The 57671-nt window shown below is 36.6% G+C and carries 49 protein-coding genes, 4 tRNA genes and 1 pseudogene (1 of these 54 running past the window's edge); 12 read left to right on the top strand and 42 right to left on the bottom strand.

Translation table 11 applies throughout. The features are described 5' to 3' along the window. From AC27IF_RS11510 to AC27IF_RS11605, 20 genes are all read right to left on the bottom strand, one after another. The coding region (locus AC27IF_RS11510) for a DUF1329 domain-containing protein (RefSeq protein WP_487054480.1) at window positions 1–1368 on the bottom strand (1368 nt) is incomplete at its 3' end. Between the two features lie 15 nt (window positions 1369–1383). Beyond that, a complete protein-coding gene (locus AC27IF_RS11515) occupies window positions 1384–3462 on the bottom strand; it encodes a DUF1302 domain-containing protein (protein ID WP_487054481.1) in 2079 nt (692 codons plus the stop codon). A 380-nt stretch (window positions 3463–3842) separates the two neighbouring features. After that, complete coding sequence (locus tag AC27IF_RS11520; protein WP_487054482.1) at window positions 3843–4058, bottom strand: DUF2835 domain-containing protein; 216 nt, start codon at window positions 4056–4058, stop codon at window positions 3843–3845. A 74-nt stretch (window positions 4059–4132) separates the two neighbouring features. Continuing rightward, a complete protein-coding gene (gene pepN, locus AC27IF_RS11525) occupies window positions 4133–6727 on the bottom strand; it encodes an aminopeptidase N (RefSeq protein WP_487054483.1) in 2595 nt (864 codons plus the stop codon). 55 nt (window positions 6728–6782) lie between these two features. Then, on the bottom strand, window positions 6783–8264 hold the full coding sequence (nhaC, locus tag AC27IF_RS11530; RefSeq protein ID WP_487054484.1) for a Na+/H+ antiporter NhaC: 1482 nt from the start codon (window positions 8262–8264) through the stop codon (window positions 6783–6785). Between the two features lie 153 nt (window positions 8265–8417). After that, the gene (prc, locus tag AC27IF_RS11535) at window positions 8418–10508 is read right to left on the bottom strand and encodes a carboxy terminal-processing peptidase (protein ID WP_487054485.1); all 2091 of its coding nucleotides are present in this window, start codon (window positions 10506–10508) and stop codon (window positions 8418–8420) included. An 83-nt stretch (window positions 10509–10591) separates the two neighbouring features. Beyond that, window positions 10592–11236, bottom strand: coding sequence for an RNA chaperone ProQ (gene proQ / locus AC27IF_RS11540; RefSeq protein ID WP_487054486.1), 645 nt, complete (start codon window positions 11234–11236; stop codon window positions 10592–10594). Between the two features lie 49 nt (window positions 11237–11285). Continuing rightward, window positions 11286–11576, bottom strand: coding sequence for a hypothetical protein (locus AC27IF_RS11545; protein WP_487054487.1), 291 nt, complete (start codon window positions 11574–11576; stop codon window positions 11286–11288). A 23-nt stretch (window positions 11577–11599) separates the two neighbouring features. Then, window positions 11600–12061 (bottom strand): GAF domain-containing protein, encoded by a 462-nt coding sequence (locus tag AC27IF_RS11550; RefSeq protein ID WP_487054488.1) that lies wholly within the window; start codon window positions 12059–12061, stop codon window positions 11600–11602. Between the two features lie 92 nt (window positions 12062–12153). Further along, the gene (locus AC27IF_RS11555; RefSeq protein ID WP_487054489.1) at window positions 12154–12942 is read right to left on the bottom strand and encodes an SIMPL domain-containing protein; all 789 of its coding nucleotides are present in this window, start codon (window positions 12940–12942) and stop codon (window positions 12154–12156) included. A gap of 21 nt (window positions 12943–12963) precedes the next feature. Then, the gene (locus AC27IF_RS11560) at window positions 12964–13629 is read right to left on the bottom strand and encodes a DUF2057 family protein (RefSeq protein ID WP_487054490.1); all 666 of its coding nucleotides are present in this window, start codon (window positions 13627–13629) and stop codon (window positions 12964–12966) included. A 110-nt stretch (window positions 13630–13739) separates the two neighbouring features. After that, complete coding sequence (gene prpF, locus AC27IF_RS11565; protein ID WP_487054491.1) at window positions 13740–14933, bottom strand: 2-methylaconitate cis-trans isomerase PrpF; 1194 nt, start codon at window positions 14931–14933, stop codon at window positions 13740–13742. Then, a complete protein-coding gene (gene acnD / locus AC27IF_RS11570; protein WP_487054492.1) occupies window positions 14933–17548 on the bottom strand; it encodes a Fe/S-dependent 2-methylisocitrate dehydratase AcnD in 2616 nt (871 codons plus the stop codon). The genes prpF and acnD overlap by 1 nt, the downstream gene beginning before the upstream one ends. A gap of 88 nt (window positions 17549–17636) precedes the next feature. After that, the gene (prpC, locus tag AC27IF_RS11575) at window positions 17637–18761 is read right to left on the bottom strand and encodes a bifunctional 2-methylcitrate synthase/citrate synthase (RefSeq protein WP_487054493.1); all 1125 of its coding nucleotides are present in this window, start codon (window positions 18759–18761) and stop codon (window positions 17637–17639) included. 55 nt (window positions 18762–18816) lie between these two features. Further along, on the bottom strand, window positions 18817–19695 hold the full coding sequence (prpB, locus tag AC27IF_RS11580; protein ID WP_487054609.1) for a methylisocitrate lyase: 879 nt from the start codon (window positions 19693–19695) through the stop codon (window positions 18817–18819). 26 nt (window positions 19696–19721) lie between these two features. Continuing rightward, the gene (locus AC27IF_RS11585) at window positions 19722–20420 is read right to left on the bottom strand and encodes a GntR family transcriptional regulator (protein WP_487054494.1); all 699 of its coding nucleotides are present in this window, start codon (window positions 20418–20420) and stop codon (window positions 19722–19724) included. 224 nt (window positions 20421–20644) lie between these two features. Beyond that, window positions 20645–20720, bottom strand: a tRNA-Glu gene (locus AC27IF_RS11590). 188 nt (window positions 20721–20908) lie between these two features. Further along, window positions 20909–20984, bottom strand: a tRNA-Glu gene (locus AC27IF_RS11595). A gap of 95 nt (window positions 20985–21079) precedes the next feature. Then, window positions 21080–21155 (bottom strand) — tRNA-Glu (locus tag AC27IF_RS11600). 72 nt (window positions 21156–21227) lie between these two features. Further along, window positions 21228–21303: transfer RNA gene (locus AC27IF_RS11605), tRNA-Ala, on the bottom strand. A 411-nt stretch (window positions 21304–21714) separates the two neighbouring features. Between AC27IF_RS11605 and AC27IF_RS11610 the strand changes: the two genes are divergently transcribed. Next, window positions 21715–22620 carry a gluconeogenesis factor YvcK family protein gene (locus tag AC27IF_RS11610; protein ID WP_487054495.1) on the top strand — a complete coding sequence of 302 codons (906 nt, stop codon included), beginning with the start codon at window positions 21715–21717 and terminating at the stop codon, window positions 22618–22620. A gap of 3 nt (window positions 22621–22623) precedes the next feature. On the opposite strand, the gene dcd is transcribed toward AC27IF_RS11610, so the two are convergent. Together dcd and apbC are read right to left on the bottom strand one after the other, a co-directional pair. Further along, entirely contained in the window at window positions 22624–23223 is a 600-nt protein-coding gene (dcd, locus tag AC27IF_RS11615; RefSeq protein ID WP_487054496.1) for a dCTP deaminase, read from the bottom strand. Between the two features lie 25 nt (window positions 23224–23248). Next, window positions 23249–24379 (bottom strand): iron-sulfur cluster carrier protein ApbC, encoded by a 1131-nt coding sequence (gene apbC, locus AC27IF_RS11620; RefSeq protein WP_487054497.1) that lies wholly within the window; start codon window positions 24377–24379, stop codon window positions 23249–23251. Between the two features lie 121 nt (window positions 24380–24500). On the opposite strand from apbC, the gene metG reads away from it, so the two are divergent. The 5 genes from metG (at window position 24501) to AC27IF_RS11645 (ending at window position 30953) form a co-directional block, all read left to right on the top strand. Further along, complete coding sequence (gene metG, locus AC27IF_RS11625) at window positions 24501–26618, top strand: methionine--tRNA ligase (RefSeq protein WP_487054498.1); 2118 nt, start codon at window positions 24501–24503, stop codon at window positions 26616–26618. Between the two features lie 99 nt (window positions 26619–26717). Next, entirely contained in the window at window positions 26718–28904 is a 2187-nt protein-coding gene (locus tag AC27IF_RS11630; protein WP_487054499.1) for a cation:dicarboxylate symporter family transporter, read from the top strand. 2 nt (window positions 28905–28906) lie between these two features. Then, window positions 28907–29323, top strand: coding sequence for an Rcs stress response system protein RcsF (gene rcsF, locus AC27IF_RS11635; RefSeq protein WP_487054500.1), 417 nt, complete (start codon window positions 28907–28909; stop codon window positions 29321–29323). A 5-nt stretch (window positions 29324–29328) separates the two neighbouring features. After that, window positions 29329–30084, top strand: a complete 756-nt coding sequence (tsaA, locus tag AC27IF_RS11640; protein ID WP_487054501.1) for a tRNA (N6-threonylcarbamoyladenosine(37)-N6)-methyltransferase TrmO — start codon at window positions 29329–29331, stop codon at window positions 30082–30084. Next, a complete protein-coding gene (locus AC27IF_RS11645; RefSeq protein ID WP_487054502.1) occupies window positions 30084–30953 on the top strand; it encodes a DMT family transporter in 870 nt (289 codons plus the stop codon). Before tsaA ends, AC27IF_RS11645 begins: the two co-directional genes overlap by 1 nt. 6 nt (window positions 30954–30959) lie before the next feature. Here AC27IF_RS11645 and AC27IF_RS11650 read toward each other — a convergent pair whose 3' ends face one another. From AC27IF_RS11650 to AC27IF_RS11725, 16 genes are all read right to left on the bottom strand, one after another. Beyond that, complete coding sequence (locus AC27IF_RS11650) at window positions 30960–31844, bottom strand: response regulator (protein WP_487054610.1); 885 nt, start codon at window positions 31842–31844, stop codon at window positions 30960–30962. A gap of 1 nt (window position 31845) precedes the next feature. Then, the gene (locus AC27IF_RS11655) at window positions 31846–34026 is read right to left on the bottom strand and encodes a hybrid sensor histidine kinase/response regulator (RefSeq protein WP_487054503.1); all 2181 of its coding nucleotides are present in this window, start codon (window positions 34024–34026) and stop codon (window positions 31846–31848) included. Beyond that, a complete protein-coding gene (locus tag AC27IF_RS11660) occupies window positions 34023–35183 on the bottom strand; it encodes a response regulator (RefSeq protein WP_487054504.1) in 1161 nt (386 codons plus the stop codon). Before AC27IF_RS11660 ends, AC27IF_RS11655 begins: the two co-directional genes overlap by 4 nt. Window positions 35184–35330: 147 nt before the next feature. Continuing rightward, window positions 35331–37049 carry an ATP-binding SpoIIE family protein phosphatase gene (locus tag AC27IF_RS11665; protein ID WP_487054505.1) on the bottom strand — a complete coding sequence of 573 codons (1719 nt, stop codon included), beginning with the start codon at window positions 37047–37049 and terminating at the stop codon, window positions 35331–35333. Between the two features lie 13 nt (window positions 37050–37062). Beyond that, window positions 37063–37371: an STAS domain-containing protein gene (locus tag AC27IF_RS11670; RefSeq protein WP_487054506.1), complete on the bottom strand. Its 309-nt coding sequence runs from the start codon at window positions 37369–37371 to the stop codon at window positions 37063–37065. Between the two features lie 42 nt (window positions 37372–37413). Further along, a complete protein-coding gene (locus AC27IF_RS11675; protein WP_487054507.1) occupies window positions 37414–38631 on the bottom strand; it encodes a methyl-accepting chemotaxis protein in 1218 nt (405 codons plus the stop codon). Next, window positions 38621–39709 (bottom strand): protein-glutamate methylesterase/protein-glutamine glutaminase, encoded by a 1089-nt coding sequence (locus AC27IF_RS11680; protein WP_487054611.1) that lies wholly within the window; start codon window positions 39707–39709, stop codon window positions 38621–38623. The genes AC27IF_RS11675 and AC27IF_RS11680 overlap by 11 nt, the downstream gene beginning before the upstream one ends. Window positions 39710–39757: 48 nt before the next feature. Next, a complete protein-coding gene (gene cheD, locus AC27IF_RS11685; protein WP_487054508.1) occupies window positions 39758–40417 on the bottom strand; it encodes a chemoreceptor glutamine deamidase CheD in 660 nt (219 codons plus the stop codon). 39 nt (window positions 40418–40456) lie between these two features. Next, on the bottom strand, window positions 40457–41320 hold the full coding sequence (locus AC27IF_RS11690) for a CheR family methyltransferase (protein ID WP_487054509.1): 864 nt from the start codon (window positions 41318–41320) through the stop codon (window positions 40457–40459). 6 nt (window positions 41321–41326) lie between these two features. Then, window positions 41327–44476, bottom strand: a complete 3150-nt coding sequence (locus AC27IF_RS11695; protein WP_487054510.1) for a methyl-accepting chemotaxis protein — start codon at window positions 44474–44476, stop codon at window positions 41327–41329. A 24-nt stretch (window positions 44477–44500) separates the two neighbouring features. Next, window positions 44501–44977 (bottom strand): chemotaxis protein CheW, encoded by a 477-nt coding sequence (locus AC27IF_RS11700; protein WP_487054511.1) that lies wholly within the window; start codon window positions 44975–44977, stop codon window positions 44501–44503. A gap of 47 nt (window positions 44978–45024) precedes the next feature. Then, window positions 45025–45552, bottom strand: a complete 528-nt coding sequence (locus AC27IF_RS11705) for a chemotaxis protein CheW (protein WP_487054512.1) — start codon at window positions 45550–45552, stop codon at window positions 45025–45027. Beyond that, entirely contained in the window at window positions 45552–47672 is a 2121-nt protein-coding gene (locus AC27IF_RS11710) for a chemotaxis protein CheA (protein ID WP_487054513.1), read from the bottom strand. The genes AC27IF_RS11705 and AC27IF_RS11710 overlap by 1 nt, the downstream gene beginning before the upstream one ends. A 25-nt stretch (window positions 47673–47697) precedes the next feature. After that, the gene (locus AC27IF_RS11715; RefSeq protein ID WP_487054514.1) at window positions 47698–48060 is read right to left on the bottom strand and encodes a response regulator; all 363 of its coding nucleotides are present in this window, start codon (window positions 48058–48060) and stop codon (window positions 47698–47700) included. Window positions 48061–48114: 54 nt separating this feature from the next. Next, the gene (locus tag AC27IF_RS11720; RefSeq protein WP_487054515.1) at window positions 48115–48387 is read right to left on the bottom strand and encodes an STAS domain-containing protein; all 273 of its coding nucleotides are present in this window, start codon (window positions 48385–48387) and stop codon (window positions 48115–48117) included. A 443-nt stretch (window positions 48388–48830) separates the two neighbouring features. Beyond that, a complete protein-coding gene (locus AC27IF_RS11725; RefSeq protein WP_487054516.1) occupies window positions 48831–49199 on the bottom strand; it encodes a hypothetical protein in 369 nt (122 codons plus the stop codon). Window positions 49200–49528: 329 nt separating this feature from the next. Here AC27IF_RS11725 and AC27IF_RS11730 point away from each other — a divergent pair, with 329 nt between their 5' ends. The 3 genes from AC27IF_RS11730 to AC27IF_RS11740 all read left to right on the top strand — a co-directional run bounded on the left by AC27IF_RS11730 (window position 49529) and on the right by AC27IF_RS11740 (window position 50970). Then, entirely contained in the window at window positions 49529–50140 is a 612-nt protein-coding gene (locus AC27IF_RS11730; protein ID WP_487054517.1) for a septation protein A, read from the top strand. 36 nt (window positions 50141–50176) lie between these two features. Further along, window positions 50177–50479, top strand: a complete 303-nt coding sequence (locus AC27IF_RS11735) for a YciI family protein (RefSeq protein ID WP_487054518.1) — start codon at window positions 50177–50179, stop codon at window positions 50477–50479. A gap of 86 nt (window positions 50480–50565) precedes the next feature. Further along, window positions 50566–50970 carry a lysozyme inhibitor LprI family protein gene (locus AC27IF_RS11740; RefSeq protein ID WP_487054519.1) on the top strand — a complete coding sequence of 135 codons (405 nt, stop codon included), beginning with the start codon at window positions 50566–50568 and terminating at the stop codon, window positions 50968–50970. A 64-nt stretch (window positions 50971–51034) separates the two neighbouring features. Here the strand turns inward: AC27IF_RS11740 and AC27IF_RS11745 are convergent. Next, window positions 51035–51187, bottom strand: a pseudogene (locus AC27IF_RS11745) (AI-2E family transporter); the annotation flags it as partial. 263 nt (window positions 51188–51450) lie between these two features. Between AC27IF_RS11745 and AC27IF_RS11750 the strand changes: the two are divergent. Then, window positions 51451–52506: an AI-2E family transporter gene (locus AC27IF_RS11750; protein WP_487054520.1), complete on the top strand. Its 1056-nt coding sequence runs from the start codon at window positions 51451–51453 to the stop codon at window positions 52504–52506. Between the two features lie 227 nt (window positions 52507–52733). On the opposite strand, the gene AC27IF_RS11755 is transcribed toward AC27IF_RS11750, so the two are convergent. Together AC27IF_RS11755 and AC27IF_RS11760 are read right to left on the bottom strand one after the other, a co-directional pair. Next, the gene (locus tag AC27IF_RS11755; RefSeq protein WP_487054521.1) at window positions 52734–53585 is read right to left on the bottom strand and encodes a DUF2971 domain-containing protein; all 852 of its coding nucleotides are present in this window, start codon (window positions 53583–53585) and stop codon (window positions 52734–52736) included. A gap of 20 nt (window positions 53586–53605) precedes the next feature. Next, on the bottom strand, window positions 53606–54877 hold the full coding sequence (locus tag AC27IF_RS11760) for a PKD domain-containing protein (RefSeq protein ID WP_487054522.1): 1272 nt from the start codon (window positions 54875–54877) through the stop codon (window positions 53606–53608). Between the two features lie 426 nt (window positions 54878–55303). Between AC27IF_RS11760 and AC27IF_RS11765 the strand changes: the two genes are divergently transcribed. Continuing rightward, window positions 55304–56224 (top strand): hypothetical protein, encoded by a 921-nt coding sequence (locus AC27IF_RS11765; RefSeq protein ID WP_487054523.1) that lies wholly within the window; start codon window positions 55304–55306, stop codon window positions 56222–56224. A 20-nt stretch (window positions 56225–56244) separates the two neighbouring features. Next, window positions 56245–56505 carry a hypothetical protein gene (locus tag AC27IF_RS11770; RefSeq protein ID WP_487054524.1) on the top strand — a complete coding sequence of 87 codons (261 nt, stop codon included), beginning with the start codon at window positions 56245–56247 and terminating at the stop codon, window positions 56503–56505. 275 nt (window positions 56506–56780) lie between these two features. On the opposite strand, the gene AC27IF_RS11775 is transcribed toward AC27IF_RS11770, so the two are convergent. Beyond that, window positions 56781–57671, bottom strand: the final stretch of a protein-coding gene (locus AC27IF_RS11775; protein ID WP_487054525.1) for an AAA family ATPase. The gene runs 1500 nt beyond the window's last position; the window shows 891 of its 2391 coding nt (coding positions 1501–2391); the start codon falls outside the window, past its right edge; it ends in the stop codon at window positions 56781–56783.

A 57671-nucleotide genomic window follows, 5' to 3' on the forward strand; every position in this document is an offset into this window, starting at 1 on the left:
TTTCTCTTTTAACTTCACAGAGAAGTCATACATCTTGGCTTCATTATCTAAGCCCATTGCTATGTATCGACGTGATTGAAAATCATGATACACCTCAAGAGTAGACCATTGTGTCGGTACTTCATAGTAATTTAAACCATGGGCAACGGCAACTCGGTATAATTCATCACGGTTATCATAGATATCCGCAACTGCTACTTGCCAGCTATCTTCATCAATATAGAAAACACGTTTCTTATATGTATGACGAGTATTCTCTTTCAAGTTAGCCTCAACAACCCAAACTCTGTGCTTTTCATAACGCACTAGATCAGGGTTAATATGGCCTGGTTGTAGGATCTCATCATACTTAACCTTATCACTGTGTAGACGATAGTCGTTATATGGAATTAACAACTCCTGCTTACCTTTAAGTGTCCAGTTATAACGATTTGGTGCACCATTATACATATCAAAATCATCAGTCAACCTTAAGCCATCTGAAGCGCTACCTGGTGCATCATATGCAACATTAGGAGCACGACGAACACGGCGTTGACCTGTGTTATAGGTCCATGCTTGACGTGGTGTTTTGATTTGATCCATTGTTTCATGAACTAATAATGCAGTACCGGCCAAACGTGCTGGCTCAGTCACCTTTTGCTTAAACTTAAACAAAATATTAGTTTTTTCAAGTTCAGATGGTGTTACACCTTTCACGTTATATGGAAGTAATAACTGGTCGTCAAAACCTACATAAGTAAAATTACCTGAAGCTGTTGGTGCCGCTTGGCCACCCTGTCTTACTAGAGCTTCACCACGATATCTAACAATGTGGTTCCAAATAGCTTCAAGACCGTTTGATGGAATTGGAAAAGGGATACCAATCGAGGCATTTTTAATTCCATTGCCATTCTCAACTATTTCAGCTCGTGTAGAATTATCTTTAACGGCTTGGTAAACATGCTCAGGGTAAGAGGCACTACGTCGAGTTTGATACACATCCATTTTAAATGTTTCGGGGTAAGTAGCGAATAATTTCTTTTGACCTGGTGTTAATAAGTCTTTGTATTCTTCTACATTTTTAGATGTGATTGTATATTCAATTTGATCATTAGGATAAGGGTCTAGATGGTGGTCACCAACACTATACCCTGCTGGCGCTTTAGTAATACCGCCCGTCCACTCTGGAATTGAACCATCTTTGTTAGCTGCTTGCACAGCCCCCATAGGTGTTAATTCCTTGCCTAACTTTGCTGCATCTTCAGCAGAAATCTTTGCATTAACCACTGTAGAAGCTAAGGCTACTGATACTGCCAATGTTAAAAAGCTGCTTTTCTTTAAAGTAGCTTTCTTGGAAGCATTAGTGTTAAAAATTTGACTGTTCATAAATATTGCCTTTTTCTAAATTGAGTAACTGATGCTTAAAGATACATAATCACGATCTTCAATCTGGTTGGTAGTACCAACACCATCAAAGAAGCTGTTGTAGTTTATATCTGCTTTCCATTTACTTTGATAATCAAAGCTTAAACCTAGTGCCACAGATTTTCTATCTTCAACAAATAAGAATAATGGATCAGGTGTTATACCGCTGACATCATGTGAAAACACAACGCGAGGTGACATATTTACACCTGAAAATACATTTGAATAATCAAGCTTAGCCACAACTCTATATCCCCAAGCAAAATCAGTTGGGAATGGATTGGTTTCAACACCATTTTGTACTGGTAATTCAAGACCTGGAGCAGAAGCGATACCACCACTACGTGCTGTACCTGGGCCATTTAAACGTAAATCACTTTCATCTGGCATATCATTTATATTGATACCGCCAACTTCAATTAAACCTGTTAATTGGCTAGCGCCTAGACTCGGGCCAAAAAGGTGAGTTAATGTCATTTGCGCTTGAATCGTATCAGATAAAATGAAACCATTAGCGGTAACACCCGACTCAAATGGTTGTCCAGTATTTGGATCATTTAGCTGTGAGATATTATCTAATTCAGGACTTATACCAGCATTTGCCAGTTGTTGTGGCATAGCTGCAAACAACAATTCAACATCATCAATTTGTAATGGCTCATCTTGACGGTAGCTGATTTCACCAGCAACAGCAGTTGTGCCAACAGTGGTGTTAAAGCTTAAAGCGTACATAGCAATATCTTCAGGATATTGTAGTTTTACTTGCGAAAACACTGATAAATTATCATACAAGTTTTCTTCTGTAACAGTATTCGAAGCCAAGTAAGCAAGATCACTGCCGATAGTTTCTGCATTGAAATCTGCAGTAACACCAGCAAAAATAGGTCTACGACTATGATAATTAACATAGTATAAACTTAATTCTGTATCGTTTAACTCAGGAAGATACCAAGAAAGACGTAAACCATATTGCCCACCATCTTCAGGTTCCCACTCAGCTGATTTCCCCGGAGAACGTAAAGTCACTTTTGTCGGGTAAGCTAGATAAGCTGAGCCAGCTGCAGCCATCAATTCAGGGACACCTGAACTCATCATTGCACCAATCTCGTTAAGACCAGCCATTAGTGTGGTTACATCTATATCTGGGTTACCAGAAAAGCCAAGCTGAACGTTATTGTTATTACCACCATCACCAGCAAAATCATTCGTTGAGAAATAACTACCCGGTGGTGGTAAAACTGTTTTTTCCCAAGAATATTGATAAAAAGCTTCAATATTGATGTTTTCAGTAACACCTAAAGATGCCCAAAGTGCTCCAAAAGGAATAAAAGCTTCTTTTAACTCAGCACCAGGTGCTTTCAAGCGTGCAATATCTACTGGGTTAATTTCACTGATACCATGACCAATAAGAGTACTTTCGCCCCAGCTAATTACCTGTTGACCCACGCGAACTGAAAATGGCATATCGCCGATATCAAAATTACCATACACATAGGCATCTAGAAGACGGACATCTGTACAGACTTGTTCTTTAGCTTCGCTATCATCACAAGGGTTGTTAACTTCACCGCTAATTTGGTTATTCCAATCACGATCACTATCCATCATGGCAAAGTCATAGTAGTACATACCACGAACAAAAATCCCCATACCATTATAATGGACATCTAATTCATGTGTACCTTTAATAAGTTGTGAAAAAGCTTCGCCAGCATCGTAATTTAAATTACCATTATCACCATTGGTTGAATAGCTTCCCGCTCCTTGCCAAACAGTGGCACTAGTAGGGTTAGGATTGGTGACAGCATTATAATTACTAAAATCAAAACCATTGTTAAGGTTATTGGCTTTAGCAACATTATCATTCCAGTTTCTATTTTCAGTTCGCCAGCTTGAGCCGACACTAAAAGTTGAATCGAAGCTAACTTCTACATCACCAAAATCCCACCTTGCGGCTTGTGAACTTAAGCTTGTTGTTAGTAAAGTCATGGAAAGTGCAGCGGCAACACCTATTGAAATAGGTTTTTTGCTAAAACTGCGCGGGCTATTCATCATTTGTTTTCTCCCCGGTAGCGAATCAAGACACATTGTTCGTTTGGTTATTATCTAGCGTATAATTGTGACTTAACATCATTATTATTTTATTTATTTCTCTACTATTGTAGATTTATCAATAATTGCATCATTTGACTGGTCTGGCAAGTCAAAAAGTAATAGTTAAGCCTCTGTATTTTAATGACTTGCATTTATCATATTCGATAAAATACGTCTCTGTTTAAAACTAGCGTTTAAATTCAAATAATGCAAAAAAAGTTTAATACCACTAAGTTAATGAAATAACACTTGTTTACTTAAATATTAATATTTTAAATCACGACATGATGGTCAGACCACTGTTTAAAGCTATTACTCTAACAGGGGTTGCTTAAAGAAATTTATTTAAGTTGAGAGAGGGATAAAAATTTTTTATTTTCTGTGTGTAGGCAAAAATAGCCGTTTATTCCATCACTTTTGAGGTATGGTCTCATATGCATTGCCGGAAACTGTAAACGTTCTCCTTTAGTACTAGTAACAACAATAGTATTTGCTGTACCTTGATAGTAAGGTAAAAATTCTTGCGCTGACATGTTAATAACAAAGTAATATTTCATGGGATATAATAAACGTTGAAGCGTTAATGACCGAGTTACTCAATGATATAATACAAAGAGTAACTCTTTCTACTTTAGCCTAATGTTGCTGTCAGTTTTTCTTGTAAGTCTTTACTCAAGTTTGGTAAAGCTTGCAGTTTAATTAACTCCGTTTTCATCAGGTTTTGGTTGGTTACTGCAAAGCTTTTAAATTGAATTAACGGCGTTAACAGTCTTGAGGCGACTTGAGGATTTATATCATTTAGTTTAGCAATATATTTAGCCAAAAATTGATACCCCCTCCCCGTTGAACAATGAAAATACTCAGGGTTGTTCATTGCAAATGCCCCGATCAATGCTCGAGCACGGTTTGGATTCTTTAAGCTAAAATCACTATGATTCTCTAATTCTTCTAATTTTGAAAAGATCTCTGAAGTATTTTGACTAGCGGCAAGAGAAAACCACTTGTCCATTACCAGTGTTGAGTTTTGCCATTGCTGCTCAAAAGCCTGTAACTGTGTAGTTAAACAACTCAAGTTATTTGTAGCTGAACATTTAAGTGCAGCTAAGGAGTCAGTCATGTTGTCAGCATGATTAAACTGACTGATCACCAATTGCTCATATTGAGTTAACGACGATAGATATAACAGGCAAGTATTTTTTAATGCTCTGTTAGCTGTTCTTTCAGCTTCTGTGACATTATATTGATTTAATCTAGTGACACACAATTCAAACCTCTCAAGTAGCTTACTCTCAAGCTTTTGAGTAATGAATTGGCTTAACGTTTTTATCGCTTTAATTAAGGCTAAAGGCTGAACTTGCTCAATTAAATCTGCAGCTTCATCAAAGCTAGGTAATACAAGCTGCTCTGCGATGAATGCGGCATCATCATTACTGGTTAAGACATCACCAAAGCAAGTAATTAATTGCTCAGGAATTTCAAATCCAGGGTTTGCAATAAGCGTTTTAATGGTAGACATTAACAATTTTTGCCCTGCGTCCCATCGACTAAAACTATTATCAGCTTTACTGACTATAGTTAGTAAACTTTCATCATCTTGCACAAAATTCACTTTTACTGGCGCAGTAAAGTCAGCGAGTAAGGCTAAAGTAGGTTTAGAAGTAAATGTTGAAAACTCCCAGCTTTGACTATCATTAGTTAATTCAATAAGTTGAGACTGATTCTGTGTTAAATCATCAGAATTTATCAACTCTATTTTTAGCGGGATATGAAGCGCTTGTGGATTAGTCTGAGTTATTGTTACTGGTGACTGTTGTGCTAATGTTAAATGGTATATACCTGTAACTTCGTCAAAGCTTTCTTGAACTCTTATTGATGGCGTACCTGATTGACTATACCAACGTTTAAATTGTGTCAAATCTTTTCCTGTAGCATCACTCATAGCATTAACAAAATCATCGCAAGTCACAGCCATACCATCAAAGCGTTTAAAGTATAAATCCATTCCCGCTCTAAAACCGTCTTTACCTAACAAAGTATGTAGCATTCGAATAACTTCAGAGCCTTTTTCGTACACGGTTAACGTGTAAAAGTTATTCATCTCTAACACTTGTTCTGGCCTAATAGGATGTGCCATTGGGCCTGCATCTTCAGCAAATTGTTGTGAGCGTAGTACTCTAACATTTTGAATACGAGTTACCGCACTTGAGTGCATATCAGCACTGAATTGTTGATCACGAAAAACCGTTAGACCTTCTTTTAAACTCAGTTGAAACCAGTCTCGACAGGTGACTCTGTTCCCGGTCCAGTTATGAAAATATTCATGTGCGATAACCGCTTCAATATTAAAATAATCGGTATCGGTGGCTGAAGCTTTATCTGCCAAAACGTATTTACTGTTAAATACATTAAGGCCTTTGTTTTCCATTGCCCCCATATTGAAAAAATCAACGGCGACGATCATGTAAATATCAAGATCATATTCTAAATTAAATGTTTGCTCATCCCATGCCATAGATTTCTTCAACGAAGTCATGGCATGCTCTGCTTTAGATAAATTACCTTGATCAACAAAAATCTCAAGTGCAACTTCTCGTCCTGAGCTAGTTTTATAGGAGTCAGAAAGCAGATCAAACTTACCTGCTACTAACGCAAATAAATAACAAGGTTTTGGAAATGGGTCATGCCAAGTAACAAAGTGCTTATTATCCGTTAAATCACCTTGATCAATTTTGTTACCATTAGAAAGCAAATAAGGATACAGTTCTTTGTCAGCAATAACTTTAGTGGTAAACGTTGCCATTACATCGGGTCTATCAAGGTAATAGCTTATTCTTCTAAACCCTTCAGCTTCACATTGTGTACAAAAAGCGTCTCCTGATTTAAACAAACCTTCCAAAGAAGTGTTTTCTACTGGGTTTATTTCAGTAACAATAGTTAATTGAAAGCTCGTTTCTTTGGTTGTTAACGATAGACTGTTATCTGTTAATTGATACTGCTCTGTTGATAACTGTTGGCCATTGATGGCAACAGAAATTAATTTAAGCTGTTCGCCATCAAGGACTAAAGTTGCTTGTTCTTCTTTGTCAGTACTCTCCTGCCTCTTAACGATCATTTCATTCGTTACTTGAGTAGCGTTATCTATTAAATAAAAAGTTAAGTTAACTGTTTCAATGGTAAAAAGTGCTGGACGATAATCAGCAAGAAATCGAGAAGTAGATTGAGTCATATATGATCCACAGTAAGAGTTTTACCCACCAAATGGTGGGTTTGAAAATGAAAAATTATTGTTTGCTATTCAGCATTTTTATCTTAAAGCCTGTATAAGCATAAATTACAGCGATTATCGGATTGATTAAGTTAAAAAAGCAGTAAAAAATATAATCATAAGAGCTTAATGCTAAAGCGCCGAACATAAATGCGCCACAAGTATTCCAAGGAATTAAAGGGGAAGTAATGGTTCCTGAATCTTCCAATGTTCTACTTAGTACCGTTGGATGTAAACCTCGACGGTGAAACTCTTCTTTAAACATACGGCCTGGCATAACAATAGCCATATATTGATCGGCAGTGATAAGGTTTGTTCCAATACAAGTAACTATAGTGCTAGTAATTAAACTACCAATAGATTTAGCCGTTTTCAATATCGTTTCAACAAACTTAGCTAACATGCCAAAATGCTCAAGTACCGCACCAAAACTTAATGCACATATCACTAACCAAATAGTGTTTAACATGCTCGACATGCCGCCACGACTCAGTAATTCATCAATTTCATTATTACCGGTATTAACCACAACGCCATCAAAGAATGCGGTCCAGATCACTGTAATATAAGCTGCAACATTGCTTATACCTTCTTTAGCCATAGTAGCAATTAATTCTTGTTGAAATATTGCCGCCCAAATACCACCAATAATTGCGCCAATAGCTACAGCAGGAAATGCTGGCATTTTCTTATAGGCTAAAGCGAGTAAGATCACTAACGGAATTAAGTTGAGTATTGAAATATTGTAAGTTGATTCAAGAGTCGAAGTCAGTGCTTTTATACTTTCAGTATTACCACCTGCAGCCGATGAATGATCAAAGCCAATAATTAAAAACAGCACTAGTGCAATAGAAATTGAAGGTACCGTAGTTAAGAGCATATAACGTATATGTTCAAAAAGTTCACTACCTGCCACTGCTGGAGCAAGGTTTGTTGTTTCTGAAAGTGGTGATAACTTATCACCAAAATAAGCACCAGAGATCACGGCACCAGCAGTCACAGAAGTAGATAAGTCAAAACCATTCGATATACCGATAAAAGCAACACCTACAGTAGCAGCAGTTGTCCAAGAGCTACCAATACTCATGGCAACAATTCCACAGACAATACAACAAGCAGCATAGAACCAACTCGGATCAATAATCTGTAAACCATAATAAATCATCGTAGGAACAGTACCTGATAACAACCAAGTTCCTATCAGGGCACCAACAGTTAATAGTATTAATATTGCACCGAGAGAAATTGAAATACCGTTTACAATCGCTTTTTCAATATCATGCCATTTATAACCATTTTTCATGCCGATAACGATGGCTATTCCCATTGCTAATAATAAAGATATTTGGTTAGGGCCGTAGGATGAGTTGTCAGCAAAATAACTTACTGAAGCAGTTAGCATAATCACTAACGCTATCAATGGAATCAATGCATCGAGCATACTTGGCGCTTTAATATTGCTGGTAATATTATTTTTTGATGGGGCTTGCTTAGACATATTCTGCAGTTAACCTTGTTATCATTATTATAGTAAGTATAGAGGTCTCTTATACTCTGTGTATTATTATATTTATTCTGTTTTTTTACATAAAAAATAATTCGTAAGATACAATAAAGCCGCCATATAGGCGGCTTTATTGTCTAAGTAAATTTACTTTTTAGCAACTTTACCTAAACTCACTAAGTCGAAAGTAATACGAGCCGTTTCATCTAAAAACGGGTCAAGCTCATCAAGCTCATCAGGTAAATCATCTAATGACTCAACCTTCTCTTTCCCCATTCGTGATAAGCGTTCGTTTGCTCTAATTAGCTGCTTAGCTTTGCGTTCTTCTCGCTTTTCTTTGCGAACATCGACATTTAGCGAAACGAAATTATCATCCTTTTCTGCTTTATATTTTTCAATGTCGGTTAGTAAATAGTTAAATTCAGCATTTTCTTTAATACGATTTTGATAAAGTGAGGTTAAATAAGATACATCAGAATTTACATCATTTAACTTACTATATTGAGCTTTATCAATACTATCCCAAGGTAGAGCATTCTCTTCTTTACTCTCACCCCAATCTTCTGGGTCAACCGCAGTTGGGAACGCAATATCAGGTAAAACGCCTTTATGTTGTGTGCTACCACCGTTTATTCGATAAAATTTAGCGATAGTGTATTGAATACTGCCAAGAGGATTCTCATATAAATCATAAACTCGTCCAAGACCTCTATGCTGCTGAACAGTACCTTTACCAAAAGTATGCTCACCAATAATGATACCTCGACCATAATCTTGAATTGCTGCAGCAAAGATTTCAGAGGCTGAAGCACTATATCTGTCTACCATTACCGTTAATGGACCATCATAGTAACTAATACCATCTCTATCACGATGAACATCTACTCGATCAGCGCTATTTCGAATCTGTACGACAGGACCTTTATCAATAAATAACCCTGTTAGTAGTGTAGCTTCTGGTAGAGAGCCACCACCATTACCACGTAAATCAATAACAATGCCCTGCACTTCTTGCTCTTTAAGCTTGTCTATTTCTTTTTTTACATCACGGGATAAATTGTTATAGAAACTAGGTATGGTAATGACACCTAATTTTTTAGTATTTAGACTGGCTTGTTCATCGGTAACTGTTTCACCAATGCCTTCATAATAAACTTCAGATTTAGCAGCTCTATCTTCTAATTTTATTTTGTCACGAACGATAGTTACAACTTTAATGTTAGCTTCATCATCAGACTCACCTGATAAAACTTGTAAACGTACGGTTGTTCCTTTAGGTCCTTTAATTTTTTCTACAACATCGTCTAACCGCCAACCAATCACATCTTCAAATTCTTTATCATCTTGTGCAACACCAACAATACGATCTTTAGCTTTAAGTTGTTTTGACTTATCTGCAGGTCCACCGGTAACAATACTTTGAATAACCGTATAATCTTCTTCGGCACGTAATACAGCACCAATCCCTTCAAGGGATAAGTTCATATCCATTTGAAAGCGTTCAGCATTTCGAGGTGATAAATAAGAGGTATGCGGTTCAACGACACGTGCAAAACTATTCATAACAAGCTGAAAGACATCTTCACTTTCACTTTGCTTTAATCGTTTTATGGCGTATTTATAGCGTTTTGTAAGAACTTCTTTAACTTTTGGCCATTCTTTACCAGTTAGCACTAGATTTAATGAATCTGATTTAACTTTTAATCGCCACAATTCATCCAATTCGGCTTCAGATGTTGGCCATGGCGCATCTTCTCTGTCGTAGTAGTACACTTCATCTTTGGTAAAATCAAAGGGAGACTTTTCATCTTCACCTGAATTAGATTCTAATAAAGATAATGCATATTGATAGCGCTCAAGGCGACGTTGCATATTTAAATTATAGATATCATAGGCAAGCGATAATTTTCCTCGAGCAAATACATCATCGAACTCTAGGCTTCGTTTACCGTATTCAGTGATGTCGGAGGCAAGGAATACATTACGGGAGTAATCTAATTGCTTGATAAAGCGATCAAATACCTCTTGAGATAATTCATCGCTTATTTTTACTTTCTTATAGTGGCCACGAGTAAAACGCGCTGTAATTCGTTTACTTGCTGTTGCATGCTGGCTCTGTGGAGCTAATATCGGTAACGGTGTATCACTAGTATCTTCAAGAGCAAAAGAGCTAAGGCTAGAAAAAGATAGTCCAACGGAAACGGAAACGGCTAGTGCGATACGACAAAGTTTTTGCATGCAAGTTACTCCAAACTTTACTTGAGAATTTATATTAACGTTAAAAACTGTTAAACAGGCTAAATATATAGCCTGTAGTAAAGCTAACTATATATATTTTTCATTTGTGTTTTAATAACCATGCCAGAATCTAGCTGAACACTAATGTCTTTTCCTGCTATTTCAGTAATGGTGGCGTTCATTGGAGAATTGCCCAATTGAACTTTTACCTGACTACCTACACTTATTGTAGCTGATTCAACTGGTTTTAACGGAGGTAAATCTTTTTTCACTGTTTTACGCTGTGTAGATTTAACTGATTTAAACTTGGCAGAATCTTTCTTTTCTGAATTAGCGCCTTTAACAGTATTACCTTTATAGGTTTTTTTAGCGCCTTTGTCTTGTTCTTTTTTGTTACCAAATTTTTCTTGGCTATCTTTTAATGTTTTACTCGCATAATTTGCTTGCTCTTCATCAATTTCTGCCACTTCATTGCCATCAATATCGACCCTAGAGACGCCAACTTTAACAGCCTTTAAGTATCTCCAGCTGCTAGTATAGTGTCTTAGCGCTTGACGTAGACGAGTTTTACTCACCGTTTCATCGTCGTTTAGCTTTTCTGCTAAGTCTTGAAATATGCCAATTTTTAAGGGCTTAACCTTACCTTTCACTGAAAAGCATTCAGGAAATTTTTCAGTTAAATAATTTATTATGTCTTTGGTGCTTATACGTTTTATTTCAGTTTCCATAAATACATCTTTTACAGTTTTAGTTAAATTAGGTTATATCAATATTAAATTAATAATCTTGTTGTTGAAGGTGTTGTTCTCGATTTTCTAAAAGATGTCGACACCAATCATAAATATCTTCACTTTCTACATCAGGTAATACTTCTTGTCCAATCCATGCATCCCAGACTAATGCCAGTAACTGTTCCAATTCTTCAGTATTAATATCTTCTTCAGCTAGGTCATATAAGGTGTGATAAATTTCATTGACCTTTTCGGCAACCGTTTCTTCTTGCCCTTCCCAGTCACCAACAATTGCTTCAGTGACTAGATAGTCATGGATAACAACAAACTCTTTCATTACTTAGTTCTCTATACTTGTTGCTAAGCTTGGTTTTGCGCAAATGCATCAACAATGATTTCCAAACCATGCTGATCATCTTCGTCGAAACGTGCAAAACTAGTGCTATCAATGTCTAATACGGCAATTATATCATCGTTAACTTTGACGGGGATAACAATTTCTGAATTTGTTGATGCATCACAGGCAATATGGCCTTGGAATTCATGTACATCGGAAACCCTTTGTGTGGTTGCCTCTGAAACAGCAGTCCCACAAACGCCTTTACCTAAGGGGATACGGATACAAGCAACCTTGCCTTGAAAAGGGCCTAAAACGAGCTCTTGATTAACTACGCGGTAAAATCCAACCCAGTTAACTTGTTCTAGAGCATCAAAAAGCAATGCACTAATATTGGCCATATTGGCAATAAGATCTGGTTCATCAGCAATTAACGCTTGAACTTGCGTTAATAATTCTTGATAAAATGTTGTTTTGCTTAGCAAGTAAATAGTCCTAAATGCTCATATCTTAAAAACGCATAACATACCTTGAAAACAAGTATAGTTAAAGCTTTATCCATGATAAAAGCTAAAAACTATTCTTTGACGCTATATTTAAGCAAAACCGTCGCAGTAATATCGGTATTTTTCCTTTGGTTATGAAGTGATGATGTGCCAATGGCCGATGTAGTCGTTTCATTTACTTCTTTATAAGTATTATGACTTAATTCTTTTAAGTATATTATTTTATCCAAACTCACCCCTAGCTGATTAGCCAGTTCCATGGCTTTTTGTTTGGCATTATCGGTTGCCGTAGTTAAAGCTTGTTGATAAAGTTTTTCACTATCTGATTCAGAGATTGTAGTTGGCGAAATACGTTCAACTCCCATTTTTATTACTTTACTAAAAAACTCATCATAACTAGTGGCGTTAGAGAAATTTACAGTTATAGTTCGACTTAACTCAAAGTTTTGTATTCTATCCGCTGATTTATCGACAAATTCCCCACCAATATAAACCTTACCTCGATTATGCTGCGGTAATTTTTGGTTAACTTCCACACCCTGTATATATAGTGATGAAGAGTCATCTACTGTTTGTAAGATTATTTCAGTTGCTTGTATATCATTTTTAGGTATATCAAGAGCAATTGCCATATTAACTATTTGCTCACTTTTACTTTCAATAAAAGCTCGAATTTTACTCACATTACGACCCGTTTGAACAACATCAAGAGTAATTGATTGTAGCTCTTGTTGTGGATGCACTGTTGCTTGCCCTTTAACTTCAATAACATTGCCATCAAATGTTGCAGCAAGAACATTTACAGGGTTATTCAAGGTAAAAGCTAATAAATAAAACACCACACATTGTAATTTATTCATATTTAGCCCTAATGAGAATATTTATTGGGTGAGTATAAACTCTTTGAATTTCGATTTTTCAACATCAGATGCATGTTGCCACCAATACTTTAGCATAGTAAAAGAATTGATGGCTGTGTCACTGCTATTAGCATTTAGCTGCTTATTATCTGTTTTATTTAGTACTGACGAGGTTTTGTTAGTTTCTTGCTGGCTATTAACAAGGGGATTTTTTTCACTCGGCGATGTATATGATGCCACTGCAATATTAACTTGCTTAGCAAGTTTATAATCATCAAGTTCGATAAGCTCAAGTTTAACTTTTCGGTTGTTTACATCACTTAAGTATAACTGGGGGGATTTAGCAAAACGCTCTGCTTGAGATAAACTCTTAATATCTGATGTTATTAAGTTGACTTTTTGCTCTGAGCCTATAGTAAATTTAACAACAAATTCTTTTGATTCTACAACTCTTTCTTCTGCAAATTCTATATCTTCATAAACATCTTTATAGCGGAGCACTACACTATGCTCTCCTTGATCTAAATTAAATGTCGATTTATTTCCAATAAATCCATGCTCCACGGTTTTGTCATCTATCGCGCTAATAATAAGCGCATCAGCGACGGTCATTGTCGTTGCATGTAACGTTAGAGGAAGTAAAGCAGTCAATATCACAAGAGCCACTAAATAAAAAAACCTAGCCACAATATAAATCCTTATTAAATATTTAATATCGTTAAAGGTTATTTATAAACTGACTAGGCTTTAATGCAAAGCAAAATATTGAATTACTAGCCTAAAGTACTAGAGACAAATTAAAAACTATCTTCAGGGATACGAACCCAACCTTCCATTAAAATACGAGCACTACGACTCATGGAGACTTTTTTAACAGTCCATCTGCCAGATACTTCAAGTGCTTGAGCGCCCACCTTTAGCGTTCCCGATGGATGACCAAATACCACATCATCTCCCACTTTTGAGCCCTTTGATAAATTAACAAGCGTACCTGGGATAGCTGCCGCGGTGCCAATGGCAACCGCGGCTGTTCCCATCATTGCATGATGTAGTTTTCCCATTGATAAAGCGCGTACATGCAAATCAATTTCATTTTCTGATATTAGCTTATTACTCGAGGTAATATAATCTTGAGCAGGTGAAACAAACGCTATTTTTGGGGTATGTTGACGCTGCTTTGCTTCTGATACATCACTAATCAATCCCATTTTAATAGCGCCATGCGCACGAATAGTTTCAAAACGAGCTAAGGCCTCCTCATCAGAATTAATTACGTCCTGTAACTCAGTACCCGTATAGCCAATATCAGCAGCATTTAAGAAGATGGTAGGAATACCAGCGTTAATCATAGTGACGTTGAAACAGCCAATACCTGGCACATTAAGCTCATCGGTAACATTCCCTGTCGGGAACATTGCCTCATTAGGATCAACAGGCTCTATAAACTCGACGGGTACTTCTGCAGCGGGAAAAGTAACACCATCAAGTTCAAAATCACCTGTCTCTTGCACTTCTCCGTTGGTTATTGGCACTTGGGCAACAATTGTCTTACCAATATTCTTTTGCCAAATACGTACCGTACAAACGCCGTTATCAGGAATTATCTTGTTATTAACTAATCCACTATTTATTGCGAATGCCCCAACCGCAGCGGTTAAATTGCCACAATTTCCAGACCAGTCTACAAAAGCTTTATCAATAGCAACTTGTCCGAATAAGTAATCTACATCGTGATCAACATCTTCAGATTTAGCAATAATGACTATTTTGCTGGTACTAGAAGTTGCTCCTCCCATACCATCAGTTTGTTTACCGTATGGATCAGGGCTTCCAGTAACGCGTAACAATAGTGCATCACGTGAAGCTCCCGGTTTCTGTGCCTTTAGAGGTAAATCATCAACATTGAAGAAAACACCTTTTGAAGTTCCTCCACGCATGTAAGTGGCTGGCACTTTTATTTGTGGTGATGATTTTTTTACTATGGCAGTCATTAATGAGTCCTTAAAAAATCGTTGGCAAACTTTTGTAAAACACCACCAGCACTATAAACGGAGACTTCTTCTTCAGTATCTAATCGACACTTAACTTTGATAGTTAACTCTTCGCCATTACGACGAGTCATAATAACTTTCATTGTAGCCCCAGGAGCAACCTCACCCTCGACATCGAAAGTTTCACTACCATCAATATGGTAAGTTTGACGTGTGTCGCCTGCTATAAATTCTAAAGGTAAAACCCCCATTCCTACTAAGTTAGTGCGATGGATACGTTCGAAACCTTGCGCAACAATGACTTCAACTCCCGCTAAACGTACACCTTTAGCTGCCCAATCACGTGAAGAGCCTTGACCATAATCTGCACCTGCAATAATAATCAGTGGTTGTTTACGTTCCATGTAGGTTTCAATTGCTTCCCACATTCGCATCTGCTTTCCTTCTGGCTCTACTCGAGCTAAAGAGCCTTGAATGATCTCTCCTTGACTATCACGACACATCTCATTAAATAATTTTGGATTAGCAAATGTAGCTCGTTGCGCCGTTAAATGATCCCCTCTATGGGTAGCATATGAGTTAAAGTCTTCTTCAGGTAAGCCCATTTTATCAAGATATGCACCAGCAGCACTGTTGAGCTGAATAGCATTAGACGGTGACAGATGATCTGTGGTTATATTATCACCAAGAACCGCTAAAGGACGCATTCCTTTCATAGTACGCTCACCCGCTAAAGCGCCTTCCCAATAAGGAGGGCGACGTATATACGTACTTTGTGCTCGCCAGTCATATAAAGGGCTTTCAGCAGGTTCAAATGCACCTAAATCAAACATCGGCGTATATATCTTTTTAAATTGCTCAGGTTTAACGCTCGCTGAAACAATCGTATCGATTTCTTCATCACTAGGCCATAAATCAGCTAAGCGGATATCATTACCTTGAGTGTCTTGTCCTAGAATATCTTTTTCAATATCAAATCGCATAGTTCCTGCAATTGCATAAGCGACTACTAGTGGCGGAGAAGCAAGAAAAGCTTGCTTCGCATAGGGATGAATACGACCGTCAAAGTTTCGATTACCTGATAATACAGCAGTCGTGTATAAATCTCTGTCTATCACTTCTTGTTGAATTTTTGGATCTAATGCACCACTCATACCATTACAAGTGGTACAAGCATAGGCTACGATACCAAAGCCGAGTTTTTCCATCTCGGGCAATAAGCCTGACTCTTCTAAATAGAGCTTAGCTACCTTAGAGCCGGGGGCAAAAGAAGATTTAACCCAAGGTTTACGGGTTAAGCCAAGTTCATTTGCTTTTTTCGCGACTAAACCCGCAGCAACAACATTACGTGGATTAGATGTATTTGTGCAGCTTGTTATTGCTGCAATGATAACTGCGCCATCGGGCATTTCGTCAGCTTCCTGTTGTGATTGATGATCACTTGAGCTGTGTGCAATACCTTGAGTCACTAGATCAGACGTTGCGACTCTACGATGTGGATTAGACGGGCCAGCCATATTTCGGACTACGGTTGATAAATCAAACTCTAAAACACGTTTATATTGCGCTTCTTCTAGATCATCAGCCCAGAGCCCTGTGTGTTTTGCATAATTTTCTACTAATGCTACCTGCTCTGGCTCACGCCCAGTTAAGGTTAAGTAATCAATAGTTTGCTCATCAATATAAAACATCCCAGCCGATGCGCCATATTCTGGCGTCATGTTAGAGATTGTCGCTCTATCGCCAATCGTTAGGTCTTTAGTTCCTTCACCAAAAAATTCTAAATAGCTTGAAACCACTTTAGCTGCACGTAAAAATTCTGTTATGGCTAATACCATGTCAGTCGCGGTTATTCCTGGGTTACGCTTACCGGTAAGTTTTACACCAATAATATTGGGTAAACGCATCATTGAAGGCCTGCCCAACATTACCGTTTCCGCTTCTAAGCCGCCAACACCAATGGCAATTACACCTAAGGCATCAATATGTGGAGTATGGCTATCTGTACCAACACATGTGTCAGGAAATGCTACGCCATCGCGTACTTGAATTACCGGCGACATTTTTTCGAGATTGATTTGATGCATAATGCCATTTCCCGCAGGAATAACATCAACATTTTTAAAGGCTGTTTTGGTCCATTCAATAAAGTGGAACCTATCTTCATTACGCCTATCTTCAATGGCTCTGTTTTTCTCAAAGGCATCACCGTCAAACCCACCATGCTCAACAGCTAAAGAGTGATCGACAATTAGTTGTGTTGGTACAACAGGGTTTACTTTCGCAGGATCGCCACCTTGCTCTGCAATAGCGTCCCTAAGACCTGCCAAATCAACCAATGCAGTTTGTCCTAAAATGTCGTGACATACAACACGAGCTGGATACCAAGGAAAATCTAAATCTTGTTTGCTTTCAATGATTTGTTTTAATGAATCAGTTAGCGTTTCAGTACTACAACGACGGACAAGTTGCTCAGCTAAAACGCGAGATGTATAGGGTAATTTGGCATAGGCGCCAGGACTAATGTCTTCAATTGCTGATCGGGTATCAAAATAATCAACAGTGATACCTCCTGCTTTACAGTTAGGAAGTGGCTTGCGGTAATCGTAATTCATAATTTTTCCAAAATATATTTATCAGCAGTAAACTTCACCAACAACAAGGCTGATATTGCTGGTGAAGTGATTGCTTTATAAGAACAAACTATCTTTGTTCTATGGGTGTCACAGTTCTTGGCTCAGCACCAATATAATCCGCTGATGGTCTGATAATACGGTTATTAGAACGTTGTTCCATTACATGTGCGGCCCAGCCAGTTAATCGTGAGCAAACGAAAATAGGAGTAAATAGTTTTGTTGGGATCCCCATATAGTTATAAGTAGATGCATGAAAAAAATCAGCATTACAAAACAACTTTTTGGTATCCCACATGAATTCTTCACAGGCAACAGAAATATCATAAAGCGAGGTATCACCATTTTCAGAGGCTAATTTCTCAGACCAAGCTTTAATAATTACGTTACGAGGATCTGAAGTACGGTAAATAGCGTGACCAAATCCCATAATTTTTTCTTTACGCGCTAACATTCCAGCCATTTGTACCTTGGCATCTTCAGGTGATTCAAATTTTTCAATCATATCCATTGCCGCTTCATTCGCTCCACCATGAAGTGGTCCACGAAGAGTACCAATAGCACCAGTAATACATGAAAACATATCTGACAAAGTTGAAGCACAGACCCTAGCGGTAAATGTAGAAGCATTAAACTCATGCTCAGCATATAATATCAGCGATACATCCATAACACGCTCATGTTGCTCTGATGGGCTCTTGCCATTTAACAAGCGTAAAAAGTGACCACCTAAAGAGCTCTCATCACTCATACAGTCTATTTCGATGCCTTCATGACTGAACTTATACCAATAACACATGATGGCTGGAAAAGCCGATAACAAACGATTTGCTGCTTGGTTTTGTTGTGAAAAGTCAGCTTCTGGCTCAACATTACCAAGAAAAGAGCAACCTGTACGCATAACATCCATCGGATGCGCGTCTTTTGGAATTAACTTTAGAACTTCTTTTAACGCTTGTGGAATATCACGTAGAGTAAGTAACTCAGCTTTATATTGTGATAATTGTTCACTTGTAGGTAGTTCACCATTAAAGAGTAAATAGGCAACTTCTTCAAAAGTAGCATTTTGCGCTAAATCAGCCACATCATAACCACAATATGTTAAGCCACTTCCTGACTTTCCTACTGTACAAAGGGCTGTTTCTCCAGCACTTTGACCACGTAAACCAGCACCACTTAATTTCTTATCAACCATGATCCTTTCCTCATATTTAATATAGTATTTATTGTATTTTTGTGTATCAATTCAGTTACTTATTTTTACCTTGAGCAAAAAGTGAGTCTAACTTTTGTTCATAATCGTGATAACCAAGGTAATCGTATAAATCCATACGTGTTTGCATGTTATCTATTTCTGCTTTTTGGTCGCCATCGGCTAACAAGGCTTTATAAACAGACTCAGCTGCTTTATTCATAGCTCTAAACGCTGATAATGGATAAAGCACCATGGCACAACCCCACTCACCTAATTGCTCTTTATTCCATAACTCTGTTTGACCAAATTCAGTAATATTAGCCAAAACAGGTACATCTAACGCTTGAGTAAAAGCGCGGTAATGTTCTTCTGTTTTAACCGCTTCAGCGAAAATACCATCTGCACCAGCTGCAACATAAGCTTTAGCACGCTCAAGTGCGGCTTCTAAACCCTCTTGTGCGAATGAGTCTGTACGTGCCATGATAAAAAAGTCATCATCTATACGTGCATCCACTGCAGCACGAATCCTGTCAACCATTTCATCGGTTGACACAATTTCTTTATTTGGGCGATGACCACAGCGCTTCTGTGCAACTTGATCTTCAATATGAACGGCTGCAGCACCAGCCTTTTCCATATCACGAATAGTTTTTGCAATATTAAAAGCCCCTCCCCAACCAGTATCAATATCAACGAGTAAAGGTAAAGACGAAGCAGAAGTAATTCGAGATACATCTGCAACAACATCATTTAAGGATGTCATCCCTAAATCAGGCAAACCGTAGGAAGCATTGGCAACACCGCCCCCAGATAGGTATATCGCTTGATGACCTAATTGCTCTGCCATCATTGCGCAGTAAGCGTTTATCGTTCCAACCACTTGTAATGGTTTATTTAATGCTAGGGCTTGGCGAAACTTAGCGCCAGGTGATATTTGTGTTGTCATTATTTATCCTCAATTTACTTTTTATGTTCGGTAAAATTTTGTTGGGCAATTTTATTTTCAATATTTTTACGAGATGCGGCGATATGACGACGCATTAACATTTCAGCTAACTCCCCATCTCTATCACAGATTGCTTGAATGATTTGAGAGTGCTCATTAAATGCACGACTTGCTCTTGGACTATTCATACCAAACTGGCAGCGATACATACGTACTAGGTGATATAATTGTCCACAGATCAAATCGATAAGTTGTTTATTATGGCTTCCTAAGATAATCTTATAATGAAAGTCGAGATCACCCTCTTCTTGGTAGTAGGCAACACCATCTTTAAGAGCTTGTGTTTGTCCGTGCTTTTTAAGCATAGACTGCATGTCGACAATTTCCTCATCAGACATATTTAAAGCTGCCTGACGACAAGCCATTCCTTCAAGCGCTTCGCGGGTAATATAAAGCTCTAATAAACCTTCAATAGTACAATCAACAACGCGTGAGCCCACATTTGCTTTTCGTTCTATTAAGTGACACTTCTCTAAACGATTTAATGCTTCTCTCAGTGTAGAGCGACTTATTTGATAACGTTTGGCTAGCTCAGGTTCGCTAATTTTGCTACCGGAAGGGATATCGCCTTCAACAATTGCGTGTTGGATTTGTTCAAATACTTTGTCCGCAGTAGTTACTGCAGTTTGTTGCGTTGGATTTACTAAGGACATAAATTTAGCCTTACACTATCAAACATATAAATTGTCGACAAATTAACTTTAATGAATGAATAATAGCGATAAATTTATAAATTGCAAGTAGACTTAAGTATTATTGTCGACAATCAGCTTTGATGAGTATTTACAGATAGGCACAAAAAAGCCCACGCAATATTAAATATTGCGTGGGCTTTCTATATTTCACTTTTAGTACACTTATTAATAAAATTAAAAAGTGGCATCCCTAAGGGGATTCGAACCCCTGTTACCGCCGTGAAAGGGCGGTGTCCTAGGCCTCTAGACGATAGGGACACTGGATTAACATACGTTAAAACAAACTATCTGCCAAATCACTTTGGCGAATTAGATTAACTTAAGTCTTATGATAGTAGACTTATGGAAAAACTAATACTCTAAACTCTTATTTATTCTTCATAAGAAGAATTCCAGCATAAGAAACTGATTCACTTTATATGCACTCTATACGATTAAGTATAAAGTGGCATCCCTAAGGGGATTCGAACCCCTGTTACCGCCGTGAAAGGGCGGTGTCCTAGGCCTCTAGACGATAGGGACACAGGATTGGCAAAACCAATTCATCAACGCTTATTGTTTTATAAGTACAAGCAAACTTATTTATCTTCGCAGAGTAAACTCTACAAAAGAAAAAGTGGCATCCCTAAGGGGATTCGAACCCCTGTTACCGCCGTGAAAGGGCGGTGTCCTAGGCCTCTAGACGATAGGGACACAAAATCAGTTAAACTGATTAAACTATCTATTTTCTGTTGTACCAACTACTTACAACAAAAAACCTAAATTTGGTGGAGCTATGCGGGATCGAACCGCAGACCTCTTCGCTGCCAGCGAAGCGCTCTCCCAGCTGAGCTATAGCCCCGCTTGTTTAAATATCTAAATTCAAACGGTTATATTTAGTAACTGGCCTAATAGCGACTAAATATAGTTCTTAATAATAAATATTAAGATGTTTCAACAACGCTTGTTTCGGTGAAACGAACACTTGCTGAAAACGAGGCGCATTCTAAGCAGCAGCTAGAAAACTGTCAACACTTATTTTAAAAAAAATGACAAAAAATTGCAAAATGTGCTTTGACTGATTACTTATACAACAACTTGCTTGTTTTTTGCCTAAGCACTTGTTTGCCTTGTACAAATCTTAGTCATATTACTGAAAAGTTTCAGTAATATGACAATAATTACAAAAGTGGTCATTTGCTTACTTTCTTTTTTAACTATTTAAAGGTATTGTTTGCATACAACGCATTAGTCAGTATTACTTAAAAACAAAATGCAGTTAAATGAATTAAATATTGTTGCTATTGGTGGAGGTCACGGTTTAGGTCGTGTGCTTTCTACCCTCTCCTTTATGGGTGATAAACTCACCGGTATAGTAACTACTACAGATAACGGTGGCTCAACAGGTAAATTGCGTAAACGCAGTAGTTCGATTGCTTGGGGAGATCTAAGAAACTGTTTAACCGAACTAGTCGATAGTAATTCGGTTGGCAGCCAACTATTCAACTTTAGATTCGACGGTAACGATGAATTAGGTGGTCATAATCTTGGCAACTTAATTCTATACGGTTTAGGACAAGTTCAATCTCGTCCATTAGACTCAATTAAACTTGTAAGACGTATGCTAAGAGTACGTACTCAAGTATTACCTATGTCTGAAACTCCAACAGATCTAATGGCGTTTTATCCAGAAGGTCGCTGCCGTGTTGGTGAGCTTTCTGTTGATGAAATGCCAATAATGCCTAAAAACTTGATGTTAGCGCCATTAGTTAAGTCGTTAACACAATGCATAGACGCCATTAATGATGCTGATTTGATTATTTTAGGTCCAGGTAGCTTTCTTACTAGCATTATACCGCCACTATTGGTTAGAGATATAAGCAAAGCAATTGCTAATAGAAAAGGACATTGTGTTTTTGTTGATAATGTTGTCGCCGAGCAAAGCCCTGCAGCTAATTTAACCTTAGATGAAAAGTTAAATTGGATTGAAGAAAATATTGGCTGCTTACCCATTGATAGTGTGATCTGCCAAGAGCCTTGCATAGAGTCATCAAGGGTAGATATTATTTGCCGTGATTTGTCACACCATAAAGTGCCACATCATCACGACAAACAAAAACTTATCTCTGCGTTAGAAGCGTGTATTTCTATTGCAACTGAAAATAAAAAGTCCGCTTAATTTTTACTTATTCAAAGCGCCTTCATCTTGGCTGATACGGCTCGCCACAGCGCCCTTTTGCCCTTTATATTTTGCATCATCACGTTTGTTATAAGGCCTAGCTGCACTTGAAGACATAGTTTCAAAGTTAAGTGCGGCTATTTTCATTTTAGGGCGTAAAGCTAACGGTAATTTACCGCTATTATAAAACTCCAATACTATTTGACCAGACCAACCGGGATCTATCCTGTGCGCTGTAACATGTACCATAAGGCCTAATCTGGCCAGAGAAGAGCGACCATCTAACCAACCAACAATATTATCAGGCAAGGTAACTGATTCATACGTAACCGCTAGTGCCAATTCCCCCGGATGTAAAAAGAAAGCATCGCCATCATTTATAACAATCTCATCGCTCATGACAGAATTCATTGCTTGTTGCATTTCTTCTTTAGGGCCACTTAAATCAATAAAAGGGGCTGTATGATCTTGAAACACGCGAAATTCATTACCTAAACGTATATCAACACTAACACCGGAGATCATTGAGCTATCAGGTTTAGGTGAAATAATTATTTTTTCATCATCAAGGTATTGTTCAATATCTTTATCACATAATCTCATGCTTAATTTCTACTTATAAGTTAATTTATTCATTAATTTCTTCGACACTTGCGGTTAAGGGACTGCGATTATCAAGTTGTAAAAACAATTGCCCTGCCATATTACGCGCTATTCTACGGTACAAACTTGCAATCTCGCCAGTGCTATTTGCAATGATATCAGACTGACCAAAGTCAGCATCTTCTCGGATAGTTCTATTGAGAGGTAGCTGACCTAGTAATTCAACATGTTTCCTTTTAGCCATATTGACTCCACCTGAATCACCAAAAATATGGCTTTCATGACCACAGTTTTCGCAGAGGTGATAACTCATGTTTTCAATAAGCCCTAAGACTGGTACTTGCACCTTATCAAACATAGTAATGCCTTTGACGGCATCATCTAAAGCAATATCCTGAGGTGTCGTAACAATAACAGCTGCTGCTACCGGTATCTTTTGCGCTAAAGTCAGTTGAATATCACCGGTTCCGGGTGGCATATCAATTAATAAATAATCTAGCTCAGGCCAAGCCGTTTCGTTAAGTAATTGACTAAAAGCACCACTTGCCATTGGACCACGCCATACTGTTGCATCATTAGAGTCAACTAAAAAGCCGATAGACATAGCACTTAAACCATGAGCAACTAATGGGATCATTAACTTTCCGTCATGAGATTTTGGTTTGGCATTCTTTAAACCAAGTAGTGTTGGAATTGAAGGACCATAGATATCAGCATCTAATATGCCAACTCTAGCGCCTTCAGCCATTAAAGCATAAGCTAAATTGACTGTAGTGGTAGATTTACCCACCCCTCCCTTACCTGATGCCACAGCGATGATATTGGCAACTTTTTGCTCGCTTCCTGTTAAAAAGGCGTGGCGAACACCTGACACTGAAAGTTTAATATTAAAAATAACATTTGTTGATAAAGCTTGAGATAACGTACTAGATATCTCATCTAGCTCACCTTGACATGGAAAAGGCATTACAGTGCGAATTTCAATATCATCAGAGTGCTCAATCGCTATATCAAGACAGGCATTTAATACACCTAATGGAAAATTGACCGAACGATAATTTTCTAACGTAGAATTGATTACTTTTTCAATCTCTTTTGGGTTATAAGAAGATTGAGTAGTCGTTTGTGTTTTTTTGGAAAATATTTTACTGAACATACCGAATATCCATGGTATTGATTATTAGAATACATACCCAATTCACATGATGATGGCTTGAGTATAAAAGCTAAATTCTGTACTATTGCAGCCATTATTACCATCAAAACATTTATTTTTTATGTCTACTGCTATTTCTTCACAATCTTCACCTGTAAAACGCAAAATATTAGTGACTTGCGCATTACCTTATGCCAATGGTTCAATTCACTTAGGTCACCTACTTGAGCATATTCAAACGGATATCTGGGTACGATTTCAACGTATGCGTGGACATGAAACATACTTTGTTTGCGCTGACGATGCTCATGGCACGCCTATAATGCTTAAAGCCCAAGAATTGGGTATTTCTCCTGAAGCCATGATCAATGCAGTACGTGATGAGCATATGGCTGATTTTGCAGATTTTCACATCAGTTTTGATAACTATCATTCTACTCATAGTGAAGAAAATAAAGAGTTTGCGACTGAAATATATAACCGTTTACATGCTAGTGGCCATATTAAAACACGTACGATTTCACAGCTTTTTGATTCTGAAAAAGAAATGTTTTTACCTGATCGCTTTGTTAAAGGTACCTGCCCTAAATGTAAATCTGAAGATCAAAACGGTGATAGCTGCGATAACTGTGGCGCCACATACTCACCAACAGAGGTGCTAAACCCACGTTCGGTAGTATCAGGTGCTACACCCGTACTAAAAGACTCTGAGCATTACTTCTTTGATTTGCCTGCTTTTGAGCAAATGTTAAAAGATTGGACGCGCAGTGGTGCCTTGCAAGAAGAAATGGCAAACAAACTAGCCGAATGGTTCGAACAAGGTTTAAAACAATGGGATATTAGCCGAGATGCCCCCTACTTTGGTTTTGAAATACCTAATGCACCAGGCAAGTTCTTTTACGTATGGTTAGATGCGCCGATTGGTTACATGGGTAGTTTTAAGAATTTATGTACAAAAAACCCACAAATTGATTTTGATAGTTTTTGGAACGAAAATTCTGATGCCGAGCTTTATCACTTTATTGGAAAAGACATTATCTATTTCCACAGCTTATTCTGGCCAGCTATGCTTGAAGGTGCTGGATACCGTAAGCCAACAAGCGTATATGCTCATGGCTTTGTTACGGTTAATGGCGCGAAAATGTCTAAATCTAAAGGAACCTTCATTAAAGGCAGAACTTATTTAGAGCATCTTAACCCTGAATATTTACGTTATTATTATGCCGCAAAACTAACAAATCGCATTGATGATTTAGATTTAAACCTAGAAGACTTTGCACAACGTGTAAATTCTGATTTAGTGGGTAAAGTTGTCAATATCGCTTCTCGCTGTGCAAGTTTTATCACTAAGCGTTTTGACGGCATGTTATCCACTAATATTGACGACCAAGCACTTGCTGATGAAGTAATGAATGCTGGTGATAGTATCGCTGCTCATTATGAAAGTCGTGATTTTGGACGCGGTATGCGAGAAATTATGGCGTTAGCGGATAAAGTTAATGAATATATTGCAGTAAAAGAACCATGGCAATTAGTTAAAGATGAAACCAAGCAGCAAGAAGTACAAGACATTTGTTCGCTTGGTATTAATATGTTCCGCACCTTAATGATATATTTAAAACCAGTATTACCTGTATTAGCGGATAGTACGGCGACATTTTTAAATGATGAGCTTATTTGGGAAGGACATAAATCACTACTAACTAATCATAAAATCAACAAATTTAAAGCATTGTTGCAGCGTGTTGATATGGATAAAGTTAACGCCATGACAGATGCATCAAAAGACAACTTGGCGAGTAAAGCTGATGATAAGAAAGTCAGTAAGAAAAAAGCAAAAAAAGCCAAGGTTATTGATAACAGTGCTGCGCTTGAAAACCCATTAGCTGTTGATCCTATTAGTGAAGAAATTCAATTTGATGATTTTGCAAAAATTGATTTACGTATCGCGAAAATAATCAATGCTGAGCATGTGGAAAAGGCAGATAAACTTCTGCAGTTAACGCTGTCACTTAATGATGATGACTCTGAAACTAGACAGGTTTTTGCGGGTATAAAATCGGCATATCAGCCTGAGGATTTGATCGGTAAGCACACAGTAATGGTTGCTAATTTAGCACCTCGCAAGATGCGCTTTGGACTATCAGAAGGAATGGTTTTGGCCGCTGGACCTGGTGGTGAAGATTTATGGATTTTAAATCCTGATGATGGTGCTAAAGCGGGTATGAGAGTGAAATAAGCTTGTTATATCATTAACTTAATAAGTACAACATTAAAAGGTATAGTGTAACGCGATACCTTTTTTTGTTTTTTAAATAGATAAGGTTTCAATTAAACAGTGAAAAAAATAACCGCTGTAATACAAAATATTCCTGCTTCCTTTATTATCATTTTTACTATGATACTTGGCTTGGCAATAGGGTCTTTAACATCCACCGTTTATCCCGGTGTTAACGAGATAGCCAATGCCTTTGTCATGTTATTACAAATGACGGCATTACCTTATATCGCGCTTTCATTGCTCATAGGAATAGGCAGTTTATCTTCTATAAAAGTTCGCAGTGGTGTAAAACAAACGTTAATCATTTTACTGGCTATGATGGCGCTAGTACTGCTATATATTTTGCTCGCGCCTATCGCATTTCCCACTTGGGTAAGTGCCGATTTTTATAGTTTAAATACTATAAAGACAACTCAAGAATTTGATCTCATCAGCTTATTTATCCCACGTAATCCATTTCATTCATTTGCACACGGATTAATACCAAGTGTGGTTTTATTTAGTTTATTAGTCGGTATTGGTCTGATGCAAGCTAAAGCTAAAAAACAAACCTTGTTGGCATTAACTGGTTTAAATAATGCCATCATAAATGTAAGCAATATGGTGATGAAATTAGCTCCTGTCGGCATTTTTTGTATTGCTCTAAAGGCTGCAGCTACAGTTGATGCATCACAAATAGACGGTTTACTCGTGTATATTGTCACTGCAGGGCTTTTGGTATTTCTATTAAGTTTCTTAATACTTCCGGCTATCGTTGCCACGATTACTGTTTTAAGTTATCAGCAAGTTATCAAGGTATCTCGCGAAGCTATGATCACAGCCTTTGCGACTGGTAGCTTTTTTATTGTCATTCCACTACTTGTTGAAAAAACGAAACAATTAATAAAAGATGTCTCCATTACACAATCATCTTCATCAAATATAACGCCTACAAAACTAGAAGATGCAGTTAGAGTACCTAGTATTATTATACCAATTAGCTTCAGCCTGCCTATAGGTGGAAAATTATTAGCTTTACTCTTTGTATTGTTTGGAGCATGGTTTTCAGGCTCAAAAGTTGGTGTCGATCAATACATCAATTTATTACTTGTAGGCTTACCACAGCTTTTTGGAACCAGCGTAGTTGCCATGCCCAACTTGTTAGAGCTGTTTAATGTACCCAATTCATTATTTGAACTGTTTTTAGTTGCTGAAAATCTTATTGTTGGCCGATTCAGTGCATTACTTTCCGTTATTTTTTCAACGTGCCTTGCATTATTAATTGCTATTAGTATTACCAAGCAATTCACCATAAAGTGGCGCTCGCTACTGCTTTATGTACTAATACTGCCGTTAATTTCAGTGATCACATTCATTACTCTTCGCATAACTTTTGATAATATCAGCTATCAATATCAGGGTTATTCAAAATTTATTGAACGTGACTTTATCTTGGTTGACATCAAAGCCAAGGTCATAAGCGAAGCTGAAGATGTACAAGTGAACTCCCGTCCTTATGTCGATGTTTTAAGCCGCATAAAACAACGAGGATATATTCGTGTTGGCTACTTTAGAGATGACTTACCTTATGCCTTTCACAATCACAATGGTAAACTGGTCGGCTTCGATATAGAAATTATTAACCTATTGGCGGATGATCTTGCTGTTGGTATTGAATTCGTACGTATATTTCATAACCAAGCTAAAGAGTTATTATCATCTGGTTATCTTGATATGACGACAGGTATCCCAGTTTTACCAAATAATATGAAAGAGTTAACTTTAACGATTCCATATACATCCCAATCTATTGCTTTTATCGTTAAAGACGAACGTCGTCATGAATTTACCGATTGGAGAAATATTTTTAAGCGGGATGATTTAATCATAGGAATACCTGAGCTATTTTATAGTGAAAATTTAATTAAACGTTATTTCAAGCACGGTAAAGTATGGGAAATCTCGACACCTAGATTGTTTTTCAAAGATGATTTTAAACATATAGATGGCATGCTATTTGGAGCACCTACGGCCTCTGCATGGACATTGTTACATCCTAACTATACAGTTATTGTTCCAAAACCAGCTCAACCTCCTTTAGCGATGGCATTTGCCATCAATAATAAAGATAATGCCTTTGAGTTATTCATGAGAAACTGGATCACGACCAAAAAAGAAAATAATGATATTAATCGTTTGTTCGATTATTGGGTTGCTGGTAAACAACCGGTTTTATTATCTGAAAAAATAACAGAGTTGAAGTAAATATGATTAGAAAAACTATTGCGGTTGTCTGCGCAACTATCCTTGTTGGATGTACAACAAATTATCAAATGTCTACTAATCTAGACAAAGAGAATTTCAAAGATTACTTTTCTGCTGCAGAAATTAAAATTTATCAATCTGAGCAAGATATTACCAACAAGCATAAGTTCATTGGTCTGGTTGAAGGGCAAGATTGCCAAGTAAAGGCACATCATGCTGAGCCTGATAAAATCAATGCTAGAACTCAAGCAAGGCAACAAGCCTATGACAAAAGTGCAAATGCAATCGTATTTACCGGTTGCGCTGAACTGTCAGCAACACAATTAAATCAACTAAGTCACAGTAGTGATGCTAAATTATGCCATGCTATGGTTATCTGTTATGGCAGAGCTTTTGTTGTTGAAAACAATAGTCAATAATAACAATGCCCAATAATAACAATACTATTACATTCGACTATATTGGTCATGTTATATCACCATTTAAAGAAAAGTTTGCCATTCCTCGTCAACCAGGAATAGCAGACAAGGCTAAGGGTGAAATTATACTCAATGGCTCAGCAAATAATGCTGATGTTGTTAAAGAGCTCAATCAATTTTCTCATATTTGGCTTATATTTGTTTTTCATGGCACTCAATCTCAAGGATGGAAACCACTCGTAAGACCTCCACGTTTAGGCGGGAATAAAAAAGTAGGAGTATTAGCTACTCGGTCAACTTTTAGACCTAACCCTATCGGCATGTCAGTGGTTGAATTAACCTCGGTTGAAGTTAAAAATAAACAAGTAATACTCCATGTTTCTGGCATAGACTTATTAGATAAAACTCCTATTCTTGACGTTAAACCCTATATTCCCTATTCTGATTCATTGCCTGATGCTAATGCTGGTTTTGCACAAATTCCGCCACAGAATAGTTTAACCGTGGTTTTTAGTAGTGATGCACAAAAAGCTTTGCTAAAACACGAAAAGAATCACCCTGAATTAACCTTATTAATAGAGCAAGTATTATCTCAAGATCCTCGCCCAGCCTATAAGCATGGAAAAACAGATGAAAAGCTTTATGGTATGACACTTTATAACTTAAATGTTGAGTGGAAATTACAAGATATGAGCAATGTGATTGTGACAAAAATATCTGGGATTCCTTCTAATCAGCATAAAACATCAGAGACTAGTTGATGACAGCAAGATTCCTATTTGAATTACTTTTGTTAGCAGCTATTTGGGGGGCATCATTTATTTTTATGCGTGTAGGCAGTCCTGAATTTGGTCCTATTTTATTAATGGCATTACGCACATTAACCGCAAGTTTATTTTTACTACCTATTGTCTTTTTAACTAAAAAACATCGTGAGTTTAATGGTTATAAATTAAAAATATTTATTGTCGGCATACTAAATACCGCGATTCCTTTCGTACTATTTGGCTACGCAACATTAACTCTGTCTGGTGGCTTAACATCAGTACTCAATGCTACAACGCCTATGTTCGGTGCTATTGTGGCTTATTTTTGGTTTAGAGATAAATTGACTATCGGCGCTTCAATAGGCTTATGTATTGGCTTTGTTGGGGTCTATTTGTTGATGTTAGACAGAACATCTATCGGGCAACAAAGCATACTACTTCCAACACTTGCTGCACTATTTGCCTCCCTGTGTTATGGGATCAGTGCTAATTACACTAAAAAATATCTTTCAGGTATAAGCTCTTCAGTTTTGGCTACTGGCAGCCAAGTTGCAGCAACTCTAGTGTTAGTACCCATGAGTTTTTTCTTTTTACCTGCTCAGCTTCCAACTAACAACGCCATCATATCGGTACTTTTGTTAGGAGTACTGTGTACTGGTATTGCTTATATTATCTTCTTTCATTTAATCGCTAATTTAGGGCCATCAAAAGCGATCACTGTGACTTATTTAATTCCTGTGTTTGGACTGTTTTGGGGTTATATATTTTTAAATGAAATGGTTACATTTAGTATGCTAATTGGTTGTGGGTTTATTTTAACCGGTGTTGCTTTAGCTACAGGGCTACTGAAATGGTTTAAGTAAACGGAGTTACTCTTCGGTCGCTTCCAAAATACTTGCCATTACGGCTTTAAGTTGCACATCAACTTTATCAACTAAAAGTTGTAAATTAGAATCTGGCTCGCCTATCTCGCTATCTAATTGTTTGGTTAACTCAAAAAGAGCCATTGCTCCAATTGAAGATGAAACCCCTTTAAGGGTATGTGAAACATGCTTTGCACTATCATAATCGTTACTGACAATAGCCTGATTTAGCTTATTACCATCTTCTTTATGTTCATGATAAAACATTTTAAGTATCTCAAGATAAAGCGCTTTGTCTCCTAAAACATTACTTAACCCTATACTGGTATCGACTCCAGCAATACTAAAACCCTCTGATTGCTCAACCTTACTGCTCAAATCATTTGCCTCTTCATTAGTATTATTATCTGAAATTGTTTCAGTTACTTTGCTCTTTTTATCGATATGTTCATCACCTTCATTTTCTAATGAAGCTATTTCATTATTTTTATGTTTTAAGCGCAATGCTTTGTTAACACGAGCTAACAAAACTCTTTTAGTATAAGGCTTAACAATATAATCTTCAGCCCCTAATTCAAAAGCTTCAACAATTTCGTCTTCAAGATCAGATGCTGAAAGCATAATCACAGGAATATCTTGCAAATTACTGTCAGCCTTTAATGTCTTTAAAGTACCAAAACCGGATAATCCAGGCATATGCAAATCTAAGATAATAAGATCAATCGAGGTATTGGTTAATATAGTTAATGCACTTTCACCTGAATTGGTTGTTAATACTTCACAGCCAGCTCGCTCCAAATCAAATGCTAATAACATTAAGCCGTCATTTGCATCATCTATGGCAAGTACTTTATACGCTTGTTCAAATTTAATGGTGGTGCTCCCCTCAATTCTACTTAGCTAAAAAGTCTGCTAACTCTTTTGAGTTAAATGGTTTTCTTAACACAGGATAATCCCAACTTCTGTCTTCAATAGCAATATATCCACTAATTGAATAGACCTTAATATTAGGAAAATTATTTTTCACCATATTCACCGCTTCTTTTCCAGAAAGATCAGGCAAAATCATATCGGTAATAAAAATATCGAAATCGCTTGTTTGTTTTAACACGTACTGGAGCTCTTCTTTATTGTTTGCCATGACAACTTCAGCTCCCTTACTTTCAAGAAATAAACATACAAATTCAGCAATACTTATTTCATCGTCAAGCACTAATACCTTTTTACCTCTCATGTTAGAGCACGCTTCAATACTTTCTAGAGGCCGAAATTGCTGCTCAAGCTCTTTACATTTAAATATTAGGGTGAAGTGTGCCCCGCCCAGTTCACTGCTACCTTCAACTTGTATCTGACCGTTATGTTTATACATTGTATTATATACGTTCGCTAAGCCGATACCATTGCCCTTATTAACGGACTTAGAGCTATAGAAAGGGTCAAATATTTTAGTTAAATTTTCTTTGGCGATCCCAATACCACTATCTTTAACGTGGATCTCTAAACGGTTTGCTTGAGCTAAGTTAGCTGAAATTGAAATTTTTCCGCTTAAGCCTTTTTCTTGAATAGCGTCCTGTGCATTTAACACTAAATTGAGCAAAATATTGATAAATTCCCCTTGCGGAAATTTTATTGTGCAGTGAATTGGTGCAAAATCGAAAGTTAAATTAATCGTACTTAACAGTAATTGCTTAAATAAATATTGATTATCTGTTATATCTTGGATGGGATCGAAACTAACCACTTTTATTGTTGGTTTACGCGTAAATGCTAATAGTCGCTCGGTAACGCTTTTACCTTTATCAATGGCATTTTTAACGCGATCAATATAAGTGGATATATCTCTTTCGCCTTTAGCAAACTTTAACTCTAACATTTCAATGGCACCAAGAGCTACGCCTAGAACATTATTAATATCATGAGAAACATTACCAAAAGTATTGCCTAGTAACGCTAAACGATTAGAAATAATCTGTTGCTGCTCTTGCCGAAATTTTTCAGTTACATTTTCTACTATCCAAATATATATCCCTTCTTCTGCCTCATAGGTTACTGATAAATCGAATACAGTATTGTATTTGTCGAAGCTCACATTAGAATATTTTATTTGACCGGACTCCATGGCTTGTTTTTTATAGCCCATGTATTCAGTGATACTAAAATTGATGTAATTAAAAAGTACTGAACTGGCATTATCGTGATGTGGTGAGATATCTTGATAAACGACATTATCATTATCATCAATAAAAAAGATGGGTACCTTGATAGTTAAATTAACCATGGCTAAAAGTTTAAGCTTCTCAAATACATCCTCTTGGCGAGTGATATCTTTGATGACACCAAAGACGGCTTGCACGTTGTTTTCTACATCGAGCTCTATTTCAGCAATAATTTCCGTTTTGATTTTTTGTTTTCTTGATACATTAACCGTAGCTTTAAAATAAAAAGGCTCTGCATTGGTGATAGCTTCTTGCATCTTCTCCTTAAATATAACACTGTCATTCGCAGTTAACAGCTGAGCAATATTTTCTATGCTTGGAGTAAAATCTTGTTCGTTTACACCATGCATTTTATAAAGTTCAGTAGACCAAACCATCAGCTGATCTTTTATATCAAAACGCCAATGACCGGTTTTATTAACTTTTTCATTTAAAGCTAACCAATTAATTTGCTTTTTATATTGAGCAAACATATTTTTGCTATCGGTAATATTCTTAACCGTACCAAAGATTAGGCTAGCACGTTCATCTTTGTATTCAATTATTTTACAGACCGCATTAATCCAGATGTCTTGTCCTCTGTTGGTTGTTAATGCGCAAGATATATCGACTTTATCTATTTCTCCCTTTAGGTGCCTAATTATTTCATTGTATATCTCTGATATAGCGTTATCTGCAAAGTGCTTTATCAAAAATTCGCTAGAATCTTTATAAGCTTTGCTTTTATAGCCAAATAGCTGCATTAATTTAGCGGAATAAAATACCGTATCTTGTTCTAAATCCCATTCCCAAAATGCTTCATCAAGCCCTTCAAGTATTTCGTGAGTATGAGTTAGATTATATGAACGTGGTTTCAAAATAATTCATCCTCTTCATCTAAGTCATGGTCAATTTGATCTTGCTCTGAATTTAACGCCTGTAATTGATCTACACTGATTAAAGCACTATCAAGTAACTGAATAACTTCTAAAAAGTTAACATCATCCTGTGTATGCCTTTTCAAGGCTTCGTGTACTAAGTCTGTTAAATACTCTTCTTGTTCGATGTTTAAATCTAATACATGGAAACTTAGACCGATTTTTTGAACTATTTCATTCATCACTTCTTGTTGATGGTGTTTTGATATTTCTACCATCTTTTTCGTTGAGTTAACCGCTTGCTTAATTTGCTCTTGCACCGTGACCAAAGAATTTTTATAAGCAATAAAAGCCATGCGCGCGCCGACACACTCAATAACAGATGCTAAGGCATCAATATAAATATCAGTATCAATAGTTCCTTGTTCAAGGTTCAAAATAAATATAGAGACCTGGGGGTGATTAAAAATAGTTCTCGAGCCAAATTGATATAACCTTGGCTTTACTTTTAATAGCTCCATCACTTCTATTTCAACAGGTGAACATAAACCTTTTTGCGCGCTGTAATAAAGAGGAGAAGAATTAAGAGGATAAAATGCAATACAACCATGTAATCCCATAGCGTAAAAATAGGCGAAAACCTCATCACGAATTTGATCAAAACTATTACACTGATTAAGTTTAGAAGTAAGTTGCATGCAACTGCCATACTTAGATGCTTGCGCCATAGAGATATTGATCACATTTTCTTTGGATTTTATTTCATTTTCAAATTCATGAATTTTTTCTTGATAAGAGATCAAATGCTGCAACTTGTTATTTAATGTCAATAAAGACATTGGCTTAGCTAAAAAATCATCAACTCCGCACTCTAAGCCTTTTAATATAGCTTCTTCTGTTGCCATTCCTGAATACAATACAAATGAATTAGGAGAGTTGCTGACATTTTGTTGAGATTTAATCCAATTAGAGCCTTTATCTGTACCAATATTTTCATCAACCAATGCAATATCGAATTGAATATTTTCTTTTAGTAAGTCATCGGCAACTTTAAGGTTGTTAGCACACTTAATTTCGAAGTAATCCTCAAGACTCTCCGCTAATATTTTTAAGTATTCGATATCATCATCAATGATCAAGAGGTTGTGCTTTTTCATAACAATATTCCTTGCATATCCATGTAATTGTTTACTAAAAACTGATTAAACTAGGCTTTACAACAAAATTTCTTTGATATTAATCAGCTTTTAAATGCTTGTTATTAGTGATAAAAAATTATTACTTTAACGGTTTAATTTTCCAGCTTAATGGTTATGCCACACATAACTTGCTAAAACTAAAGTGCCATTTTCTTGGTAATCTAAAGTGTCACAAAGTTGATTAATCAACTCAATCCCTCGTCCACTTAACTTCATCGTTTCATCTTGTGAACGATTATTTTTCAATACAGCCAAAACATCAAAACCTTCTCCACTGTCTTTAATGTTTATATTCATTTTTCCGCCCTGAATAAACGGGTAGTAATTTAGCTCTAACCTTATAAAGCCGTTACTTAGGTTATCAAGGCGTTTTGATCTCTCTTTAAAGTACTGACTAAAACCTTCAGGTGAATTTTTTAATGCTGAGCTTAATTGTAGAACGCCATGATCAAGTGCATTTACATAAAGCTCAGTAAGTACGGTATACAAGCTTTGCCAATGTTCGCCTGTGCCCTCTATATCATTGATTTGATTCATCACTAACGGGATAGGATTAACGGTAGACAATAATTTATCAGTTAAACTGAATTGCCATGACCAACTAGGCGTAGATTCATAAATATTATCTTCAAAAGCTAGCGTATCAGGGATTATATTGGAATTTTGTGTCCGTGATTGCTCCCAACCAGAGCAAGGTACATCAATTAATGAGATATCATCTTCTTGAGGCATACTCTGACAAAAATCTTGTAACTTTTTTAGTACATGCTCAGCAATATCATTATTTAACATACCGACTTCAGCAGCTTGCTCAAACTGCATAACACCAAATTCCTGTCCTTGTTCATTTCGTGCTTCAATAATCCCATCAGTGATCAGAACTATTCTGTCTTTATCTTTTAAAGACACTACCGTCAGAGGCGAGTCAGGTAATAATTTAGGCAATATACCTAAAGGAGGATGTGTTGATGGAAACTGCTGTTTTATCGCAGCATTTTCATTGAAGATATAACAATCTGGTAGGCCAGCATTAAATATATATGCTGACTTCTCATGGGCGGAAATACAAACAAAACAGGCAGCAAAAAAGAGATCATTAGGGAGTAAATCATTTAACTGCCTATTCAGCTGAGCAATGATATCTATTAAAGAGAAACCTTTTTTGGTCATTGCTCTAAACGTTTCAGTAACAGGAATAGCGCCAATAGATGCCCGTAAACCATGGCCGGTAAAGTCCCCCAAAAGAACATTTACATCGCCATTGGGACATAAAGAAACGAGTTGTATATCACCGCTAAACATAGTGGCGGATTGTTTGATTAAACCAATTTTTTCAAGGCCAAAATTTCTTGATTCAATGACTTCTGACATCATTTTTTCAGCTAATTGGGCATCGTTATGCTGCTCTTGTTGTAGATTCTTTACCTGTTGATATAAGTCACTAATTCTTTGAATGGATTTTATTTTTGCTTTAAATACTTGTGGGGAAAAAGGCCTAACTAAAATGCCATCGCCCCCTGCATCAACACTTTCAATGAATGATTTGTCAGTATCCATACTGGTGATAAAAATAAGTGGGGCTAAATTATCACCAGAAAGGTTCTTAATTCTTCTTGTGGCTTCATAGCCATTCATAACTGGCATATTGATATCCATTAACACTAGGTCAGGTTGATGTTCAATATACTTTTCAACACCTTTGGCGCCATCGTTGGCCAGCTCTACATCATAGCCTTCCTCTTTTAATAAAACAGACAGCATCAAGCACTGAGTCATTGAATCATCAACAACTAATGCTAGTTTTTTATTTCTATACTGCTGCATATTACCCATGCCGTTAATGCTGGATAGTCATGAGGCGATGAAACTGTGCTATTTCTAATATTTTATTTACAGTATCATTTGGTTTACTGATAACAAGTTTACCCGTATGCATTTCTACATAATCTTTTAATAATAAAATCATCCCTAATGCTGAGCTATCCATGTAATTAGTGCTGCTCAGATCAAGCACATAGCTAATATTCTTATCCTCACATTGACTATATGAATCTCTAAACTGTTGATGTAATGAAAAATCAAACCTGTCTTCAACCTTGATAATCATTTGTTTATCTACCTCAGAAAAACTTGTACTTACAGTCATAACTCACTCCTTTGTTAATCTCTACTTATGAATATTTCTTAATTAAAATAACTCAACTTCACCCTCATCCATTGACATTTGCTTAACACTTCGAGCACTTTCACTTAATTTTGTTTGCTGATAAATATCTTGGCACTTGTCTTTTAATAACATTAATTGCTGGTGCGTAGATTCCTGTTGGTTTTCTTCAAAGCCTAATAGCACTTCACTTATTGCATAAATACTTTGCACATTCATTTGTAATGAATAAAGAGATTGTCTAGTTAAGTCTTCAAATTGTAATGAGCGAACTCCTATAGCAGCAGTCTCTTTAATTTTAGGCGCTATGATGGACAACTCTTCAATACTTTCAATCGTATGCTTATTTACATTTTCTACATGAGTCATCATGACAGACATTTTTTCTTTTGCTTCTAAAGTTGAGGTCATATCAGCGGAAGCCATTTTCTCAACCGAATGACGTAGTTTGGAAATTATCTCTTGTGCTTTATTAATTTCATTACGTATATCGCCATTTAAATCTGTCGAGTCAATCGATAGTGAACGCACTTCATTAGCTACTACAGCGAAGCCTCTACCTGCATCTCCAGCTCTTGCTGCTTCAATTGCTGCATTTAACGCAAGTAAATTGGTTTGACTTGCTAGTCCTTCTACTTGAGCCAGTAAGTTAAATATGTTGTCAAATTGTGCAACCATTTCATCGGTGAAACTCATTGTTTCAAGACTTTGTTTACTGGTATTTACAATCACTGAAACAAAGTCATCTAAAGTGCTATTAGATTGTTCAACAAACTCGGCTAAATTAGATTCAACTTCTGTCTCATCACAAGTAAAGCTCGTTGAATTTTTAATTAGGGTTTTAATCATTTCTTGCTGCTCACCGCTCAGTGAATCTAGACTCTTAAAGCTAGTCGATATACCACCTACAGCTTCTTCAACCAAACTTTTAGTACGAGTAATTTCATTCTCAATAATATCTGTTTCTTGATGCAAGAATTGCTGTAGCTCTAAAACAACTTCATGGAAAAGAGCATGATCTACTGCTAATAATTGATCATCTTCAGTAGAGGTGGATTTATTGGTACCAAGTGATTGTGATGATACATTCGAGAAAGCTTGGTAGCTCATGTAAGTAAAATAAATAAATAGTATGCCTTGAAGTACATAGGAAATAATATCAAGATCAAACCAAAACTGATTTATCAATAATAAAGCAGATATAAACGCACCGACAATCAGAAATTTATTATCAATATTCATGTACAGCCTCTTTCATACTATCTCGATCTAAACTGGCGTGATCTAGTATAGCTTTACTTATTTGATTGAGTGGTAATTCACAAGTATGGGCATTTAAAGCATGTGCTCTGCCTGGCATTCCCCAAATCAAGCTAGTATTTTTATCTTGGACGATAGTTCTTGCTCCCTGCTCTTTTAATCGAAGCATTCCATGAGCCCCATCTTGTCCCATACCGGTAAGCAATATAGCTTGTACATTGCCGGCTATCTCTGACAATGAATGAAATAACACATCGACAGCGGGTTTATGTCGGTTAACTTCTTCTGTATCACTTAAAATACAAAATAGAGAACCATTTTTTTGGTTTATCTCAAGATGTAAATTACCGGGCGCAATATAAACATGTCCAATTTTTATTTTCTGTCCATGACTCGCTTCTTGCACTTTCATCTGACACATTCCATTAAGGCGCTTGGCAAAACTAAAACTAAAATTCTTAGGGATGTGTTGTGTAATAACGATTGGTGGCGAGTTTTCAGGCATGTTGACTAATAAATTTTTAATGGCTTCTGTGCCGCCTGTTGAAGCGCCAATAGCTACTAGATGGTTATTACGGTTTACGCCTTTAAAAGGTAGGATTTTGACATCTACAGGAGTTTTCTTTTTTGCGATTGCATTGGTTAATTGATAGTTTTTTTGATCAACTTTGACTGACTGTTCAATTTTATCAATGAGTATTTCTTTAAAATTATCTTTGCTGGCTAGTAGCTCTTGCACGCTAGGTTTGGCAATAAAATCAATAGCACCAAGCTCAAGAGCCTGTAATGTTATTTCAGCACCTTTATGTGTTAGCGTTGAAAGCATAATGACAGGCATAGGGCGTAATCGCATTAAATTAGCTAAAAAGGTGATGCCATCCATTTTAGGCATTTCAATATCAAGTGTTAAAATATCAGGATTTAGTTGCTTTATTAAGTCACGAGCCACTAGTGGATCCTCAGCCTCACCAACAACTTCAATATTATCTACTGCACTCAAAGCATCTTTGATAATATTTCTTATCACTGAAGAGTCATCAATAATTAACACTTTAATCACATTCATTTAAATATATCCCTCTTTTATTTGCTGCCATAAAGCAAATACCTAAAATAACTCGATATCACCATCGACATCTTTAGTGTCGATTTTGCTACGGTAATCGGTTTCACGTTTAACGATTGTATCGTTATGCAAGTTATTAAGATGTTTAACATATGCTCGCCCTGAGAATGGTTCAAACAAAATTTTTCTCGGATAAACATCACCTAAATCCTTTTTATCAACGGTAATATTTTCTTCTTTAAGATAAGCGATGGCAAAGTCAGCATTCTTTCTTCCTACATCAGACATTTGATGAAGCATTTTTCCACCACCAAAAAGTTTGGCGCGTAAATTTGCTCTTCGACCGCCACAACGTAAAATGGTGTTAATTAAATGCTCCATCGCAAAATTCCCATAACGCGTTGCATCGCTCATTTGCTCTCTTTGTCCCCAGTTAACTTCATGTATTTCTTTTGTTGTTAACGGCAACATAAAGTGGTTCATACCTCCAATTTTTGCATGTTCATCCCAAATACAGGCTGATATACAAGAGCCTAATGTGGTAGCAATAACTACAGAGTCGGTAGTCATGTAAAATTCACCGGGTAAAATTTTAGCCACTACTTTTTCCCGTTGTTTATCCCAGTAATGATTAACATGGGTAAATTCCGGCAAGCAATTTTGTAAACAATGGTTAACTTCTAAATTTTTTGTTCTATGCACTTACAATCCCATTATCTTTGCTTAAAAAATTTTTCCTGATCACAAGCTTGGCTTTCTATAAATTGTTCGGCCGACATTTTCAAAGTGTCGTTGAAATGGCCCTAGGTTTTCACTATGACCTAACATCAACAATCCACCAGGTGCCAACAACTCATAATAACGAGCAAACAACTCTTGTTGTGTTTGTTTATCAAAATATATGATTACATTGCGGCAAAAAATGATATCGAACGGGCCTGTAATAGGCCAATCGTGTAGCAAGTTCAATTGCTTAAAGGTAATCAAATTGTTTAGCTTTTTATCTACCCTGACACTATCTGATTTCTCATTTTTACCGCGATGAAAGTAAAGCTGTTTAAAGCGTTTACTTAAACTTTCAATTCTGCGATGTTCATAAATACCAGCCTTACCTGTTGCTAAGACGTTAGAATCTATATCTGTCGCTAAAATCTTCGCATCCCACTTTAACAACTCACTACCCATTGCTTCTAATAGCGTTATGGCAATACTGTAGGGCTCTTCGCCCGTTGAACTTGCACTTGACCATATTCTTAACCGCTTTTTACCATTTACTTGAACACCTTTACTTTTCATCAACCTAGGTAGCTCTTCGTCGATTAGGTAATCAAAATGATGCTGTTCACGAAAAAAGCTCGTTAAATTTGTCGTTATAGCATTAATAAAATAATCTTTTTCTTTTGCTCCTTGAGTTTTCAGTAATTGACAATACTCACTAAATGACGCTAATTTACGCTCTCTAACGATGCGAGTTAGCCTGCGATACACCATTTCTCGCTTTTTCTCATTGAGAACAATGCCTGTACACTCATAGACAAACTGACAAATAAAATTAAAATCATCATCACAAAGGCGTACAGCATTGTTACGACTATTTGAATTCATTGCCTTTTAAAACTCTTCCCACTCTTGATCGCTTGCAGTCGGCAAACGTTTATTCGTCGGTTTTCTTGCTTGGCCTCTAGGTGCGACTATTTGTTTACTTCTAGTTTTTGGTGATTTCACTATTGGTGTAGACTCACTTTCACCATTATTGAAAAATGCTACTTGCTCTAATAACGCTTGAGATTGCTCTTCCATCGATTTACTTGAAGCTGCAGCTTCTTCAACTAAGGCGGCATTTTGTTGCGTCATTTCATCCATTTGGCTCACCGCCGCACTTACTTCACCAATACCCGCTGATTGCTCTTTACCTGCGCTATCAATATCGGTGATCATATTGCTCACTTCTTCAATAGAGGTAACTAGCTCACTAAATGTTTGCCCAGTTTCATCTACTAACTTAGTTCCTTGACCAACCGCTTCAACACTGTCGTTAATTAATCCTTTAATCTCTTTAGCTGCGCCGGCTGAGCGCTGTGCTAAGTTTCTGACTTCTGCCGCGACTACTGCAAAACCTCGACCTTGTTCACCTGCCCTTGCTGCTTCTACCGCCGCATTTAAAGCAAGTAAATTAGTTTGGAAGGCAATTTCATCAATCACACTGATAATGTCAGCAATTTTCTTACTTGATTTGTTTATGTCACTCATCGCAGTAATTGCATTTCTAACTACAGAGCCGCCATTAGTCGCTTTCTCCATAACCACTTTAGACAACTTGGTTGCTTCAGTTGAGTTTTCAGCATTTTGCTGAACAGTGCTTGTTAACTCTTCCATGGCAGAAGCCGTTTCTTCTAGGCTTGAAGCTTGAGATTCAGTGCGATGACTTAATTCATTGTTACCCTCAGCTATCTCTCTAGCAGAGTCGAAAACATTAGTTGAAGCACCACGAATTTCATCCACCATATTGCTTAAGTTATCAATAGAGCCGTTCATGGCATTTGCCAGAGCTAAAAACTCACCACTGTAATCACTGCGCATATTTTCAGTTAAATTACCATCAGATAACGCTTGCGCGACATTAATAGCGTCAGTGATAGGCGCAACAATGGCGTCCATTAAGCCATTAATATTCTCACCTAAGTCTTTCATAAAGCCTTGGTATTCGGTGGTATCAATTCGGCTATCTAAATTACCGTCAGTTGCATCGCTAATTAGCGATTCGATTTGACTTTGAGCATCTTTTTCTTCCGTTAAATCTAACCACTGAACACCGGCTCCAACGTGATTACCTTCTTCATCTTTTAAGGCTATTGCAATCAATTGAAAAGTTAAACCGGCAACAGAAATTTCTGTGTTATAGGGCATGTTCTTCGGATTACCCAATAGATTTTGTTGATGTGCAGGGTTTTTATGGAAGGTATCAAAATTTGTCCCAACAATAGAGTCAACTCTAAATGATGGCAATACTGTTTGTAACTGCGTTTCTCTGCGACGTAACATGGCAATTACAGCAGGGTTTGCATAAACAATATTTCCTTCTCTGTCTGCCATCATGACATTCGTTGTCATACCTTCAACCGCTGACGTTAACCGCCCTACTTGAATCGACTTCTCTCTCGCCTCGGTTACATCTTGCCACTCTAGTGAATTACCTATGTACTCCCCTTTAGCATCAATAATTGCTGTAACATTTAAAGTGAAGGTCAGGTGTTTTATTTGAATATCTGTTTGATACGGAAGATTATTGACATCAGCTAATAACTTACGTTGATGCGCAGGGCTTTTATGGAAACTATCTATATTAGTGCCAATAATGGTATTTTCATCTGCTTTAAACCCCGGCCAGTTTTCGGCAAATGTCGCTTCATGTTTTTTAAGTAAATCTAGCGTCGATTTATTAGCGTAAGTAATATAAAAGTCCCTATCGATCATAATATTAGCGGTGCCTGATTGATCTATTGCCCCTTGTAATTGCGCTGCTTTACTTTCTTGCTGTCTTAGTTGAGTCACATCTTGCCACTCTAATGAGTTACCAATGTATTCTCCATCAACATTGATGATAGCAGTGACATTGAGAGTAAAGGTAAGGTGTTTAACTTGAATATCCGTTTGATACGGTAGGTTATTCACATCGTCTAATAGCTTACGTTGATGTGCGGGGTTTTTATGAAAGCCATCAATATTGGTACCAATAAGTACCTCTGGATCAGCTTTAAATCCTGGCCAATTTTCTGCAAATGTCGATTCATGCTTTTTGAGAAGATCTAAAGTGGCTTTATTGGCATAGGTAATATAAAAATCCCTATCAATCATGATATTAGCAGTGCCTGATTGGTCAATGGCCCCTTGTAACCTAGCAGAAGTATTTTCTTGTGCTCTAGCTTCCGTTACATCTTTCCACTCAAGGGCATTACCAATATATTCACCCTTTTGATTTGTAATTGCGCTGACATTTAATTCAAATCTTAGGTGCTGTATTTGAATATCAGTTTTGTAAGGTAAATTATTGGGATCATCTAAAAGCTTACGCTGACGGGCTGGATTTTTATGAAAACTATCAATATTAGTACCGATAATTACATTGGGATCAGCTTTAAATCCTGGCCAGTTGACTGCAAAAGTAGCTTCATGCTCTTTTAATAAGGATATGGTTGCATCATTTGCATAAGTAATTTCAAAATCTCTATTTACCATAATAAAAGCTGTTGCTGATTGAGCAAGTGCTCCTTGAAATTGTTCAGAGATATCATTGCCGTTTGAGTTTTGATTAGTTTTCATGTCCATGGTTGATCCTTTTGCAGTATTTTCTTTTGCAGCATCGGCTGCTTCAGTCATTGTTGTGGCTACTATTTGATAAGTTGCAGTCCAAGCTTTTTTCACAGAAATAGTAAAGTCTTTTCCTAGCCCAGTGGCTAACGTTTTAATTAATGCCGCCCCAACCGTATCGTAATGTTCAGTTTCGACACCATACTGCAAGTGTTTAACACCAAGGTTTTGTAGTGCTGGAATAAGTTTGTCTGGTTTATCCAAAAGCTTTACTGCCGTATCAAGCATTGCCATCAACTTTTTACCTTGCTCCGCTATATCAGCTTTAAACAGTGGTTTTAATGACGGATCCATTTCAAATAATGTGTCATAAAATATTTCAGCTGCTTGAGGAGCAATGGGCAGGACTTTTTGCCAGCTGCTCTGCACTAAACTAACTTGTTTAGGGGTCATAGTTTTTCCTTCGCTCTAAAGGGATTAAATGCAGTAAAGTTCATCTTCACTGAGTAACGCTACGCTATCTAATAAAATAACTAACTTCTCTTCTACGCTTGCTAAACCTTTTAAAAAGCAACTATCGATATTACTGCCAAAAGCTGGCGCTTTACTGATTGCTTTATCATTAAATTTATAAACTTCTGAAACTGCATCAACCACAATACCAACAACCATAGTTCGTTCACTTGTTTGATGTTTTAAAATAATGGTGACTGTTTTTTCATTGTATTCAAGAGGCTCTTTTGAAAAACGTTGGCGTAAGTCAATGATAGGAATAATGACCCCACGTAAATTAATAACCCCTTTGATATAAGACGGTTTATTCGGTAACGTAGTTACTGAGCTCCATACTCTTATTTCCTGTACACAAAGAATATCAACTCCGTACTCTTCACCTTGTAATATAAAAGTAAGATATTCTTGCTCTATGTTACTTATATCGCTTATGTCACTCATATCCCCACCTTAACTCCGTTTGTTTCTAACCAATTTAGCCACGCTAATTAGTTACATAAAGCATGCTTTTCAACCTGTTGTAGGTTCTCAACGTTAAGAAGTGTCACGACGTTTTTTCCTACATTGATTAAACCTTCAACATATTGCGATTGAACGCTGCCACCAAATGATGGAGAGCTTTTGATTTCTGTTGCTTCAACATTAAGCACATCTGATACCGCATCAACAACAAAACCTATTGTTCGAGAGGATTCCTCCGATTGGTAAGTTAAAACAATAACAACAGTAGTTTCATGATAACTCGCTTCCCCAATATTAAATTTAAGACGTAAATCAACAATTGGGACAATAATGCCGCGCATGTTAATTACTCCTTTAATATAGCTAGGTGAATTAGGTATCTTAGTAGGTAACTCCCAACTTCTTATTTCTTCAACACATAAAATATCAACTGCATATTGTTCACTAGCGAGTAAAAAAGTTAAATATTGCTCACCACTAGTAATAAATTCGATGCCTTCTATGGCATGTTCTCCTTGAGCAGGAATGTCAGAAGCAAGATCTTGAATATTCATTAATTGTGCTCCCCAATAGGTGAGTTTTCTTGGTTTATCACTGCTTGTTGAGGGATTTGTCGTTTTGTTTGTGCTGAGGTCATAGCCATCTGAATCATGCCCGGAATATCCAATATCATTGCAACTGAGCCATCCCCCAAAATGGTTGCTCCAGATATTCCTATTACCTGTTGGTAGTTTTCATTCAAACTCTTGATGACAACCTGTTGCTGAGCAAGTAAATTATCTACCATTAGGCCTACTTTTTGCCCATCTGCTTCAACCACAACAAGCAACGCGTTACTTAACGATGTATGTTCAGTACTTAGGCCAAACAACTGATAAACGGGAAGAATAGGAACATTTTCGTCACGAAGACGGTATAACGCCATATCACCAGAAACACGATTAATAAGCTCATCATCAACCTGTAGTGATTCAACAATCGATATCAATGGGATAATGTAGGTTTCAGTTCCTACTTTAACTAATTGCCCATCAAGAATTGCAAGTGTTAAAGGCAGATTTACTTTAAAACAACTGCCTTTTTCAAAAGTAGATTGAACCTGTATTCGGCCACCTAAGGATTGGATATTACGTTTAACAACATCCATACCAACACCGCGACCTGAAATATCAGTCACCTGATCCGCAGTAGAAAATCCGGGTTCAAAAAGTAAATCAAAAACCTGACTGTCGGTTAGTGTAGCATTAGGGTCAACAATGCCCTTCTCTACAGCTTTTGCAAAAACCTTTTTACGGTTAATACCACCACCATCATCAGAAATTTCAATGACAATATTACCCCCTTGATGATAAGCATCAAGAGAGATGGTGCCTTTCTCTGGCTTACCATTAGCTAAGCGAACTTCAGCTGGCTCAATACCATGATCTACAGCGTTTCTAACAAGGTGAACTAATGGGTCACCAATTTGTTCCATAACAGTTTTGTCGAGTTCAGTTTGTTCCCCTTTGATCTCTAACTCTATTTCTTTACCTGTTTTAATCGCTAAATCATGAATTAAACGGGGAAAACGATTAAATGCGAAACTGATGGGAAGCATGCGTATACGCATAACACTTTCTTGTAGTTCTTTGGTGTTTTGTAAAAGTTGCTCAAGACCGCTAGTTAAGCGATCTATTTTGTCCATTTGAAAATCATTTCCTAGCTCGGACAACATCGACTGAGTTATAACTAGCTCACCGACTAAATTGATTAGATTGTCGACTTTATCGACTCCCACCCGAATTGAACTCACTTCGACTTTTGATTTTGCTTTGGTTTTAGGCGTTTCTTCTTTTTCAGCTGTACTAGTGTCACTTACTACCTGAGTTTCTTTATCATTACTCGATTCAAGTACTTCTGTTTCTTGTGGTTTCTCTTCATTTTTACTTTCATCAGATTCTGCTTCAGTGACTATTTCATTATTGACTTTACTAATCTCGAGTTCACATTCATCTTCAACCCACTCAAATATTTCTTGGATATCTTCGACACTTCCTTCGGTAGTTAAAGTCAAATTCCAGCTTAAGTACAATTCTTGTGGGTCTATATCGGTGAGTGCTGGTAATTCATTAGTGACAGCTTGCACATGTAAAGTGCCTAACTCAGCTAATGCTGAAAATAAAAACAAGGGATCATTGCCTGTTTTGGCTAAGTTATGTTCAGGTACAAAATGAATATCGTAAGTGGCGGTTGATGAGTCATCAAGCTGTTCGAGTGGTGCACTATCTTTTTCGCTTTCGTCGTGGTCGGCATTTAAAGCAAGGCTTTTCTCTAATCGTTTGGTTGTTTGAGCAACTTTCTCCTCATCGTAGCTTTCTTCATCACGAGCTGCTTCAATAAGCAACCTCATACAATCTACAGAGGTCAATAATATTTCAACATCTTTTGGATCTACTTCACGTCTACCATCGCGCATTTCATCAAGTAAGGTTTCAACTAAATGGGTAAACTCAGTTACTGTGTTGAAACCAAAAGTTCCTGCTCCCCCTTTAATTGAATGGGCAGCTCTGAAAATTGAATGGATAGTTTCATTATCCCCCGGCTCTAAATTAAGCAAGCTTGATTCCATTAGCTCTAAGCCTTCAAAACTTTCCTCTAAAAAGCTTGGGATAAATTGTGATAGATCTACACTCATGATGCTCCCTTAATAGTATTTATAACTAACGAACTACACGTTTGATTGTGGCTAGCAGTTTTTCTGGATTAAAAGGTTTAACTAACCAACCTGTTGCTCCAGCAGATTTACCACGCATCTTCATATCGGTTGAACTTTCCGTGGTTAACATCAAAATAGGTGTAAACTTAAAATTTGCTAGTTTTCTTAGTTCAGTACATAACGTAATTCCATCCATGTTTGGCATATTTACATCTGAGATCACTAAGTCAAAACCTTCGCCTTGTGCTTTAGTTAATCCTTCTCGTCCATCTCTAGCTTCAACTGTTTGGTATCCAGCACTTTTCAGGGTAAAGCTGACCATATCTCGAATCGAGTTAGAGTCATCAACGACTAGCACTTTTGACATGTTTTTCTCCTATTTTCTACGTAGTAGTTCTTATCTGGTTTTAATTATTGTTATTTAAGGTAGATACTGAGCCAAAATTGTATCTTTGATGCCTAACTGACTTAAGCTTTCTTGAAATACTTTAGATTTAGATTGATATTCAAGCGTTTTACCTTGCGCTGAAATATAAGTAACAACCGCAAGAATAAACTGCACGCCAATAGTATCGATACGTGTTAAATTGCTGTCATCAATAGTAAGGACTTCGTTTTCATCAATTATTGGTTGTATTTCTATTCGATACTCATCAACATGAGCTATGGTAAGTTCACTTGGTAGCTTCAGCATTTAGCCATCCTATTAGCTATATTTTCATTTTAAACAAAGTCTTAATTCACTGACTTTTAAGATCATCACTTTCTTGAATTTTAACTATATGTCAGATTCCCTCTAAATCAAGAAACTCAGTAAAAAAACACAAAAACACCCTTAAGCTATTGTTATAAATGATAATTAAATGAAGTTAATTCTAAAGATTTGCGTTTAAAACAGCAGCGATAATGGCTAGCACAGATATATCAAAGTGCAAGGGATTACAGAAAAAAATTAATCTGTTTGGTTACAAAAGGTTAATGGCTAAACAGCGGCTTTCCTGAAGTCAAAACTATTAGACGTAAAAGGCAATTCAGAGTTAAAGGAATATACAGCTTATGACTTTTGGTTATGGTGTTGATGTGTGGTTAGCGCTATAGAAAGAGCATATCACTACGAGCTTAGCTACTTAGTTATATTTAAAAAATGGGGAGCTTGTTTGTTAATGCCCTAGCTAAATTAAACATTCCAATAATGACAAAGCACGCATGCAAAGAGATTAAGTAAATCATTGTGACCATAACTGGTGTTGAAAATTGAGCCGAATAGAAAATATAAAATACTGGAGCCAGTCCTAATATGACACCGGCTAAAGCCGATAGTTGAATACAACGATATAAGTGCACTTTATTATATTTAGAGATAGAGTTTTTTTGTGGTTTAACTTGTGTCGCTCGGTGAAAATAATAAATAAGTGCGAGAAAACTAAAGACAGGTAATATCAATAGATTTGCTAAATATAATGACTGATAAATTATTGCTAGTTGTTTATCTTGAGTAGACGTCATTCTCTGATACCTTTTACCATTTGAGTTACAGCAATTTAAATAAAACGTTTTTCAGCTTCATGTCATTATAGTCGATAGATAATAATAGAATTGATTAATCAAATATTTTTCAATCCATATATTGAAAGCTTAAATCAGCTCCCTTTTTATCCATCATGATTTGATATTTTAAATCTTAGTTTCATGCCTAAATTTTATTGATCAATTAGCACATTAAATGGCCAAAAATAACTTTATCTTGGTAAATTGAGGTCTTTAACTATTAAAGTTAACTGAGTTTCGTTAACATTGGGTTAAGCAAATTTTAGAAACTATTTGAAAGGTTAACTATGCACGCAGTTTTAGAATATATCCCTTTAGTTGTATTCTTAATATTTTATAAATTTGGTGATGTTTACTGGGCTACCGGCTCTCTTATCGTTACATCTGCACTCCAAATTTTGTATTACATTATCAAAAAAGAAAAGGTTCCTACCCGCAATTGGATATTTTTTGGTTTAATCGCTGTTTTTGGTGGTTTAACGCTATTTTTTCACGATGATGCTTTTATTAAATGGAAAGTCACTATCATTAACGTTTTCTTTGCTATCGCCCTACTTGTTAGCCAATACGTGTTTAAGAAAAATATCATTAAACAGTTTTTATCTGAGTCTTTAACTTTACCCGAGCCAATCTGGTCCAAATTGAATTTAGCATGGGCAATATTTTTTGCTTTCTGTGGAGCGCTTAACTTATACGTCGCCTTCAACTTTGAATTAGATACCTGGGTTAATTTTAAAGTCTTTGGATTAACAGGGCTAACGTTAACTTTCGCTGTCGGCTCTATTTTCTCTCTTTATAAATATTTACCAAAAGATGAGGAAGAAGTAACAGAAGTACTTGAAGATAGTATTGAAATCAGTGCTAACGTGATGAGTGAATCACCAGCAGATAAAAAATAATTCTCCCTTATTAATAGTCAATAGGAAAACAAACCCATGTTATACCTTATTTATAGTGAAGATAACAAAGACAGTTTAGCTAAGCGCTTATCTGTTAGAGAGCTACATTTGGCTCGTTTAAAAGAGCTACAGTCTCAAGAAAGATTACTCGTCGCTGGCCCTTGTCCAGCAATTGACAGTAACGACCCAGGAGACGCTGGATTTACAGGCTCTTTAATCATTGCTGAATTTGACACATTATCTCAAGCACAAGCATGGGCAGATGAAGACCCTTATATCGCTGCCGGCGTATACAAAAAAGTTACCGTTAAGCCATACAAAAAAGTATTACCTGCTTAACTTTTTTAACTAACCTTTTTCGACTAAGCTTTTATAACAACTAATTTCTAGTTGTTATAAACGCAATAACAATACCTAACGAACCTATGATAAAAAACATATCCGTCAGCGCTTGTATTATCACCCTGCATTTGTGCCTTCCTGTAACGGCTTATGCAGTTAAAAGCATATCTGATTGCCAACAACCTGAGCTAAGTATAGTGGAAGCTTCTAGTTGTTTAGATAGAGTAAAGAAATCTGTAGACAGAGAATTACAAACTTGGGTTAATAACCACATTTTTAACTTAGAAGAAAAAGCATTAGTCACTGGCCGTTATTCAGCATTGAAAATGTTTAAGCGCTCACAAAGTAACTTTATTACTTTTAGAGATAATGATTGTCGTTGGCAATACTTAGCCGTTTCACCTCAGAAAGGTGCCGACTTAGCCTATAAAAAATGTTACATTTTACTAAGTAAAACAAGGATTAAAGAATTAAGTGAAGTTAAATAGTAAACATAAAAATTCAGTTTTACCTTTACTATTTTTTATAACTTATTGTGTGATGAATCTACTGTTAACTTGCTGATTTAATTTGCTCAGCTTCTTGTTCTACAGTTTCTTCATCACTTAATAAAATAGCTAGCCAACGACCTTCAGGTGAATTTTCACAGGCTATTTTGACTATCATGGTTAACGGCACACTCAATAACATACCGACAGTACCTAAATTATCTGATATTAGTTTTCCATAGGCTTTCTACGTGTGTGCATGCAATAGAGGAATTATCAAAAGCAAACCACCACTATAGGCCCTGTATATTCTAGCAACCCATAAAATAAATGGAATAACAATATAATATACTTTATCTGACCTTACTGCTGGACTTGTCTAACAGTAATTGATTGTGTAGAATCTATTCAAATTTATAGTTAGAATAAAATGATCCATGTGTTACAAAATCAGTATCATTAACAAGGTTAATATTTTACATGAGTAATTTACAACAACAGTCTTCCTCAATTTTGGTAACTTTAGCATCAATAGTAATTATAATCACAGGATTAAAATTCGCAGCACCATTGCTGAGCCAATTTTTAATGGCTTTATTTATAGCTATAATTTGTACACCTCCTATTGGGTGGATGGAAAATAAAAAAGTGCCTCGTGCTTTAGCTATCTTGATTGTACTTACAGTTATATCGATTTGTGTTTATTCTGTCGTGGTTTTAGTTGGTGATTCGATTAATTCCTTTAATAGCAATAAAGAATTTTATGTTGAACAATTAAATGCTCGGTTCACTGATTTGGCAGGTTGGCTAGCTGGAATTGGGGCACCAATAGACAGTTTTGAGATTAGATCCCTGTTTGAAAAAATAGATGTTATGGCCTTAGTAACACGTGTCTTAGGTGGCGTAGGTGTAATATTTGGCGATTTCTTCATCATCTTCCTTAGTGTTATATTTTTACTCGCTGAAACAACAAGCTTCCCGTCTAAGTTTTCGAGAGCATTTTCAAACTCTAAAGAAAAAATGTTTCATGTAAACCATGTATTAAGCAAAATCCGTCATTACCTAGCAATTAAAGCCATTACAAGCCTTATAACTGGCGGACTAGCTACTGCACTATTGTTAATAATAGAAGTTGACTATCCTTTCTTATGGGGAATGGTAGCTTTTTTATTAAATTTCATTCCTTCTATTGGTTCATTGATTGCTGCAATACCAGCTTTATTACTTGCTCTAGTGCAATTAGGATTTGGGGCATTTGTATGGACTGGCATAGGCTATTTTGTAATTAATAATGTGATTGGTAATTTTGTTGAACCAAAGCTAATGGGGAAAATGCTTGGTCTTTCAACTTTTGTGACATTTGCTTCACTAATTGGCTGGGGGTTTATTTTTGGCCCAATAGGAATGTTTCTTTCAGTGCCATTAACAATGATCATTAAAATTTCACTAGATACTAGTGAAAAAACCAGATGGTTAGGGATTATGCTAGGTCCAGAAATTGAGGCTTCTGAGGAAGCTATGATAGAAGAGGATTAAAGTCTAAAATTTAGGAATTTATGTAAGCGCAGCATCCATGCTTCGGTATTCATTCATCCATGAATTTTAGTCCGAGTAGATTGCTAGTTCAGTGTGTGAGCTGTTCCAACAGCTCAAAAGACTTTCTTTGCAATTTCGCGAAAAACAAGTTTGGCAAGACGGGGAATGTATTTTTGTTCGGCTATTGTAGTACGCAGCATCCATGCTGCTAATTCAAGATTAGGAATTTAAATCAAATCACCTTGAGCAACATTAATCGCCATTTCGATTGGTATTACTTCTAAACCTGTTTTTTCTAATGCTCTCTTATATTGGATATCATTTTTATCAAAACTTTTACCTGTTATAATTCTCAGAGGTTTAATGTTATCGGGTCTACTTACAAGCTTACCTGGTTCATCACCACTAAATGGGAATACCCCTATAAATCGGTATTCACTCTCAAAATTAAAACTTATAGATTTTGTCGTCACAATTCGTGTAAACGTTTCTTCAGGACAAAGAAGTAACTCTCTTGCTGTAATAACCAGACCTTCATTTATTAAATCAATATCATGTATAGGTCGTGCTAAATAGGTAACGTTACGAACATTGCAATTTTCCTCTGGTGTATATTCGTATTCAACGCAAAACCCCTTATGCTCATCTCCGTAATCACGCCACATATCAGGATCGTCAAAATTTCCAGAAAAAAAGCAGCAGATACCAACAGAATTACTTATATCACTTCTAATTTTATTTACTAGAGCACTCTGACTCAAATTAATACTGAGACGTTTTTCAAATGAAAGGTCAGGATTGCGTTCGGTTGCATAACTGTTGTTAATGTAGTCTTTCAAGCTGTTAACTGTGCTTTCTGAAAGTAAAGAACCTTCGTAATCGAATTCCCTGTGGTAGTAGATTTCAACTATTTTCTTTAAATTTTCGAAATCTGAAGGCGAGATTGAAGGCATGCTAAGCCCTGCAAAACGACAATCATTATTATCCTTAAAACGATCAGGTCGAGAAAGCCACAACTGCTTATTAACAAGCGCTTCGTAGCGTTCCTTATCTAACCTTTCAAATCGATAAAGCTTCAATGTTTTATACTCATTCTGATTTATTCATTCTGAAAAGTTACAATTGCAAATGGTCCATCAGGAGCCGCTAATTGAGAAGGTTTTCTAGTCAACACATTAGTATGAAATGGGTACACCTCTAAATCAAATGCACGAGAAGCATCAAAGTCACCTTGTAAAACAAGAATCTCAGGTTGTGAGCAGCTTACTTTAGCTTCACTACCAACGACAGCACTCACTAATTTATCATCCTGTCGGACATAAAAATTATTTGTTATGGTGAAAGGTCCAGAGCACTCTCCCTCACCAGAGAAATCACCCACTTTAATTAGCAATCGAGTAATACCTAAGTCGTTTTTCGCACGCCATGCCAAAGTGCGAAATGGTTTAAAGTCTGAAGTAAACTCACCATAAATAGCATCATTGGGGGGTTGTATAGGAAGCGTGGTTCCCCACCCATTGTCCAAAGGGAATATATCTTCTGACCAATTACATGCTTCTCTTGTTTTATCAATAGCAGCAGGAAGACCAGTTAAGTTCAAGTCTAGAGTTTCATAACCACCTGCAAATTTATCATATTGAAAAACCGCATCCCAGTTTTGATATAAACGTTTAATTAAGTTTTGATTAAACCCACTGGGGATCAGCAGCTTGAAACTTTGGCTCTCAAACCATGTTTCAGAAAAGACAGTTTCATCAGGACCAATTCGATATTGAATGCCACCGTTATTTGTCACATTTTCAGTATCAATATAGTACGAAGGTGATCCGTCTCGACAAGCTATATTAAAATTCCCTTCAAATGAACTAAGTATTATAGTTGTTGTTACTTTTCCATCAAGCTGTGAAGTTGTTTCTCTTATAATTGGAGCATGATCATCTTCATGTCCAGAAAGCGCAGAAGGGAAGCCCGAATTAATAGCCAAGCCTAAAGGAACATCTTCTATTGTTAAATCCACTATATCCGAAGCTGAACTATTTGCCCCATCTGTAACTGTTAATTTAAAACTAACTCCTTCATCTTGCATAACTTCAGGTGCGTTGAAAACTAATGTACTTTGATCGGTTGAAGAAAGGACAATATCAATACCAGAGACTTGCTGCCAACTGTATTGAATAGTCCCACTACCGTTTTGTATATTACTAGATATCTCAATATCACTACGTTCTTCATAAATTGATGAGCTACTAATGGTAACAGATAAGTTAGGAGTTGGCTGTGTAGAAGGTGTAGAGTCACCAGAACCACCACCTCCGCACCCAGCGATTAAAGCAGTTAACCCAATGAGGCTAAAAAATTTATTGTTATTCATTTATTTCCCTATAAAAAGTAAATTCATTTCCAGATTAAAACATTGTAACCATAATTATAAAAATCTCCAAGTGTTTGCAGATTTGTCATAAAAAAGGAGAATCGCGTCAATAAATGAGAATTATATGATTACCCATAATGCTTGAGCTAATAACTGCTTCAAGAGCATTATGGCCTGTGGCAGACTCATTTGAGAACGCTAATCTTCTACTTTGTTAAAAATTACACCTTATGTCCATAATGACAAATCATCTCCTCATGAACACGAATATTAAGTCTAAAATTAATAATGATATATTAACAACATATACCGTCTTCTATTGCCCATCTATTTGCTATAGACTTAATCTTTCTAGTTATTATTTTTTTCTAACGAGTTCAAGGAAAGTTTGAACTCGCTATATAATTGTCCCCATTAAGGAGCATTATGAAGTCATTTCTCGACATTAATTCTATACTTTTTGTACTTTTTGTACTTTTTACTTATAGTGGTCAAGCGAATAGTCAGTCAACTGATATAAGTAAAAATGACATCAATAAATGCAATGAGATTGCTAATGAAGTCCTAGCCTCTGATAAAAGCTTTAATCCCTCGAAGTCATTTTTTTCAAGCGAATTAGAGGTCACTGTCGAAGGTGAAGAAGATGATATTCTGACTTGCTCTATGGAAGGAAAATCATCTAAAGTTTATGTTATTGCTTATAATAAAAAATCACAAATCTATTTTGCAGATCGAAACAGTAAAAGTAATAAAACAGCATTATTAAATCGTTTATACAAAAAAGTAGCCAATGCCCATCCACAATGCGGAAGTGGTGTTTCATATGGGGCGACTATAGAAGTTACCGACTCATATGTTATTTGCAAAACATACGTTGGACAAAGACCTGGTAAAAGTATTTCAAGTGGACATGGCACTAGAGAAATTACTCTGCATGACTTTGATAGTGGCCAGACATACATAGAAAAAGATATGGGAAATACATCAGCGCAAAACGGAAAAATTAGAAGACTAATTGAACAAAAACAAAAGTTCTATAAAAAAGAAAAACACAAAAAATGCATGGAAGATGAGGCATGTAAATCGAAATACGAGACAAGACTGGCGGAGTCTAGAGCAATTAGAACCAAAGAAAATCAATATAATATAAGTGAATGTGAAAAGTTTGCATTAGATTTAGCTTCTAAGTCTAACGTTCTATCCACCCCCAAAATTATTCATGCAGGAAAAAGTGGCCCGTATTTAAGCTGCTCTGTAAAGTATGTTAAGCAGTCTGTAGCGGGAAGCTTTCCTGAAGTTATCTCTATAACAGGTAATGTTACAAATGGTTCTTACGAATACCGTTAATTAAATTTAGGAAAGTTTGAATGCCGAACCAAAATAGAAAGCACGTAAACCCTATTAACGACAAGCGTCTTGATAATGGTATTTGGAAATATAACGGTACTATATTTATGAGTATATGGGCATATAGGTGTGCTAATAGGTTGGCCAAAGTAACTTACAGCGAAAATGAAAAATTAGGTGATAAAATAGAATTAAAATATGAATGTATAATTATCCCTAATGAGATCATGGATAGCACAGCTAGAGCTTGGCCAGTTAAAATCATCCAGATGTTTTTATGAGCCGCTATTACCCTAAATTCAGCCTATATACCTAAAGTAGATTGCCAAATATATTCAAAGAGTCTAGGGGCCGGGAAAGTAGTCTCTTTGATGTAATATATCTATTACCTACAATGGTGGCTTTTTTCAAACACCGATTCGTGAAATTTCGAAGAACCACATATCCTTTCCTCCTCGCTGTCGCGAGGTTAAATCTATTTTTTACTTGTGGTGATATACAGTAACGGGGATATTCAGTATTTGATGTTAAAGTCAATATTTGGAATTTATACTGATTAAGATGCTTTGTTGTTTAAAACATCTAATTCATGATACCTATCAAGATCAAACAAAGTTTTCAGTGTTTTCCATCTTTCCTTGGCCATTATAGCGTTGGCAAGAGCATTTTTATTACCAACAAAAACGCCTAATTTAGAGGATCTTGTAATAGCAGTATAAATCATACTTCTTTCAACAAAACTATTTTTCTTCCTTTTGTTATATGACTCAGGCATGACAATGATCGTATTTTTAAATTCAGATCCTTGAGTTTTGTGAATAGTAATACACCAACCCAGTTTGATCCGAGAAGCAAAGATATCTTGTTCAGTCAATTTGTAGGACTTGTGATGAAAGTCAAAATGCGCATACTCATAATTATCTTCGTATTCAATCCCTAAAAATTCACCAATATCACCATTTTGCAGCCCCATCTCGTGGTTGTTTTCAGTACAAATCACTCTATCACCTCGATAGAATCGACTTAAATAACAAGCAGAATCATCTGCTATAACCTCTTGAGTTAACATTTTTCTTTGAACGAATTTATTAATTTTATCTACTAACTGCTTAGTGGGAGCGATAATTTGTGATTCCCTCATACCTAATTTAATCGCGCAATCAAATGACTCTTCGATCAAATCTGAATTTACACATTCAGACAGATAGACCCCCAATGCATCACCACCCCCTTCAAATAGTGGCATTTCAGGTATTTGGCCTTTTCTTATGGCTTGAGCAGCTTGTTTAATTGGGTTCTCATTTGCTTGACGATGAATTTGATTAAGTTCAATGTAGGGAACTACTTTAGAGTCATGTAACTTGTGCCAAACAACGCCAAACCCTACTGGGGCTAGCTGACCAATATCACCAGCCATGAATAGATGATATTCAATATTTTCAAGGGC

The sequence above is a fragment of the Colwellia sp. KS18-150 genome, assembly GCF_057551365.1.

Coding starts and splice junctions, on each gene's coding strand:
- AC27IF_RS11725 (WP_487054516.1), bottom strand. CDS start 49,199: ATGACGTCTACTCAAGATAAACAACTAGCAATAATTTATCAGTCATTA.
- AC27IF_RS11720 (WP_487054515.1), bottom strand. CDS start 48,387: ATGCTGAAGCTACCAAGTGAACTTACCATAGCTCATGTTGATGAGTAT.
- AC27IF_RS11705 (WP_487054512.1), bottom strand. CDS start 45,552: ATGAATATTCAAGATCTTGCTTCTGACATTCCTGCTCAAGGAGAACAT.
- tsaA (WP_487054501.1), top strand. CDS start 29,329: ATGCCCAATAATAACAATACTATTACATTCGACTATATTGGTCATGTT.
- AC27IF_RS11740 (WP_487054519.1), top strand. CDS start 50,566: ATGATAAAAAACATATCCGTCAGCGCTTGTATTATCACCCTGCATTTG.
- proQ (WP_487054486.1), bottom strand. CDS start 11,236: ATGGAAACTGAAATAAAACGTATAAGCACCAAAGACATAATAAATTAT.
- prpC (WP_487054493.1), bottom strand. CDS start 18,761: ATGGTTGATAAGAAATTAAGTGGTGCTGGTTTACGTGGTCAAAGTGCT.
- AC27IF_RS11715 (WP_487054514.1), bottom strand. CDS start 48,060: ATGTCAAAAGTGCTAGTCGTTGATGACTCTAACTCGATTCGAGATATG.
- AC27IF_RS11730 (WP_487054517.1), top strand. CDS start 49,529: ATGCACGCAGTTTTAGAATATATCCCTTTAGTTGTATTCTTAATATTT.
- acnD (WP_487054492.1), bottom strand. CDS start 17,548: ATGAATTACGATTACCGCAAGCCACTTCCTAACTGTAAAGCAGGAGGT.
- AC27IF_RS11545 (WP_487054487.1), bottom strand. CDS start 11,576: ATGAAAGAGTTTGTTGTTATCCATGACTATCTAGTCACTGAAGCAATT.
- AC27IF_RS11585 (WP_487054494.1), bottom strand. CDS start 20,420: ATGTCCTTAGTAAATCCAACGCAACAAACTGCAGTAACTACTGCGGAC.
- prpF (WP_487054491.1), bottom strand. CDS start 14,933: ATGACTGCCATAGTAAAAAAATCATCACCACAAATAAAAGTGCCAGCC.
- AC27IF_RS11700 (WP_487054511.1), bottom strand. CDS start 44,977: ATGAGTGACATAAGCGATATAAGTAACATAGAGCAAGAATATCTTACT.
- pepN (WP_487054483.1), bottom strand. CDS start 6,727: ATGACTCAATCTACTTCTCGATTTCTTGCTGATTATCGTCCAGCACTT.
- AC27IF_RS11760 (WP_487054522.1), bottom strand. CDS start 54,877: ATGAATAACAATAAATTTTTTAGCCTCATTGGGTTAACTGCTTTAATC.
- dcd (WP_487054496.1), bottom strand. CDS start 23,223: ATGAGATTATGTGATAAAGATATTGAACAATACCTTGATGATGAAAAA.
- nhaC (WP_487054484.1), bottom strand. CDS start 8,264: ATGTCTAAGCAAGCCCCATCAAAAAATAATATTACCAGCAATATTAAA.
- AC27IF_RS11675 (WP_487054507.1), bottom strand. CDS start 38,631: ATGAATATTGATAATAAATTTCTGATTGTCGGTGCGTTTATATCTGCT.
- AC27IF_RS11765 (WP_487054523.1), top strand. CDS start 55,304: ATGAAGTCATTTCTCGACATTAATTCTATACTTTTTGTACTTTTTGTA.
- AC27IF_RS11520 (WP_487054482.1), bottom strand. CDS start 4,058: ATGAAATATTACTTTGTTATTAACATGTCAGCGCAAGAATTTTTACCT.
- AC27IF_RS11645 (WP_487054502.1), top strand. CDS start 30,084: ATGACAGCAAGATTCCTATTTGAATTACTTTTGTTAGCAGCTATTTGG.
- AC27IF_RS11690 (WP_487054509.1), bottom strand. CDS start 41,320: ATGAATTCAAATAGTCGTAACAATGCTGTACGCCTTTGTGATGATGAT.
- AC27IF_RS11750 (WP_487054520.1), top strand. CDS start 51,451: ATGAGTAATTTACAACAACAGTCTTCCTCAATTTTGGTAACTTTAGCA.
- AC27IF_RS11695 (WP_487054510.1), bottom strand. CDS start 44,476: ATGACCCCTAAACAAGTTAGTTTAGTGCAGAGCAGCTGGCAAAAAGTC.
- AC27IF_RS11770 (WP_487054524.1), top strand. CDS start 56,245: ATGCCGAACCAAAATAGAAAGCACGTAAACCCTATTAACGACAAGCGT.
- AC27IF_RS11610 (WP_487054495.1), top strand. CDS start 21,715: ATGCAGTTAAATGAATTAAATATTGTTGCTATTGGTGGAGGTCACGGT.
- rcsF (WP_487054500.1), top strand. CDS start 28,907: ATGATTAGAAAAACTATTGCGGTTGTCTGCGCAACTATCCTTGTTGGA.
- metG (WP_487054498.1), top strand. CDS start 24,501: ATGTCTACTGCTATTTCTTCACAATCTTCACCTGTAAAACGCAAAATA.
- prc (WP_487054485.1), bottom strand. CDS start 10,508: ATGCAAAAACTTTGTCGTATCGCACTAGCCGTTTCCGTTTCCGTTGGA.
- AC27IF_RS11555 (WP_487054489.1), bottom strand. CDS start 12,942: ATGAATAAATTACAATGTGTGGTGTTTTATTTATTAGCTTTTACCTTG.
- AC27IF_RS11710 (WP_487054513.1), bottom strand. CDS start 47,672: ATGAGTGTAGATCTATCACAATTTATCCCAAGCTTTTTAGAGGAAAGT.
- AC27IF_RS11660 (WP_487054504.1), bottom strand. CDS start 35,183: ATGAAAAAGCACAACCTCTTGATCATTGATGATGATATCGAATACTTA.
- AC27IF_RS11515 (WP_487054481.1), bottom strand. CDS start 3,462: ATGATGAATAGCCCGCGCAGTTTTAGCAAAAAACCTATTTCAATAGGT.
- AC27IF_RS11665 (WP_487054505.1), bottom strand. CDS start 37,049: ATGCAGCAGTATAGAAATAAAAAACTAGCATTAGTTGTTGATGATTCA.
- AC27IF_RS11735 (WP_487054518.1), top strand. CDS start 50,177: ATGTTATACCTTATTTATAGTGAAGATAACAAAGACAGTTTAGCTAAG.
- apbC (WP_487054497.1), bottom strand. CDS start 24,379: ATGTTCAGTAAAATATTTTCCAAAAAAACACAAACGACTACTCAATCT.
- AC27IF_RS11670 (WP_487054506.1), bottom strand. CDS start 37,371: ATGACTGTAAGTACAAGTTTTTCTGAGGTAGATAAACAAATGATTATC.